53 protein-coding genes and 1 pseudogene (1 of these 54 cut by a window edge) are annotated in these 55,926 nt (G+C 69.4%); 25 read left to right on the top strand and 29 right to left on the bottom strand.

From position 1 onward, the window contains the following. From NR810_RS34570 to NR810_RS34540, 7 genes are all read left to right on the top strand, one after another. Nucleotides 1-483: the final stretch of a purple acid phosphatase family protein gene (locus tag NR810_RS34570; RefSeq protein WP_257458752.1), read on the top strand. 969 nt of this gene lie to the left of the window's left edge; 483 of the gene's 1,452 nt are visible here — the last part of the coding sequence; the start codon falls outside the window, past its left edge; it ends in the stop codon at nt 481-483. A 137-nt stretch (nt 484-620) separates the two neighbouring features. After that, entirely contained in the window at nt 621-2,027 is a 1,407-nt protein-coding gene (locus tag NR810_RS34565; RefSeq protein WP_257458751.1) for an RsmB/NOP family class I SAM-dependent RNA methyltransferase, read from the top strand. A 29-nt stretch (nt 2,028-2,056) separates the two neighbouring features. Further along, nucleotides 2,057-3,820, top strand: coding sequence for a M61 family metallopeptidase (locus NR810_RS34560; RefSeq protein WP_257458750.1), 1,764 nt, complete (start codon nt 2,057-2,059; stop codon nt 3,818-3,820). Nucleotides 3,821-3,952: 132 nt separating this feature from the next. Continuing rightward, a complete protein-coding gene (locus tag NR810_RS34555) occupies nt 3,953-5,302 on the top strand; it encodes a tetratricopeptide repeat protein (RefSeq protein WP_257458749.1) in 1,350 nt (449 codons plus the stop codon). A 44-nt stretch (nt 5,303-5,346) separates the two neighbouring features. Next, on the top strand, nt 5,347-5,730 hold the full coding sequence (locus tag NR810_RS34550; protein ID WP_257458748.1) for a carboxypeptidase-like regulatory domain-containing protein: 384 nt from the start codon (nt 5,347-5,349) through the stop codon (nt 5,728-5,730). A 71-nt stretch (nt 5,731-5,801) separates the two neighbouring features. After that, the gene (locus NR810_RS34545) at nt 5,802-6,662 is read left to right on the top strand and encodes a ribonuclease HII (protein WP_257458747.1); all 861 of its coding nucleotides are present in this window, start codon (nt 5,802-5,804) and stop codon (nt 6,660-6,662) included. After that, nucleotides 6,659-7,288, top strand: a complete 630-nt coding sequence (locus NR810_RS34540) for a hypothetical protein (protein ID WP_257458745.1) — start codon at nt 6,659-6,661, stop codon at nt 7,286-7,288. Before NR810_RS34545 ends, NR810_RS34540 begins: the two co-directional genes overlap by 4 nt. A gap of 22 nt (nt 7,289-7,310) precedes the next feature. On the opposite strand, the gene NR810_RS34535 is transcribed toward NR810_RS34540, so the two are convergent. Beyond that, nucleotides 7,311-7,817 carry a hypothetical protein gene (locus NR810_RS34535; RefSeq protein ID WP_257458743.1) on the bottom strand — a complete coding sequence of 169 codons (507 nt, stop codon included), beginning with the start codon at nt 7,815-7,817 and terminating at the stop codon, nt 7,311-7,313. A 206-nt stretch (nt 7,818-8,023) separates the two neighbouring features. Between NR810_RS34535 and NR810_RS34530 the strand changes: the two genes are divergently transcribed. Next, on the top strand, nt 8,024-9,163 hold the full coding sequence (locus tag NR810_RS34530; protein ID WP_257458742.1) for a M50 family metallopeptidase: 1,140 nt from the start codon (nt 8,024-8,026) through the stop codon (nt 9,161-9,163). Nucleotides 9,164-9,262: 99 nt separating this feature from the next. Continuing rightward, complete coding sequence (locus tag NR810_RS34525) at nt 9,263-9,925, top strand: hypothetical protein (protein WP_257458741.1); 663 nt, start codon at nt 9,263-9,265, stop codon at nt 9,923-9,925. 23 nt (nt 9,926-9,948) lie between these two features. Here the strand turns inward: NR810_RS34525 and NR810_RS34520 are convergent, their stop codons facing one another. The 5 genes from NR810_RS34520 to NR810_RS34495 all read right to left on the bottom strand — a co-directional run bounded on the left by NR810_RS34520 (nt 9,949) and on the right by NR810_RS34495 (nt 15,188). Beyond that, on the bottom strand, nt 9,949-10,617 hold the full coding sequence (locus NR810_RS34520) for a molybdenum cofactor biosynthesis protein (protein ID WP_326522531.1): 669 nt from the start codon (nt 10,615-10,617) through the stop codon (nt 9,949-9,951). A gap of 9 nt (nt 10,618-10,626) precedes the next feature. Next, nucleotides 10,627-12,426 carry a PKD domain-containing protein gene (locus NR810_RS34510; protein ID WP_257458740.1) on the bottom strand — a complete coding sequence of 600 codons (1,800 nt, stop codon included), beginning with the start codon at nt 12,424-12,426 and terminating at the stop codon, nt 10,627-10,629. A gap of 19 nt (nt 12,427-12,445) precedes the next feature. Next, nucleotides 12,446-13,159 (bottom strand): MXAN_2562 family outer membrane beta-barrel protein, encoded by a 714-nt coding sequence (locus tag NR810_RS34505; protein WP_257458739.1) that lies wholly within the window; start codon nt 13,157-13,159, stop codon nt 12,446-12,448. Continuing rightward, entirely contained in the window at nt 13,156-14,034 is an 879-nt protein-coding gene (locus NR810_RS34500) for an MXAN_2561 family MXYO-CTERM-anchored protein (RefSeq protein WP_257458737.1), read from the bottom strand. The genes NR810_RS34505 and NR810_RS34500 overlap by 4 nt, the downstream gene beginning before the upstream one ends. A 125-nt stretch (nt 14,035-14,159) precedes the next feature. After that, nucleotides 14,160-15,188 carry an aspartate-semialdehyde dehydrogenase gene (locus NR810_RS34495; RefSeq protein ID WP_257458736.1) on the bottom strand — a complete coding sequence of 343 codons (1,029 nt, stop codon included), beginning with the start codon at nt 15,186-15,188 and terminating at the stop codon, nt 14,160-14,162. Between the two features lie 320 nt (nt 15,189-15,508). On the opposite strand from NR810_RS34495, the gene NR810_RS34490 reads away from it, so the two are divergent. Together NR810_RS34490 and NR810_RS34485 are read left to right on the top strand one after the other, a co-directional pair. Then, nucleotides 15,509-16,048 (top strand): cache domain-containing protein, encoded by a 540-nt coding sequence (locus NR810_RS34490; protein ID WP_257458735.1) that lies wholly within the window; start codon nt 15,509-15,511, stop codon nt 16,046-16,048. A 4-nt stretch (nt 16,049-16,052) separates the two neighbouring features. Next, complete coding sequence (locus NR810_RS34485) at nt 16,053-17,951, top strand: methyl-accepting chemotaxis protein (RefSeq protein ID WP_257458733.1); 1,899 nt, start codon at nt 16,053-16,055, stop codon at nt 17,949-17,951. A gap of 25 nt (nt 17,952-17,976) precedes the next feature. Here the strand turns inward: NR810_RS34485 and tsaB are convergent, their stop codons facing one another. The 7 genes and pseudogenes from tsaB to NR810_RS53055 form a co-directional block, all read right to left on the bottom strand. After that, nucleotides 17,977-18,711, bottom strand: coding sequence for a tRNA (adenosine(37)-N6)-threonylcarbamoyltransferase complex dimerization subunit type 1 TsaB (gene tsaB / locus NR810_RS34480; protein ID WP_257458732.1), 735 nt, complete (start codon nt 18,709-18,711; stop codon nt 17,977-17,979). Nucleotides 18,712-18,720: 9 nt separating this feature from the next. Continuing rightward, on the bottom strand, nt 18,721-19,188 hold the full coding sequence (locus NR810_RS34475) for a septal ring lytic transglycosylase RlpA family protein (protein WP_257458731.1): 468 nt from the start codon (nt 19,186-19,188) through the stop codon (nt 18,721-18,723). Between the two features lie 7 nt (nt 19,189-19,195). Continuing rightward, a complete protein-coding gene (rseP, locus tag NR810_RS34470; protein ID WP_257458730.1) occupies nt 19,196-20,836 on the bottom strand; it encodes an RIP metalloprotease RseP in 1,641 nt (546 codons plus the stop codon). An 82-nt stretch (nt 20,837-20,918) separates the two neighbouring features. Beyond that, on the bottom strand, nt 20,919-21,746 hold the full coding sequence (locus NR810_RS34465; RefSeq protein WP_257458729.1) for a phosphatidate cytidylyltransferase: 828 nt from the start codon (nt 21,744-21,746) through the stop codon (nt 20,919-20,921). Continuing rightward, a complete protein-coding gene (locus NR810_RS34460) occupies nt 21,743-22,540 on the bottom strand; it encodes an isoprenyl transferase (RefSeq protein ID WP_257458728.1) in 798 nt (265 codons plus the stop codon). Before NR810_RS34460 ends, NR810_RS34465 begins: the two co-directional genes overlap by 4 nt. A 225-nt stretch (nt 22,541-22,765) precedes the next feature. Beyond that, nucleotides 22,766-23,377, bottom strand: a complete 612-nt coding sequence (locus NR810_RS53060; RefSeq protein ID WP_456062037.1) for a PEGA domain-containing protein — start codon at nt 23,375-23,377, stop codon at nt 22,766-22,768. A gap of 238 nt (nt 23,378-23,615) precedes the next feature. Next, nucleotides 23,616-24,565, bottom strand: a pseudogene (locus tag NR810_RS53055) (serine/threonine protein kinase); the annotation flags it as partial. A 178-nt stretch (nt 24,566-24,743) separates the two neighbouring features. Here NR810_RS53055 and NR810_RS34450 point away from each other — a divergent pair. Further along, nucleotides 24,744-25,922: a serine/threonine-protein kinase gene (locus tag NR810_RS34450; RefSeq protein WP_257458725.1), complete on the top strand. Its 1,179-nt coding sequence runs from the start codon at nt 24,744-24,746 to the stop codon at nt 25,920-25,922. Beyond that, entirely contained in the window at nt 25,919-26,893 is a 975-nt protein-coding gene (locus tag NR810_RS34445) for an RluA family pseudouridine synthase (protein ID WP_257458724.1), read from the top strand. The genes NR810_RS34450 and NR810_RS34445 overlap by 4 nt, the downstream gene beginning before the upstream one ends. A gap of 12 nt (nt 26,894-26,905) precedes the next feature. Here the strand turns inward: NR810_RS34445 and NR810_RS34440 are convergent, their stop codons facing one another. Beyond that, nucleotides 26,906-27,319, bottom strand: coding sequence for a secondary thiamine-phosphate synthase enzyme YjbQ (locus NR810_RS34440; RefSeq protein ID WP_257458722.1), 414 nt, complete (start codon nt 27,317-27,319; stop codon nt 26,906-26,908). A gap of 42 nt (nt 27,320-27,361) precedes the next feature. Here NR810_RS34440 and NR810_RS34435 point away from each other — a divergent pair, with 42 nt between their 5' ends. After that, the gene (locus tag NR810_RS34435; protein WP_257458720.1) at nt 27,362-28,573 is read left to right on the top strand and encodes a DNA polymerase IV; all 1,212 of its coding nucleotides are present in this window, start codon (nt 27,362-27,364) and stop codon (nt 28,571-28,573) included. A 101-nt stretch (nt 28,574-28,674) separates the two neighbouring features. On the opposite strand, the gene pcnB is transcribed toward NR810_RS34435, so the two are convergent. Continuing rightward, nucleotides 28,675-30,414, bottom strand: a complete 1,740-nt coding sequence (gene pcnB, locus NR810_RS34430; protein ID WP_257458719.1) for a polynucleotide adenylyltransferase PcnB — start codon at nt 30,412-30,414, stop codon at nt 28,675-28,677. Between the two features lie 76 nt (nt 30,415-30,490). Between pcnB and NR810_RS34425 the strand changes: the two genes are divergently transcribed. Next, nucleotides 30,491-31,510: an NAD-dependent epimerase/dehydratase family protein gene (locus tag NR810_RS34425; RefSeq protein WP_257458718.1), complete on the top strand. Its 1,020-nt coding sequence runs from the start codon at nt 30,491-30,493 to the stop codon at nt 31,508-31,510. An 83-nt stretch (nt 31,511-31,593) separates the two neighbouring features. Next, entirely contained in the window at nt 31,594-32,145 is a 552-nt protein-coding gene (gene yjjX / locus NR810_RS34420) for an inosine/xanthosine triphosphatase (protein WP_257458717.1), read from the top strand. 7 nt (nt 32,146-32,152) lie between these two features. Here yjjX and NR810_RS34415 read toward each other — a convergent pair whose 3' ends face one another. From NR810_RS34415 to NR810_RS34395, 5 genes are all read right to left on the bottom strand, one after another. Continuing rightward, the gene (locus NR810_RS34415) at nt 32,153-32,488 is read right to left on the bottom strand and encodes a hypothetical protein (protein WP_257458716.1); all 336 of its coding nucleotides are present in this window, start codon (nt 32,486-32,488) and stop codon (nt 32,153-32,155) included. Beyond that, a complete protein-coding gene (locus NR810_RS52650) occupies nt 32,485-32,940 on the bottom strand; it encodes a 4Fe-4S binding protein (RefSeq protein ID WP_257458714.1) in 456 nt (151 codons plus the stop codon). Before NR810_RS52650 ends, NR810_RS34415 begins: the two co-directional genes overlap by 4 nt. Nucleotides 32,941-33,002: 62 nt before the next feature. After that, nucleotides 33,003-33,815 carry a nitrate reductase cytochrome c-type subunit gene (locus tag NR810_RS34405; RefSeq protein ID WP_257458712.1) on the bottom strand — a complete coding sequence of 271 codons (813 nt, stop codon included), beginning with the start codon at nt 33,813-33,815 and terminating at the stop codon, nt 33,003-33,005. Then, nucleotides 33,812-36,232: a molybdopterin-dependent oxidoreductase gene (locus NR810_RS34400; protein WP_257458709.1), complete on the bottom strand. Its 2,421-nt coding sequence runs from the start codon at nt 36,230-36,232 to the stop codon at nt 33,812-33,814. Before NR810_RS34400 ends, NR810_RS34405 begins: the two co-directional genes overlap by 4 nt. A gap of 3 nt (nt 36,233-36,235) precedes the next feature. Continuing rightward, nucleotides 36,236-36,481, bottom strand: a complete 246-nt coding sequence (locus tag NR810_RS34395) for a hypothetical protein (protein WP_257458708.1) — start codon at nt 36,479-36,481, stop codon at nt 36,236-36,238. Between the two features lie 233 nt (nt 36,482-36,714). On the opposite strand from NR810_RS34395, the gene NR810_RS34390 reads away from it, so the two are divergent. From NR810_RS34390 to NR810_RS34375, 4 genes are all read left to right on the top strand, one after another. Beyond that, nucleotides 36,715-37,314 carry a hypothetical protein gene (locus tag NR810_RS34390; protein WP_257458707.1) on the top strand — a complete coding sequence of 200 codons (600 nt, stop codon included), beginning with the start codon at nt 36,715-36,717 and terminating at the stop codon, nt 37,312-37,314. Then, nucleotides 37,307-38,212, top strand: a complete 906-nt coding sequence (locus NR810_RS34385) for a 4Fe-4S dicluster domain-containing protein (RefSeq protein ID WP_257458705.1) — start codon at nt 37,307-37,309, stop codon at nt 38,210-38,212. The genes NR810_RS34390 and NR810_RS34385 overlap by 8 nt, the downstream gene beginning before the upstream one ends. A 3-nt stretch (nt 38,213-38,215) precedes the next feature. Next, nucleotides 38,216-39,499 carry a sulfate reduction electron transfer complex DsrMKJOP subunit DsrP gene (dsrP, locus tag NR810_RS34380; protein WP_257458704.1) on the top strand — a complete coding sequence of 428 codons (1,284 nt, stop codon included), beginning with the start codon at nt 38,216-38,218 and terminating at the stop codon, nt 39,497-39,499. A gap of 106 nt (nt 39,500-39,605) precedes the next feature. Beyond that, nucleotides 39,606-40,217 carry a DUF2378 family protein gene (locus NR810_RS34375; protein WP_257458703.1) on the top strand — a complete coding sequence of 204 codons (612 nt, stop codon included), beginning with the start codon at nt 39,606-39,608 and terminating at the stop codon, nt 40,215-40,217. Between the two features lie 33 nt (nt 40,218-40,250). On the opposite strand, the gene NR810_RS34370 is transcribed toward NR810_RS34375, so the two are convergent. The 6 genes from NR810_RS34370 to NR810_RS34345 all read right to left on the bottom strand — a co-directional run bounded on the left by NR810_RS34370 (nt 40,251) and on the right by NR810_RS34345 (nt 46,891). Then, nucleotides 40,251-41,033, bottom strand: a complete 783-nt coding sequence (locus NR810_RS34370) for a sugar nucleotide-binding protein (protein WP_257458702.1) — start codon at nt 41,031-41,033, stop codon at nt 40,251-40,253. After that, a complete protein-coding gene (locus NR810_RS34365; protein ID WP_257458701.1) occupies nt 41,034-42,071 on the bottom strand; it encodes a phosphatase domain-containing protein in 1,038 nt (345 codons plus the stop codon). Beyond that, a complete protein-coding gene (plsX, locus tag NR810_RS34360) occupies nt 42,068-43,096 on the bottom strand; it encodes a phosphate acyltransferase PlsX (RefSeq protein WP_257458700.1) in 1,029 nt (342 codons plus the stop codon). Before plsX ends, NR810_RS34365 begins: the two co-directional genes overlap by 4 nt. Nucleotides 43,097-43,218: 122 nt before the next feature. Beyond that, nucleotides 43,219-45,240 (bottom strand): adventurous gliding motility protein GltC, encoded by a 2,022-nt coding sequence (gene gltC, locus NR810_RS34355; protein WP_257458699.1) that lies wholly within the window; start codon nt 45,238-45,240, stop codon nt 43,219-43,221. Continuing rightward, nucleotides 45,237-46,067 carry an outer membrane beta-barrel domain-containing protein gene (locus NR810_RS34350; protein WP_257458698.1) on the bottom strand — a complete coding sequence of 277 codons (831 nt, stop codon included), beginning with the start codon at nt 46,065-46,067 and terminating at the stop codon, nt 45,237-45,239. Before NR810_RS34350 ends, gltC begins: the two co-directional genes overlap by 4 nt. Beyond that, nucleotides 46,064-46,891 (bottom strand): outer membrane beta-barrel domain-containing protein, encoded by an 828-nt coding sequence (locus NR810_RS34345; RefSeq protein WP_257458697.1) that lies wholly within the window; start codon nt 46,889-46,891, stop codon nt 46,064-46,066. The genes NR810_RS34350 and NR810_RS34345 overlap by 4 nt, the downstream gene beginning before the upstream one ends. A 296-nt stretch (nt 46,892-47,187) precedes the next feature. Between NR810_RS34345 and cglC the strand changes: the two genes are divergently transcribed. The 5 genes from cglC (at nt 47,188) to ybaK (ending at nt 51,402) form a co-directional block, all read left to right on the top strand. Further along, nucleotides 47,188-47,694 (top strand): adventurous gliding motility lipoprotein CglC, encoded by a 507-nt coding sequence (cglC, locus tag NR810_RS34340; protein WP_257458696.1) that lies wholly within the window; start codon nt 47,188-47,190, stop codon nt 47,692-47,694. An 81-nt stretch (nt 47,695-47,775) separates the two neighbouring features. Then, nucleotides 47,776-49,176 (top strand): vWA domain-containing protein, encoded by a 1,401-nt coding sequence (locus tag NR810_RS34335; protein ID WP_257458695.1) that lies wholly within the window; start codon nt 47,776-47,778, stop codon nt 49,174-49,176. Between the two features lie 144 nt (nt 49,177-49,320). Beyond that, entirely contained in the window at nt 49,321-49,782 is a 462-nt protein-coding gene (purE, locus tag NR810_RS34330; RefSeq protein WP_204228964.1) for a 5-(carboxyamino)imidazole ribonucleotide mutase, read from the top strand. Then, nucleotides 49,779-50,921: a 5-(carboxyamino)imidazole ribonucleotide synthase gene (purK, locus tag NR810_RS34325; protein ID WP_257458694.1), complete on the top strand. Its 1,143-nt coding sequence runs from the start codon at nt 49,779-49,781 to the stop codon at nt 50,919-50,921. Before purE ends, purK begins: the two co-directional genes overlap by 4 nt. A gap of 4 nt (nt 50,922-50,925) precedes the next feature. Next, the gene (gene ybaK / locus NR810_RS34320) at nt 50,926-51,402 is read left to right on the top strand and encodes a Cys-tRNA(Pro) deacylase (RefSeq protein WP_257458693.1); all 477 of its coding nucleotides are present in this window, start codon (nt 50,926-50,928) and stop codon (nt 51,400-51,402) included. A gap of 58 nt (nt 51,403-51,460) precedes the next feature. Here ybaK and NR810_RS34315 read toward each other — a convergent pair whose 3' ends face one another. The 3 genes from NR810_RS34315 to NR810_RS34305 form a co-directional block, all read right to left on the bottom strand. Next, complete coding sequence (locus tag NR810_RS34315) at nt 51,461-51,958, bottom strand: DNA-binding transcriptional response regulator (RefSeq protein WP_257458692.1); 498 nt, start codon at nt 51,956-51,958, stop codon at nt 51,461-51,463. Nucleotides 51,959-52,292: 334 nt separating this feature from the next. Continuing rightward, nucleotides 52,293-54,017: a bifunctional metallophosphatase/5'-nucleotidase gene (locus NR810_RS34310; protein WP_257458690.1), complete on the bottom strand. Its 1,725-nt coding sequence runs from the start codon at nt 54,015-54,017 to the stop codon at nt 52,293-52,295. A 57-nt stretch (nt 54,018-54,074) separates the two neighbouring features. Continuing rightward, a complete protein-coding gene (locus NR810_RS34305; protein ID WP_257458689.1) occupies nt 54,075-55,841 on the bottom strand; it encodes a hypothetical protein in 1,767 nt (588 codons plus the stop codon). Nucleotides 55,842-55,926 lie beyond the last annotated feature (85 nt).

The raw sequence follows: 55,926 nt of genomic DNA, 5'->3' as shown, positions 1-55,926 counted from the left end.
CCCACCTACCTCGTGGTCGGCAGCGGCGGCGCGTCCCTTCGCCGCTTCGACAATGGCAAGCCCTCCTGGACCGTGCTGCGCAACGACAGTGACCACGGCTACCTCGACGTGAAGGTGGAGGAAGGCACCCTCACCGCCCAGATGCTGACGCCCTCGGGCAAGGTGCTCGACAGCTTCTCCCTCTCCAAAGACCTCCCTCCCCTCGAGCAGCGGCCCGACGGCACTCCCGATACCTCGACGCCGTCCGCTCCTTCCGAGCCCCAGCAGCCCACCGACCCGACGCCGGCCCCCCAGCCGGGCTCCACCACCGATGGCACCGGCACCGGACTGCCGGGCACTCCGGGCACGCCCTCCGACGAGGACAACCTGGGAGAGGCCCAGCCCGAGTTGCCGCCGGGGTGCTCGGCGGGCCCGGCGATGGTGCTCCTCCCCGCGGGCGCGGTGCTGCTCGCCGGGGCCCTGCGGCGCCGTCGCCGTCGCTAGCCGGGAGTCCGGGGGAGAAGGCGCGGGCGCCCTGGAAACCCTCCGGGGCGCCTCCACCCTTGTCATTGAGCGCCCGGGATGCGATTCGCCTGACTGCCGAACGAGCAGGCCCGTCTCCCGGGCCCCCGGAGTCTCGAATGAAGAAGAACCCCCGCCCGCCCGCCCGGGCGTCCCAGCCCCGCCGCCATGAGCCGCCCACCTCCGAGGCGGCGCCACGCCCCAACCGCCCCGTGCGCGAGGACCTCGTCCTCCAGGCGTGCCTCGAGGCCTACGGCTTCGTCCGCCACGAGGGCCGCCTGGCCGACCGGGCCCTGGACTTCACCCTCCGTCACAAGCGCAACCTCTACTCCAACGAGCGCCGCGCCGTGGCCGAGCGGGTGTACGCCCTGCTCCGCCGCCAGCGCACGGTGGACTTCCTCCTCGAGCACGCCCACCGCGACTTCTCCCGCCTGGACAAGACGCGCCAGGACGTGTTGCGCCTGGCCGCCTCGCGCATCCTCCACGGCGAGGCCGTGGACGCGGTGGCGCGCACCTCCGCGCTGACGGGCTCGGACGCCGGCGCTCTGAGCGCGCTGCCCGAGGCCGCCCGGAAGCTGGAGTCCCTCCCGAGGGAGAAGCGCTTCCCCATCGCCGCCTCGCTGCCGGACTTCCTCGCCGAGCGCTTCCGTGAGGTGTTCGGCGCCGACGCCGAGCGCGCCGCCGAGGCGATGAACGAGCGCGCCCCCCTCACCGCCCGCGCCAATGGCTTCAAGGGAGACCGCGAGAAGCTCCGCGCGCAGCTGGAGCAGGAGGGCGTGCTCGCCACCCCCACCCCGCTGTCGCCGCTCGGCCTCATCCTCGACACGCGCGCCAACGCCTTCACGCTCGAGGCCTTCCGCGAGGGCTGGTTCGAGCTACAGGACGAGGGCAGCCAGCTGCTCGGCATGCTGGTGGACGCGCCGCCTACTCGGGTGGTGGACGCGTGCGCGGGCGCGGGCGGCAAGACGCTGCAGCTCGCCGTACAGATGAAGAACCGGGGAGACCTGCACGCGCTGGACGTGGACGAGGGCCGCATCGACGAGCTGCGCAAGCGCGCGCGCCGGGCCGGTGTGCACAACGTGCGCACCCAGGTCATCCCCGCCGAGGGCGCCGAGGTGGACGAGGCCCTCGCCGCCCTCAAGGGCAAGGCGGACCGGGTGCTGGTGGATGCCCCGTGCAGTGGCACCGGAACCTTCCGCCGCAAGCCGGACGCGCGCTACCGCCTCACGCCCGAGATGATTCAGGACCACGTGGCGCGGCAGAAGCGGCTGCTGGAGCGCTTCTCCCAGCTGGTGAAGCCGGGTGGCCGGCTCATCTACGGCACGTGCAGCGTGCTGCGCGAGGAGAACGAGGCCGTGGTGGAGGACTTCCTCTCCAGGCACCCGGACTACTCGGTGAGGCCGGTGGCCGAGGAGCTCGGGCCGGAGCTGGGCGCGAAGGTGGGCCCGGGCCCCTTCCTGCGGCTCGCCCCCCACCTGCACGGCACGGATGGATTCTTCGGGGCCATCCTCGTGCGCTCGAAGTAGCGTCTACCCCGTCCATTGGAGGGCATGGAATGCCGGAAGCGGTCCACTATCGCGTCTCGATGCGCCGCCCGCACTCGCACCTCTTCGAGGTGGAGGCCACCTTCCCCGCGGGCCCGGACACGCTCGAGGCCCTGCTGCCGGTATGGACGCCCGGCAGCTACCTGGTGCGCGAGTTCGCTCGCCATGTGCAGGACGTGAGCGCCACGGGTCCGGGCGGCGAGCCCCTCCCGGTGCGGCGCGTGGACAAGCGCACCTGGCGCGTCCAGGCCGGGGGCGTCGCGGTGACGCTGCGCTACCGCGTCTACGCCAACGAGCTCACCGTGCGCACCAGCCACCTGGACGGCAGCCACGGCTACTTCAACGGTGCCACCCTCTTCCTCTACACCGAGGCCACGCGCGGCCTGGAGCACCTGGTCACCGTGGAGGCCCCCGAGGGGTGGAAGGCCTTCGCCGCGCTGGAGCGCCGGGGCGAGCTCTTCGTCGCCCCCGACTACGACGAGCTGGTGGACAGTCCCTTCGAGGTGGGGCCGCACACGCCGCTCACCTTCACCGCCGCGGGCGTGCCGCACGAGGTGGTGGTGTGGGGCGACACGGTGCCCGACGCGGGCCGGCTGTGCTTCGACCTGCAGCGCATCTGCGAGGCGCAGGCGAAGATGTTCGGTGGCCTGCCCATGCGGCGCTACCTCTTCCTCGTCTACCTGACGGACAAGGGCCGCGGAGGGCTGGAGCACAAGGCGTCCACGGCGCTCCTCTTCCCGCGCGCGGGGCTGCAGAACGCGCGGGGCTGGGAGGACTTCCTCACCCTCGCCGCGCACGAGTACTTCCACCTGTGGAACATCAAGCGGGTGAAGCCGAAGGCGCTCGTCCCCTTCGACTACTCGCAGGAGAACTACACGTCCCTGCTCTGGGCCTTCGAGGGGGCCACGTCCTACTACGACAACCTCTTCGTGCTGCGCGCGGGGCTGATGGGGGCGAACCGCTACCTCACGCGCCTGGGCGAGACGCTCTCCGCGCTGCACGCCACACCGGGCCGCAAGGTGCAGACGCTCGCCGAGGCGTCGCTGGTGAGCTGGGTGAAGCACTACCGCCCGGACGAGCACTCGCCCAACAGCGCCATCTCCTACTACCTCAAGGGCGAGGTGGTGGCCGCGCTGCTGGATTTGGAGCTGCGCCGCGCCACGAACGACGCGCGGGGCCTGGACGACCTGATACGGCTGCTCTGGCAGCGCCACGGTGACGAGTCCGGCGTGCCCGAGGACGGCGTGGAGGCGGCGGCCTCGGAGTTGGCGGGAAAGGACCTGAGCGCCTTCTTCGATCGGGCGGTGCGCTCCACGGAGGAGCTGGACTACTCCGTCTTCTCGCACGTGGGGCTGGAGGTGAACTTCCGCCCGCGCGAGTCCTCCAGCGACAAGGGCGGCGTCCCGGTGCGGCCCAGGGGAGAAGTCAAACCGAAGGGCTGGCTGGGCGTCACCACAAAGGGCAGCTCCACCCTCGCCACGGTGCTGGACGGCTCGCCCGCGCAGGAGGCGGGGCTGTACGTGGATGACGAGCTGGTGGCGCTCGACGGCTGGCGGGTGGACGCCGCGGGGCTGCTGTCCCGCTGCGACGAAAAGCCCCCCGGAGACAAGGTGCTCATCACCGTGTTCCGCCGGGACAGGCTGCTGGAGGTGCCGGTGGTGCTCGGCCAGAAGCCCGCGGACGCGGCCTGGCTCTCGCGCGTGGACAAGCCCACCGACACCCAGAAGGCCGCCTATCAGGCCTGGCTGGGCGCGCCCTGGGAGGACTCGGGGTAAGCTCACACTCCAGCCATGCCCCTGCCTCCGAACCGCCTCGCGCGCTGCGAACGACACCCCGCCGCCACCGCTGGCTGGCGGTGTGTGGACTGCGGAACCGCCCTCTGTCCCGAGTGCGTGGAGGCGCGGCGGATGCAGACGGTGGACCTGCTCGTCTGCCGCGCGTGTGGCGGCCGGGCCCAGACCCTGCTCGTCCACCGCTCCGAGCAGGCCTCGTTCGCCCACCGGCTGGGCCAGGTGTGGCGCTACCCCTTCACCCCCCACGGCCTGGCGCTGGTGGCCGGGCTCGGAGCGCTGCTCACCTTCCTTGGCTTCATGACGAACGTCTCGTTCGTCCTGATGCGGATGTTCCCCGCCCTGCTGGCCGCGGGGACCTTCTGGAGCACCGTCTTCGCCATCATCCGCTCCAGCGCCCGCGGCGAGACCGACGTCCCCCTCCCCGACTTCAGCGACATCTTCAACGACTGGTTCGTCCCGGTCCTGCGGGGCCTGCTGGCCACCAGCCCGGTGTGGCTCACCCTCTTCCTCTACTCCGTCGCCACCGGAGGGTGGGACGTGCTCCAGTACGTGAAGGGCCTGCTGAACGATCCCATGTTCTACGCGACCGGCCGCACCCACCCCGTGCCCGTGGAGAAACTCCTGGAGGATCCCCTCGCGTGGCTGCTGGGCCTCGCCGGCCTCGCCTACCTCCCGATGGCCCTCATGCTGGCGGCTGCGGGCATCGACCTGCTGGACCTGTTCAACCCGGTGAAGGCCGCGCGTGCCCTGCGGCGCCTCGGGCGGGACTACGCGGTGGCCCTCGGCGCCCTGCTCACCCTGGGGCTCGTGTTCCTCGTCGTCCGCCTCTTCACCTCCGGCCTGCGCGCGGTGAACATCCTCGTCCTGTCGAGCTGGCTCTCCGCGAGCCTCGAGTGCCTCGTGGCCTTCGTCATGGCGCGCGTGCTCGGGCTGCTCCTCTACACGCGCGGGGATGCCCTCGGGTATGGCGCCCCGAACGACTACCTCCTCCCCTTGCTGGACGCGGCGCCGAGCACCTCGCTGCTCCCCCAGGACACACAGCTCCCGGTGCCGAGCACCGCGGTGGCGGCGCCCCCCCCGGGAGGAGCCCCGGCCCCGCCCGAGACCCAGCTCCAGGAGCTCGCCAGGGCGGTCCAGGCCCGCGATGTCCTCGAGGCGCTCTCGCTCTACGCCGCACTGGGCCTTCCCAGGACGGCCATCGCCCCGGAGCTGCACCTCTTCGTCGGACAGGCGGCGGCGACCTACGAGGACTACACCCTGGCCGTGCGCGCGCTGGAGTCCGCGGCGGACGTGGCCCCGGATGACCCCATCGCCCCGCGCGCCCTCGTCCTGCTGGCCCGCGTCCTCGGCGAGCGCATGCAGGAGCCGTCACGCGCCCGGGACGTCTACCGTTACATCGTCGACCGGTACCCGGATACGGACGCCTCCCGCTTCGCCCAGGCCCGCCTTCCGCCCACCACCTGACACCCGGCATTGCCTCCACGCAGGAGCGTGCGCAATCCCTCCGCATGCTCCAGGCACGAAATCTGCTGCTCCTCCTGGGCCTCGCGCCCCTCGTCTCCTGTGATGGAGGCGTGCGGGTCAACCGCCAGGGAGACCCCTGCACCGAGAACCTCGTCACGTTGCGCGTGGAGGTGGTGGACGCACAGGGAACCACCGTACGGGACGCCACCGTCACGGCCACCAACCTGGACACGGGACGCACCATCACCAGCACCACCGGTGACAGGGGAATCACCACGGCGGTGAACGAGGAGATCGGCTCGGGCGCCGTGAGGCTGACGGCCACCGCCGGCTCCAAGGTGAGCGCCCCGGCCGAGGTGGCCTGGACGTGCGACGACTGCCACTGCCACCCCGAGCCCTCCATGGTGCGGCTCCAGCTCCACCCGTAAGCGCCTCCGGTCGGCTGCTTCCTCACTCGGAGTTTGTCCCTCGCGCCCCAACTCGCTAGGTTGAGGGCGTCATGCCGAGTGTGGAAGACCTCCTCCAGCACTCCCTCGCGGAGTTGACCGAGCGCTTCATTACCCAGGAGCACTCCGTCCCATCGGGCCTCCTGGAGGCACTGGAGGCGGATCCACGCCAGGGAGCGAAGACCCTCGTCCGCCGCATCCGCTCGCGCCAGGGGAAGAACCGCGCCGAGGGCCAGCGCCTGCGCCACCTGCTGCGCTTCGAGAGCGAGCTGTGGGAGCAGGGCCACACGCACATCGCCGGGGTGGACGAGGCAGGCAGGGGCCCGCTCGCCGGTCCGGTGGTGGCCGCGGCGGCCATCCTCCCCAAGGGCTGGCGGCTGGAGGGGCTGGACGACTCGAAGAAGATCGCCGACGAGGCGCGCCGCGACGAGCTGGCCGAGGCCATCAAGCAGGGCGCGGTGGCCTGGGCGGTGGGCCAGGCGGATGCGGAGGAGATCGACCGGCTCAACATCCGCCGGGCGAGCCTGCTGGCCATGCACCGCGCGGTGGAGGCGCTGGGCATCCGGCCGGACTACGTGCTGCTGGACGCCTTCACGATTCCCGAGTGCACCCTGCCCCAGCGCGGCATCATCAAGGGAGACGCGCTCTCGCTGAGCATCGCCGCGGCATCGGTGCTGGCGAAGACGACGAGGGACAGGCTGATGCGGGAGTTGGACGCGCGATACCCGGGCTACGGCCTCGCCGAGCACAAGGGCTACCCCACGGCCTCGCACGTGCAGGCCATCCGGGACAAGGGGGTGCTGCCCATCCATCGCCGCAGCTTCGCGCCGGTACGGGAAGCGCTCGGAGGCAACCCGCCAGTCCAGGCCGGGCCCACCCAGGGCGAGCTCTTCACGGAGAACGGCCCCAGGTGAGCGCGGACAAGGACATCGACGGGTGGCTGGGCGAGCGGGGCATCTCCTCACCGGACTCGCGAGCCCGCGCCCGGGCCGTGTTGGAGGAGGCGAACCTCACCAGCCCTCGCAAGGTACGCATCAGCGAGACCAAGCTGCCCAAGGCCGAGCAGCTCCTGGCCGAGCGCTTCTACCGGGTGTGCACGGCCCCCGCCTGCCAGCAGGTGGCCTGGTCCAGCGGGCGGGAGCCGCTGCCGGTGGAGCCCCGCAGCCATTGTGAGCACTGCGGGGGCTCGAACAACCGGCGCGCCGAGGTGGCCTTCCTGGAAGCGTGTGAGCGCCATGGGGTGCGCCGGGTGGTGGTGGTGGGCGGCTCGCCGTCGGTGCGCGAGGAGTTGGAGAGCAAGCTCGGAACCCGGATCGAGCTGCGCATGGTGGACGGCACCGAGCGGCGCACGGCCGGCAAGGCCCAGAGTGACCTGGAGTGGGGAGACCTGGTGCTCGTCTGGGGTGCCACGGAGCTGCACCACAAGGTGAGCACCCACTACACGGCGCCGGGCACGCCCTACCGCCACAAGGTGGTGCACGTGGCCCGGCGGGGCGTGGCCGCGCTGCTCGAGGCGGGCATCACCCACCTGGAGCGCTGAGCGCCAGGCGCTCCCGTCCTCCTCAACGCGCGGGTGCGCAAGAAGAGCCGTCCTGGACGGCTTGATACCGGACCCAGAGCTCGCAGGCGCACTCGGGCTGATAGAGCCGAGGGTGGTAGCGCACGCGCATCACGCCATCGAACCGCGTGGCGCACAGGGTCGTTCCATCCAGGTGCATGGTCACCTGGTCCACGATGCACTGCTGGCCGTTGGCGGTGAGCGAGGCGTTGGTCACGCTGCCGTCCATCGAGAAGGCGTCTTCGTCGTCCGGGCCTCCATCGAGAAAGGAGCCCACGAGGTGGAGGTGCAGCAGCTCGTAGTCCATGCGGACCACCTCGCCGGAGATCTGGAGCGTGCCCCCCCAGAGCGCCTCGGGAGAGGAGAGCATGGCGCAGTCGTCGCGCAGCACTTCCATGGCCATGAACTCGTAGCGGCCCTCGTTCTGGAGGTAGGCGCGGGTACAGCCCACGCTCAGGGTGAGGGCCAGGGAGGACAGGAGGAGCGGGCGGAACAGTCGGGTAGCAGCCACGCCCCCCAGGGTAGCCCAACCCGGGCATACGTGCGGAGAGTGCAACCGCGAGGCCAGCGGCTAGACTGTCCCCCTCATGTCCCAGTTCAAGAATCCGGTGGATGCCCTGCCCAAGCGGCTGTGTTTCGACCACGGCACCCTCCTCGCCGACGACCTGACCTGCAAGCGGACGGGGCAGCGTCGGAAACCCTGAGGCAACCCTCCGGATGCACTACCTCCCGCTCATCCTCGCCCTCGGACTGCTCGTGGCACTGCACGAGCTGGGGCACCTCGTGGCCGCCCGGCTGGTGGGCGTGCGGGTCCACCGCTACATGATCGGCTTCGGGCCCGCGGTCCTCACCTGGCGGCTCAAGGGCACGGAGTACGTGCTCGGCGCCGTCCCGCTGGGCGGCTCGGTCCGCATCCACGGGATGAACCCCCATGAGCCGGGGTTGGATGCCTCGGACCCCACGAGCTTCTCGTCGAAGAGCCCCTGGAAGCGCATGTGGGTGCTGCTGGCGGGGCCGCTGACCAACGCGCTGGTGGCCCTGGGCATCCTCGTCGCGCTCTACACCTCGGGCACGCACGTGGTGGTGCCGCTCACGGTGGGCACCATCGTTCCCGGCTCGGAGGCGGCGCGCGCCCAGCTGGTGCCCGGGGACCGCATCGTCAGCGTGGACGGCGTGCCCCTGGGAAGCTGGGCCGAGTTCGTGGAGCTCATCGCCCAGAACCCCGGACGCGAGCTGAAGCTGGGGGTCGAGCGCCAGGACGAACCGCGCGAGGTGACGGTGCGCCCGCGTCCGGACGAGCGGGGAGAGGGCCGCATCGGCGTGAGCCAGCAGTACGTGTACCGCACCCATGACCCGGGTCAGGCGCTGATGCAGGCCGTGGCGCACACGGCGAACCTGGTATCCGAGGGCACCCGGATGCTGCACCGCATGCTGCAGGGCAAGCAGGGCCTCGACATGGCCAACCCGGTGGGGCTGGTGAAGCAGTCCTCGGGCGCGGCGGCCAGCGGCCTGGGAGCCTTCCTGCGCGTGCTGGTGAGCGTCTCGGTGGCGCTCGCCTTCTTCCACCTGCTGCCCCTGCCCTCGCTGGACGGAGGGCGGATGCTCTTCCTCCTCTTCGAGGTGGTGAGCCACCGCAAGGTGCCACCGCGCGTGGAGACGCTGGTGCACACGGTGGGCTTCCTCGCGCTGCTCGGGGTGCTGCTGATGGTGGCGCTCGCGGACCTGCGCCAGGTCATGGTCCGCTCCCAGGCCACCCCCGACGCGGGCACCGCGCGTCCGGGTCCGGGTGCCAACACCGGCTCCCTGGCGCCCTCGGATGGCGGCGTATCCCCGGTGGCGGACGACCTCGGCGGGTGAGCGCGGGGCCGGGTCCGACGCCGGCCCCCCGGGCAGCCAGGAGTGCTTCGGACAACGCACTCCCACCGGAAGGAAGCGCCAGGGAGACGGGAAGGCCCTATGCTCCACCGCGCCATGAAGACCGAGGCGAAGAACGAGGGGCTGTTCTGCGAGTTCTACTGGGGCACCACCCTCAACGAGGTGTGGAGCTTCGGTCCCGAGCACCCGCAGGTGATCGCCGCGTCGGACGAGACGGTGTCCCTTCCCCTCTATGGCTTCACCCTGCCGGAGGAGCGCTTCGTGTTCGCCGAGCGCACCGAGCAGGGCTACCGCGTCTTCATTCCCCCGGCGGCGCGCGTCGAGCGAAGCCGGCATGGCGATGCCTTCCGCGCGGTGCCCGACTCGGAGCTACAGCGGACCGGGGGCCGCGCCTGGGTGGAGCTCACCCAGGATGACCGGCTGCGCATCTCCGAGGGCGAGCTCGCCCTGGTGGTGGCACCCTCCGTCGCGGGCAAGCGCGCGGCGGGCCTCCGGCCGCGCGACCTGGGCTTGCTGGCGATGGTGTCGGTGCTCTTCCTCAGCCTGCCGGTGGGCTTCCTCCTCGCGTGGCCCACGCCCGAGAAGATGGCCGAGTCCAACGCCCGCGCCATCAAGGCGGCCCGCGAGCTCGAGCAGGCCGAGCGCAAGCGGCTCGGCGTGGACTCGCCCGCGCGCCCCATCCCCCAGGACTCGAAGCCCGACGCGGGCGTGAAGACGCTGCCCGCCAACCTCGGCGTCCACTGAGGCACCGGGGCTCGGGTGGGGCTTCAGGGCCCCAGGCCCACCCAGACCTCGCCGTCCTCGTAGAACTCCTTCTTCCAGATGGGGACGTCCTGCTTGAGCCGCTCGATGGCGTGCTCGCACCCGAGGAACGCCTCCTTGCGGTGCGGCGCGGCGGCGGCGATGACCACGGCCAGCTCGCCCGGCACGAGCGTCCCCACCCGGTGAACGATGGCCAGCCGCGTCCCGTTGAAGCGCCCGGCCACCTCGGCGCCAATCTCCGCCAGCTTCTTCTCGGCCATGGGCGGATAGGCCTCGTACTCCAGCTTCGTCACCCGCCTGCCGCGCGTCTGGTTGCGCACCGAGCCCGAGAAGGTGACGAGCCCTCCATGGGCCTCGCCGGCCACCGCCTCCACCACCTCCTCCAGCAGCAGCGGCCGATCCACCACCCGGAAGAGCCCACCACTGCCTCCAGCCACGGGAGGGATGAGGGCCAGCTCCGCGCCGGCGGGCACCTCGGCGTCCGCGCCGGAGAACTCCTGGTTCACCGCCACCCTCAGGTGCGGCAGCAGCGGAGCGAGCCCCGGGTGACGCCCGGCCAGCAGGCGCAGCACGTCCGACACGCGCGCGCCCGGAGGCAGCTCCAGTGATTCACGAGGCAGTCCCGCGCGCTCGCGCGCCGCGGCGAAGTACAGGACGGTGATGGTGTCGGGCACGGCCCCCTCTTAACGCGAACGGAGCACGGTGCGTGCCCGGAAACGTCCCCCGCCCTCCTCGGGCATGAAGTCGACGAAGACGAGCTCCACGGGCGGCAGCTGGTCGAGCAGCGTCCCCACCAGCGAGCGCACCGCGGGGAGCTGCTGCGCCGGCACGCCGGGCACCTCCTGGGGCGCATCCAGCTCGGCGCGCAGCCGGCCCACGTCCACCATGGCGGAGAGGTGGCCGGGCTCGAAGGCATTGTTGCCGAAGCGCTCCTTCAACGCGCTCCCCATGTCCCCCACCGCCCGGCCCTGGATGGCCTCACCCGCCGTCATCGACAGCCGGTTGGCCGTGATGGTGAACTCCACCGGCTGCTCCATCGCCCGCGTGCGCAGACGCGTGGCGCCCGCCTCCTTCACCACCTCGTAGGGCTGCCCGCGCGCCTTCAGCCGTCCGGTGAGCCACTCCACCATCTGCTCGGAGCGCACGAGCCCCGCCTCGAAGAGCAGGGTGCCGCGCGGCTCCGGCCGCTGGGAGCCCCTGAGCAGGTTGCGGTAGAAGGCCGGCGCGTCGAAGTAGGCCAGCAGCGTCAGGTCTCCCCTCAGGGCGCTCAGCAGGCTGTCCGCGTTGGCCGCGTCGAAGCCCTCCTCGCGCAGGCGCAGCAGCGTCCGCTCGCGGCGCTCCGAGCCCGGCGCGCCGAAGACGAGCTTCGCCAGCTCCTCCGGCGGAATGGAGATCATCAGCGCGGCGAAGGGGCCCGCGGGCGCCTTCCCCAGCAGCTCCGAGCCGGGCGCGCTCTTGCCCTCGAAGAGCGCCTTCTCCAAGGCCACCCAGCCCTCCAGCTCCGCGCGTGCCTCCTCCACCTTCAACGCCGCGAAGACGCCCCGGAGGCCAGAGGAGGCATCCTCCTCCACCGGGCGCACGAAGAAGTGCACGTTGCCCGAGCCCACCTTGCGCTGCAGCTCCCCGAGGAGCGGCAGCTCGGACAGCCCCGGGCCGCGCATACCGGTGATGCTCGCGCGAGCGGCCTCCAGGCCCATACCGTCCGCCCGCGATGCGGACAACGCCCCTTCCTCCTCGTCCTCCGTATCCGGCACCGCCAGGTAGACGTAGCCGCGGTCCGCGAAGAGCAACAGGGGATCCCCATTCGGGCGCTGGAAGCGGACGGCGCCCCCGGGCTCTCGATGGGAGACGGCGATACCACCGGACTCCAGGTCGCCCACCACCGCGTCCATGGCGGCCTCGACATCCGTCACGCCCAGCAGCGCCACGGTGCCCTGGAAGTCGGGCAGGGAGAAGAAGCCGACGCCCTCCTCCGGATCCACCACCCGGGGCTCTCCCCGCAGATCACGCAGCACCAGCGACAGCAGCGGGGTGTCCTCCAGCGACTCGAGCGCCTGCGTCTCCCCCATCAGCCGCGAGTAGAAATCCATCAGCGGGTCCACGTTGCCCCGGAGCTGGGGGAAGTAGACGGCCACCTCGGCCTCGGCGGGGATGGCGCGCAGCACCGGCCGCGACACCACCGTCACCTGCGCGCTGGCCAGCACCTCGTCCTTCTTGTCCTTCTCCAGCGCGCGCACCGTGTACGTGCCCGCACGAGGAAAGGCGTGGGACACCCGCGCGCCCTGCTGAGGCGGCGAGCCGTCGCCGAAGTCCCACGTCACCACCGGCGCGTCCGGAGCTTCGGAGCCGAAGCTCTCCGGTACGCCCGCCTCCACCGTGCGCGCCCCTCCCGCCTCCGGCCTCGCCGCCCGGTGGCAGCCGGACCCCACCAGGGCCGCGGCCACCAGGCAGAAGACGGTCAGGGCTCGGAGGTCGGAACGCACATGGGGTTTCATGTACGGTCTAGTAATCCAGCGCCAGACCGAACATCCAGTACGAGTCGGAGAGATTGAATCCCTCTCCGCCGAAGTTGTTCACTTTCGCGTAGGTGTACTCGGCGAAGAGATAGCTGTGGTTCACCCCGAGGTCCGAGTCGAAGTCGCGCGCCAGCCGCGGCTCCAGCACGTCCAGCAGGAAGGACACGCCACCAGCCACCTCCCAGCCCAGCTTGCCACCACGCCCCTTGCGGCCCTCGACCGTCTCGATGTCTCCGCCCTTGGTCACCCACCAGGGCATGTAGATGAGGCCGGGCTTGATGTAGGGCACCAGCGGAATGCCCCAGTGGAACGCGGGGTAGTCGAACCGGTAGACGCCGCGCAGGTGGATGGGCAGCACGTGGAAGCCCGTGCGCTCCGCGCTCGCGCCCCCGCTCGGCAGCAGGGCGGCGGCGTACTTCTCCGCGTAGCCGAGCGACACGCTCACGCCCGCCGAGCCGATGCCCTGGTAGAAGAAGCGCTGCAGCTCGGCCTCGAAGAGCAGCAGGTTGCTGCCTCCGAACACCTTCGAGAACGGATCCTCGGAGAGGCCCTCCTCGCTGCCCATCTGCGGCCGCCATCCACCGAGCCGGAACTCGATGGAGCCGCTTCGGGGTGACTGGGCCACCCCGGACATGTCCTGCGCCTCGCCGGGGAGCGCGATGAGGAACACCGCGAGGCCGAGGGCCACTGCTCGAGTCATGAACGATTTCTCCTTGAGGACAACCAGAAACCCAGGGCGGCCAGCACCGCGCTGCCCACAACTCCTCCGCCCGCCGCGCCACACCCGCCCATCTCCTTGCCCCCGGCGTTGGCGTACTCCTCCATGAAGCCATTGGTCTTGGTGGGGGAGGCCTCCCGGGCCTCGGACGGATTGCTCCGGTTCTCCGCCTGATCGAAGGCGTAGGCCACCAACTGATACGTCACCTCGTTCTCCAGCCCCTCCACCCGGATGGCGCCCCTGCCCACGTCCTGCCTCACCATCGCCACCTCGGTGCCATCACGTGACACATGGAGCTCGATGACGGTGGCCCCCGTGGGCTCGCTGACGTCCGCGAGCACGGCCTGGTCCAGGCCCCGCGCGTCCTCGATGACGGGCGCGGTCGGGGGCGTCCCGTCGTAGACGAACTTCATCCCCGACGCTCTCGACACGGTGTTGCAGTCGGTCCCGAAAGACCCCCCATAGACCTTGGTGGCACCACACAGCCGGAACGTCGCGTCCTGCGTCAGGGCACCGCATCCTCCGCCACCGCCCGTGGTGGGGAAGGGCAATTGGCCGAGATCGACCTGGAAGGTGCCCGTGTTCGACTGTCCCAGCTCCGTGAGGGTGATGGCATCCAGGCCGACATCCCCGGCCTCGGGGCTGTCACCGCAGTTCTTGCCGGGCTGGGTGAGCCACAGGGAGAGCTGTTCACAGATGGTGGTGCTGGTCCTCGTCCAGGTGATGCTGACGCGCCCGGAGCACGTCGTGGGTCCGAAGCTCTGCGTCTCCTGTCCGTTGGACAGGCGCAACTGCACCGGTTGGGCGAAGGCCGCGGACGACAGGAACACGGCGGTGAGAAGGAGGAGGTTACGCATGGGCGGGCAGGAGGGTAGCAAGCCAGAGGCCAGGAAGAACCCGGCCCGCCCCCCTTCATTTCCGGGAGGAGGGAGCCCCGCCCCGGTCAAATGGGCAGGGGCGCCCCGGAGGCCTTGCCAAATTGTCAGGCGGGGCGCTCGGCGAGCCGCAGTCCGGCCTCCACCAGGTTGAGGGCGGCCCCCCGGCCGGCGTTGTCCACGGCGGCGAAGAGGGTGAGCCACTCGGGGGCCTGGGGGAAGGAGCGCAGGCGTCCCACGTGGACGGTGGGGTCCGCGGTGACCAGGCTGGTCATGGGGTAGACCTTCTCTCCGGGTGAATCCAGCACCTTGATGGCGGGCGAGCCCTTGAGGGCGGCGCGCGCCTGGTCCACCGAGGCGGGCTTCCTCAGCCGCACATGGAGGCTCAGCCCGTGACCATAGAAGGAGGGCACCTGCACGGCGGTCCCGGCCACCACGGGCACCTCGCCCTTGGGGGCGAAGAGGCGGGCGGCCTCCAGCGTCCAGCCGGCCTCCTCCTCCGTCCAGGGCGAGTTGGCCAGGAAGGGGCCCACCTGGGGCACCAGGTTGAAGCCCACGCGCTGGGGGAAGGCGTGGGACTCGGGCTCGCGGCCGGAGAGGAGGGCCGCCGTCTGCTGCTCCAGCTCGCGCAGGCCCCGCTGGCCCGCGGAGGAGGCCCCCATGAGGGCCGTCACCTGGACCTGGGCCACGCCGAAGGACTGGCGCAGCGGCTCGAGGAGGGTCGCCAGGGCGCTCGTCACCGCCGAGGGCACGGCGACGATGCGGCCCTTGAAGGAAGCGCCCAGGAGCTCGGAGTTGAAGCCGGGGAGCACCAGCGGGACGTTGCCGTCGGCGCGGAAGGCGGAGCTCACGTCCACCACCCAGGCGCCCGCGGCCTGGGCGGCCTGCGCGAGCGTCCGCGACACGTCCGCCGGTGTGGCGAGGAGCGCCAGGCCAATGCCCCGGAAGGCCTCCGGGGTGGCCTTCTCCACCCCGAGGGACTCCTCCCCGTACTCCAGCTCCTCGCCCTCGGAGCGCTCCGAGGCCAGCACGGTGAGCCGCTCGGCGGGGAAGTCCCGGTCGAAGAGGGCGGAGAGCACCTCGCTGCCCACCACGCCCGTGGCGCCCACCACGGCGATTCGCAGGTTCTCGTTCATGGCGCGTCCCTTTACCCCAGCCCCGGCCCCAGTGGGCTCCCTTCTGGCGGCCCGGAAGTCCGGGTCATTCCACGTCTTGTAGGCCAGTATGCGACATCGGGCGGTGTTTTTCAGGTCGGGTCGAGCGGGCCTGTCCTGGCGCCTCCCCCGCTCTCCCGGCTTCGGGTCTGGGGCCATGCGCCCGCCAGGAGGCCTGCTCGCATGCCCGCGAGGACCCCGCCAGCCGTCGGGTAGACTGCGAGCCAGAAGCGCCGGCCACGGGTGGCCAGAGTGGGCCACCCGCACGCATCTCCGCATGGCCCGATGGTGAATCCCTATCGATGTGGACGATCGTCTCGTTACTGCTGCTCACCCAACTGCCTCCAGATGGTGCGGCGCAGTTGAAGAAGGTAGATGCGCTGATGCCCGAGCTCCGGCGGCTCGCCAGGGATCCGGGCGTGGTGCGAGAAGTGAAGCGGCAGAACGCCCAGCGCGTCCCGCTGGAGACCATCCGGAAGCTGGATGCGGAGTGGACGGCGACCCCCGCCCTCACGCCCTTCAAGCGGAAGGTCCTGGGCAGCACGAGCACGCGCTCACTCAACCGCTACCGCGAGCAGCTGGGCCGGGCAGTGGCCGAGGCCTTCATCATGGACAACCAGGGCGCACTGGTGGGCGCGACGCGCCGCACCTCCGACTACTGGCAGGGCGATGAGGCCAAGTGGCGCGCGGCCTTCAACGGTGGCCGGGGCGGGGAGCTGCGCGAGAAGCCCTTCTTCGACGAGTCCTCCCAGTCCTACGTCGTCCAGGTCTCCCTGCCGGTGAAGGACGGCGCCCGTGTCATCGGCGCCCTCACCGTGTCCGTCTCCCTGCTCGAGCTCTGACATCATGAACAACGCCTTCCTGGGCAACCTCAAGCTGAGGAGCCGCCTGACCCTGTCCGTGGCGCTGCTGTCGGCCCTGTCCCTCCTGTCACTCACGGGTCTGGGCCTGTCCTTCACCCGGCGCACGATGTCGAAGCAGATCCACTCCACGCTCAAGGTGGAGGCCGAGGGTCTCAAGGATCTGGTGGAGCGGACGCTCGCCGAGCGCGAGGCGAGCGTGCGCAGCTGGTCCGAGGACGCCATCCTGAGAGGGGCACTGCTCTTCGACACGTACGAGAAGAGCGACGCGGTGCTCGCGGGGCTGGCGAAGCGCCACCCGTCCATCAGAGGCTTCGTTCTCTTCGACGAGAAGGGGCGCGCCGTCTCCGCCAGCACGGAGGCGCTGCTCAAGTCCTATCAGGGCCGGGAGCGCGAGGTGCGCGAGACGGCATGGTACCGGGCGGCGCTGGAGGGGCGCTTCACCGCCGACTCCCTCTCGGCCGAGAAGGACCCCACCTTTGGCCGGCGGGTGCTGCCGCTGGCCGCGCCGGTGCTCAGCCCGCTCGGTGGTGGCCGCATCGGAATGCTGCTGGCCGCGTACGACTGGAGCCAAGTCGGCGACGTGGTGAAGGCCGCGGTGCGGCGGGCCCACGAGCGCTCGCAGAGCAGCTTCACCCTGGAGGTGCAACGCGCGGATGGCACGCTCCTCTTCGATTCCCGCCTCCCCGGTGCCGCTCCCCTCGTCCGGCCCGTGTCCGAGAGAGCCATCAACGACTCGGCCGAGCAGGACGTGGGAGATGGCTGGCACTTCGTGGCGAAGGTGGACGCGGCGGAGGCCTATGCCCCCGTGAACCAGGCGGCCACGGTGGCCTTCGGGATGCTCGCGTTCTTCGTGGGACTGGCCATCGTGGGCGCCTGGTGGCTGGCACGTGGCATCACCCAGCCCATCGTGGCGCTGAGCGAGACGGTGACGCGCGTCGTCCAGAAGGGAGACCTCACCCAGCGCGTGGAGGTGCACGGCCAGGATGAGGTGGGCGATCTGGCCCGGGCCTTCGCGAGGATGATGGACCACGTGCGCGAGTCCACGCTCAGCCTGCAACAGGGCACGCACGTGCTCACCGAGGCCGTGGCCGAGCTGAGCCGGGCGTCCGAGGTACAGGAGGGCAACCTCGCGCGTCAGGCATCGGCCATCCAGGAGACGCAGGTCACCGCGCAGGAGATTCAACAGACCTCGCAGATGGCGGCGGAGCGCTCGCAGGCCGTGTTGGAGGTGGCCGCCCGGGCCGACGAGGTGGGCACCTCGGGCGAGGCGAAGGTGAACGCGAGCCTCGAGGGACTCAAGGAGCTGCACGCGAAGGTGGGGCGCCTGGCCGGCAGCATCGTCTCGCTCGGCGAGCGCACCCTGCAGATTGGCGACATCGCCCAGACGGTGAAGGACCTGGCGGACCAGTCGAACATGCTGGCGCTCAACGCGGCCATCGAGGCGGTGCGCTCGGGCGAGCACGGCAAGGGCTTCGGCGTGGTGGCGCGGGAGATCCGCAGCCTGGCGGATCAGTCCATCGACTCCACCGGCCGGGTGCGGGAGATCCTCGACGACATCCGTCAGTCCATCCAGACCACGGTGGCGATGACCGAGAAGGGCCAGACGCAGATGCAGGCCGGGCTCGAGCAGATGCGGGAGAGCGGCGAGAGCCTCCGGGAGCTGACGTCCATCGTGCGGGACAACGCGGGGGCGGCGCGGCAGATCGCCGTCGCGGTGAACCAGCAGAACGCAGGCATCTCGCAGATCTTCACCGCGGTGACGGACCTGTCCACGCTGATGGACGAGACGATGCGGAGTCTCCAGGCCACCACGCGGGCCACGGGCACGCTGCGCGAGGCCGCCACGCGCATGGAGACGGTGGCGCGCACCTGGCGGGTGTAGAGCCCCACCCCACCGGAAGCGGGCCTCAGTCTTCCTTGAGGCGAGCGGTGGGAGGAGGCCCGGGCAGCGGGGGGAACTTGGGGTTGCGCTCGGGCTCGGAAGCCCGGACGTAGTGCGGCTCCAGGGCGAAGAGCGCCTCCAGCGAGCGCTGCTCGGGGAAGCGCACCAGGTGCGCCAGCGCCACCGCCGAGGGGAAGTCGGGCGCGTGCAGCAGCCGTGAGGGCGCCACGCCGTGGGCCTCCAGGGCCGCGCGGTAGTCGGTCAGGGCGGGACCCAGCGCGAGCGCCTCGGGCTCGGCGGCCATGCGCGCGGCCACCTCCTCCGGACTCATGGCCTCCTCGGGCCCCAGCGCCTCCACGCGCTGGCCCACGCGCCGGTAGCGCCCCAGGTACAGGTCATCCTTGCGCGCCACCGCGAGGGCGAAGAGGGGCGGACCCTCGGGGCCTTCCAGGGCCACGGCCGCGAGCGACGACGCCCCGGCCACGTTGAGGCCCGCCGCGTACGCGAGCCCCTTCACGCAGGACAGGCCGATGCGCAGGCCGGTGAAGGAGCCCGGACCCAGGCCGATGGCCAGCCCCTCCAGGGACTTCAGCGCCACCCCGTGCCGCGCGAGCACCTCGCCGACGATGCCGGGCAGCACCTCGCTCTGCTTCTTCGGCGGCCCCACCACCACGTGCTCGAGGACGCGCACGCCCTCCCCTTCCCGCTCCACGAGGGCCAGGGACAGTGTGAGGGTGGAGGTATCGAGCGCGAGGAACATGCGAGGCTTCTACCCCGCCAGCGGCCCGAAGGGGATGAAGAGGTAGGAAGTGCGCTCCGCGCAGCGGTAGAGGCGCACCCGGGCCAGCCCCTTCTGCAGCATGTCGAGCTGCTTCGCGGCGGCGAGCGACACGTCCACCACGCGCCCCTGGACGAAGGGCCCCCGGTCATTGACGCGCACCTGCACCGAGCGCCCGTTCTCCATGTTCACCACGCGCAGGCACGTGCCGAAGGGCAGCTTGCGGTGCGCGGCGGTGAAGGCCTTGAGGTCCAGCTTCTCGCCGCTGGCGGTGGGCCGGCCGACCAGGCCCGGGCCGTAATACGAGGCGACGCCCTCTTCCAGGTACGCCCGCGGCGGAGGTTGCTTCTCCGGCCGCACCACTTCCCGATCCTCGGAGGGGGTTGGCCGGGTGGCGCGCGGCGCGCAACCCACCAGGACCCCCACCCCCACCGTCACGCCCAAGAGCAGCCGCCGCATCGCACCCCTACCCGAAGATGAGCCGGTTGATGTCGTTGTAGAAGGCCATCACCATCAGCGCCGCCAGGAGGATGAGGCCGACGACGTTGGCCACCTCGCGCACGCGCACCGGAATGGGGCGGCGGCGGATGCCTTCCCAGAAGGCGGACAGCAGGTGGAAGCCGTCGAGGATGGGGATGGGCAGCAGGTTCATCACCCCCAGGTTGATGGAGATGACGGCCATCAGGTGGAAGAAGCTCTCCCACCCCTGCTCCGCGCTCTTGGACGCCAGCTGGTACATCATCACCGGCCCGCCCAGCGTCTTCGTGGACATCTGGTTGGTCGCGATGCGGCCGAGCACCGTCACCATCTGCCCGACGATGCGGGGCACGACGGTGGCGGCCTGGAGCAACGCGTCTCCGGGGCTGACCTCCACCGTCACCATGTCCACGGGCAGGATCTCCGCCGAGGAGGGGTACCAGGGGTCCACGCCCAGCTCGAGCCGGGCCTCCTGGGAGAACTCACTCCGGGTGTTGTAGGGCGCCTGCGCGAGCTTCTGCGTCTGCTCCTGCCCATCCGCCGAGCGCCAGGTGAGCTGGAAGGGCTGGTCCTTCAGGTTGCTGAGCTCCGCCAGCAGCACGGTGAAGGAGCGCAGCGGCTGACCGTTGAAGGAGACGAGCCGGTCCCCCGCGCGGATGCCGGCCTTGTCCGCCACGCTGCCGGGGTTGACGGAGACCACGTAGAGATCCGAGGACTCCGCGCCCAGGGCCGTGAACCCGTCATTGCCCGGCTGCTTCGGCACCGTCACCTGGACGACGGACGGCGCGCTCCCCGTCACCGCACCGGCCACCACCGGCTGCATGCGCTGGACGGAGACCGCCAGCGGCCCCTCCTGCTTCGCCAGCTGCTCGTGGAGGGCGGCCTCGTCCGGGATGCTCACCCCGTTGATGGACAGGACGCGGTCGAAGGTCTTCAACCCGGCCTGGGCGGCGGGAGAACCCGGCGGCACGCCCAGCACCGCGGGCTTGCGGGCGTACTGGATGCCAATCTGCCCCCGCTCCACCGGGTCGATGCCGTTGGAGTCGGTGACCTTGCGCGGCGTCACCTCGACGATGGACTGCTTGCCATCGCGCTCGACGGTGATGGGGATGGGGCGCTCGAAGCGGCCGACGAAGGTCTCGCGCAGCTCGTCGAAGGTGCGCACCTTCTCACCATCCACGGCGATGATCCGATCTCCCGGACGGATGCCGGCGGTCGCCGCGGGCATGGCCGGGTCCACGAATCCCACCTTGGTGGAGATGGCCTCGTGCGCCCCGACGAAGACGAAGAAGTAGATGAGGACGGGGAAGACCAGGTTGAAGAACGGCCCGGCCGCCACGATGAGGGCGCGCTTCCAGGGCGCGGCGTTCAGAAAGCCACGATTGGCGTCCTCGGGGGCCAGCTCCTCGTGGGGCGAGTCCCCTGCCATCTTCACGTAGCCGCCCAGGGGCAGGATGGCCACCTGGTACTCCGTCTCCCCCTTCGTGAAACCGAACAGCCTCGGCCCGAACCCGATGGAGAAGCGGAGCACCTTCACGCCGCAGGCCTTGGCCACGAGGAAGTGGCCCAGCTCATGGACGGTGATGAGCACACCGAGAAGCAGGATGAATAGACCGGGACCTTGAAGCATGGTGCCAACAGTAACCGTGGGACCCATGCCGGACAATGCGCTTCGAGGCCGGCAGTCCAACCAACCGGACAATCGTCGGCCGTTACGAGAGCAGGCCGCGCACGAAGGTGATGTAGACGAACACCAGGGGCGCGTTGAAGAGCAGCGCGTCGACGCGGTCCAGGATGCCCCCGTGCCCGGGGATGACACGGCCGGAATCCTTCACCCCGTAGGCCCGCTTGAGCATGGACTCGCACAGGTCCCCGATAGGCCCGAGGATGCCGCCAAAGAGGCCGAGCAGCAGGCAGTCAGCCATGGTGAAGACTGGAAAGAAGAAGGCCCGGGCGATGAACATGCCGCCCACCGAGCCCACCAGGCCGCCCGCGAAGCCCTCCCAGGTCTTGTTGGGGCTCACCGCGGGGTACAGCTTGTGCCGGCCCAGGAAGCGGCCAGCGAAGTAGGCGGCGGTGTCGTTGGCCCAGGTGATGACGAGCGCGGCGATGACCCAGGCCAGCCCGTCCGGCATCAGCCGCACCGCGGACAGGGCCGTCATTCCCACCGAGCCATACAGGAAGCCCGTCACCAGGTGGGACACCCGCGTGGGCGCCTCCTGCAGCGGACCCCGGATGAGGTGGTAGGTGAAGGCGAAGAAGAGGAAGAAGGCCGTCACCCAGAAGGCCCCCTCGCCCGTGCGCTCCGGGTGCCGCAGGGGCAGGAAGGGCAACACGCCCGCGAGCACGACGCCCACCCAGGCCGCCGGAGACAGCGTCTTCTGGGTGATGGTGTAGTACTCACTGGCGCAGATGGCCGCGGCCACGGCCAGCAGACCCGCGCTGTACGCGCCTCCCTTGAACAGCAGGAAGACGACGACCGGCAGCAGAATCACCGCCGAGACGATTCGGATGACGAGGTTCTTGTTCTTCTCGTTCACGCCTTGGCCCGCTGGGAGTCCTCCCGCTTGATTTGCGCGGAGGTGAGGCCGAAGCGCCGCTCACGTTGCTGGTACTGCGCCAGGCAGCGCAGGAAGGCTTCGGTCCGGAAGTCCGGCCAGAGGACGTCGCTGAAGCACAGCTCCGCGTACGCCAGCTGCCAGAGGAGGAAGTTGGAGATGCGCTGCTCGCCGCTGGTGCGGACCACCAGGTCCACCTGCGGCAGGTCATGCGTCCAGAGGAAGGACTCGAAGGCCTTGGTATCCAGCTGCCCGGGCGACAGCTCGCCCTTGCTGGCGGCCTCGGCCACGCGGCGCGCGGCCTGCACCAGCTCCTCGCGTCCGCCATAGGACAGCGCCAGCGTCAGCACCATGCCCTTGTTGTGCGCCGAGTCCGCCCGCAGCCTGTCCAACGGCTCCTTCACGAAGCGCGGCAGCTTGTCCACCTCGCCGATGGCGTTGAGCCGGATGCCGTTCTCGAGGATCTCCGCGCGCTCGCTCTCGAGGTACTCGCGCAGCAGGTCCATGAGCGCGGCCACCTCCTCGGCGGGACGGGCCCAGTTCTGCGAGGAGAAGGCATAGAGGGTGAGGGCCTCCACGCCGACACGGCGGGCGCAGCGCGTCACCTCGCGCACGCTGGTGGAGCCCTCGCGGTGCCCCTCCACCCGAGGCAGGCCGCGCATCTCTGCCCAACGACCATTACCGTCCATGATGATACCCACGTGGCGCGGCAGGGGCCGTTCCTGGACGAGTCGCTCGAGGGCAGTGAGGGAAGGAGGTGACGCAGGGCGTTCCATGAGGCTGCGCAAGATAGAGGCCCCACCGTGATACGTCCACGGGCGCGTGCAGGAGCGGTCGTCCCACCCACCCGAGCGGTCGCCGCATGGGGTGGAACGGCCCCGGCGATGCCCGCTCACCCCACCAGCCCTTGTCATCCGCCTGCTCGCCGGCAAGGCAGTGAGTTTCAAACCTACCTCGTCCCGGCTACGCGACTCCATGAGGAGTTGGAATAGGAGCGGGCGTCAGTCCTCGAGCAGGTTGTGTTTGAAGATGTTGGGCTGGCCGGCCTTCACCTCGTAGGTACGGGTGATCTCCTTGCCGAGGTCCTTGTTGATGAGCTTCACGGTGTGCATGCCCACCTCGACCTCGGCGGGAGCCAGGGGGGTCTGGCCGAGCTGCCTCCCATCGAGCACCACGATGGCGTAGGGCCGGATGCGGAACTCCAGCAAGGCCTTCTCCACGGTTGCGCGCCGGGGCGACACGGGCTCCGCGCGGGCCACGGCAGTCCCCTTGGGCCGGGAAGGCTTCACTGGACTCTTCACCGGAGCCGGTTTTGGCGCCGTCTCCCCGGCGGCGGGCTCCTCCTTGGAGGGCTGGTTCTCCGCCACGGCCTGGGCTCCCGGCTGGGTCGCGGGGTCCGTGGGGGCCACCGCCGGCGGCGTTTCCGTGGAAGGGGTCGCCGCTCCCGCGCCCTGAGGGGTCTCCTCCGTCGAGGGGGGCGTCACGGGCTTCGGAGCGGGCTTCGAGGTGACGATGATGGGAGCGGGGGGCGGCGGCTGCGGCTCGGAGCCACCGCGGAGGAACACGATCGCCCCTCCCGCGACGAGCAGCGCGAGGCCCCCGAGCCCGAGCATCAGACCCGTGCGGCGCTTGGGGAGGGCGAGCGTGACGTCCTCCGCTTCGGGGCCGGCCGCGGTCGCGGCGGGCCTGCTGGAGGAGATGAGCGTGGCGGGAGGCACCGGCTCCGAGCGGATCGTGTCCGGCTCGTCCCCGCTCTGGGCGACGCGCGTCCCGTTGTCGACGACACGGCTTGGATTCGCGGGAGCGGCCCGGGTACCGCCGTTCGATCGGTGCGAAGAAGCCTGGGAGCTGGGCTCGACGGAGAGCGCGCGCGAGCCGTTGCCGGGACGGCTCTTGGGACCGCTGCCGGGAGAGGGCGCGGCTCCGGGTCCCGCGTTGTCACCGGACAGCTGGGCCACGAGCTGCGACAGCTGATAGGCGCCCACCGGCTCCCCGGTGGAGAGGATGAAGTGCTCCAGGTCGGCCTGGAAGGCGCGGCAGTCCGGGTAGCGGTGCTCGCGCACCTTGGAGAGAGCGCGCTCCAGGATCTGGGTCATGGCACGCGGCAGGTCCGGCCGGCGCGACACCGCGGGCACGAGCGGCTCGAAGAGGATGGCCTGCATCATGCTCACGTCGGTGGTGGCATCGAACGGCTTCTGCCCGGTGAGCAGCTCGTAGAGGACGACGCCGAGCGCGTACACGTCCACGCGCTGGTCCAGCGGCCGGGCCTGGATCTGCTCCGGCGGCATGTAGGCGATCTTCCCCTTGATGAGGCCCGTCTGCGTCTTGTGGCTCTGGTTGGCGACCTTGGCGATGCCGAAGTCCACCACCTTCACCGCGCCCTGGCGCGACAGCAGGATGTTGTCGGGGCTGATGTCGCGGTGGATGAGGCCCATCGACTCGCCGGTCTCCGGGTCCAGGAAGTCATGGGCGAAGGCCAAGCCCTCGCACGCCGAGGCGATGATCTTCGCGCAGTAGGCGGGCGGCAGCGGCACCCCGGCGGCGCGCGCGCGCTTGGACAGGATGCGCAGGTTCGGCCCGTCGATGTACTCCATCGCCAGGTAATAGGCGCCCTCGGACTCACCGAAGTCGAAGATCTGGACGATGTTGGGGTGGTTGAGCTGTGCGGCCAGCTTCGCCTCGCCCAGGAACATCTCCACGAACTGGGGATCCTCTGCCAGGTGAGGGAGGATCTGCTTGAGTACGAGCTTCTTCTCGAACCCCATGGGACCGGCGGCCTTGGCGAGGAACACCTCGGCCATGCCTCCGGTGGCGAGCTTGCTGATGAGCTGGTACTTGCCGACGTGACTCAAGGGCAACTTCCTCTGACAGGGCAGGGATTCGGGCGCGCATCATAGCCGGAGCCGACTGTCCGACACCCCCCTCCGTCTGGAGGGAGTTTGACCCCGACGCGACAGGGTATCTAGGATCTCTGACTTGATGCGTCCCAAAGTCATCGGTCCCTATCGCGTCCTCGAGACGCTTGGAAGTGGTGGCATCGGGACCGTCTATCGGGCCCTTGACAGCCGTACGAACGATCCGGTGGCCCTGAAGCTGCTCACGGGCGGCCCGGCCATGGATTCCCGGGCGGCCCGGCGGCTGGTGCGGGAGTTCGAGACGCTGGCGGATCTGTCCCACCCCAATGTGGTGAAGGTTTACGACACCGGTGTCTTCCAGAGCTCGCCGTTCCTGGTCATGGAGCTCATCGAGGGGCTGACACTGCGGGACTACCTGTCGCTGAGGGGCGAGGAGCTGCTGTCGTCCGTGAGCGGGTCCTCGGGCTCGGGGCTGTTCCGGCGGTCCGGAGGGCCGACCTCCTCTGGAGGGACGGCCTCCAGGGAGGCGATCTCGGGCCGGGAGCTGGAGTCGGGCGAGGTGAGGCCCCTGCCCTTCGACCTGTCGGCCTTCGCCGAGGAGGCCCCGAGCGAGGAGATGGGCGGCATGCGCTTCGGGACCTCCGGCTCGGCGGCGGTGTTGCCGGTGCCGATGGATCCATGGCTGGGCTCGGACTCGGACGAGGTGGATCCGTTGGACTTCGAGCTGCCGTACGACGTGCCGGAGCCGGGGACGGAGCCGGTGAAGCGCGAGCCGGCGGCGCGGCTGGAGGAGCTGAACCGGCCGGAGCGGGTGGGCCGGCTCAAGGACGCGATGCTGCAGGTGTGCGAGGCGCTGGCCTACATCCACGCGCACGGGCTGGTGCACCGGGACCTGAAGCCGTCCAACGTGATGGTGGACGAGGACCGGCAGGTGCGGCTGATGGACTTCGGGCTGGCGAAGTTCCTGGCGGACGACGCGGGGATGACGCTGGACGGGCGCATGGTGGGGACGTTCCGCTACATGCCGCCGGAGCAGATATTGGGGGAGCCGCTGGACGGGAGGGCGGATCTCTACAGCCTGGGTGTCATCATCTACGAGCTGATGACCGGCCGGCCGCCTTTTGACGCGAAGTCACCGGTGGACTTGTGGCACAAGGTGCTGGAAACCGAGCCCCCGCCACTGTTGGCCATCAACCAGAGGGGAGATGCGCAGCTGGCCCGGGTGGCCCATCGCCTCATCCGGAAGGAACCGGACGACCGGTTCCAGACGGCGGAGGAAGTGTACGAGGCACTCTCCGAGTGAGCACGACAGGGACGACGCACACGCTGGTGGTGGAGGCAGGCAAGGCGGGGCAGCGAGTGGACCTCTTCATCGGAGAGGCGCTGGGGCTGTCGAGGGCGAAGCTGAAGAAGCTCTTCGAGTCGGGCGCGGTGAAGGTGGACGGCCGTGCGGCGAAGAAGGGCCTGCTGGTGGCGGTGGGGCAGCGGATCACCGTGGTGGTACCGGAGGAGCGGCGCGAGGTGGTGCCGGAGCCGGAGGCGCCGCTGGGGTTGCTGCACACGGACGAGTCGCTGGTGTTCGTGGACAAGCCCGCGGGCAAGCCCTCGCACCCGCTACAGCCGGGGGAGACGGGCACGGTGGCCAACGCGCTGATCGCGCGCTACCCGGAGTGCGCGGAGGCGTCGGAGGACGAGCGCGAGGGAGGGCTGTGTCACCGGCTGGACATCGAGACGTCCGGGGTGATGGTGGCGGCGCGCACGCGCGAGGCGTGGACCGCGGTGCGCGAGGCGTTCGGCGGGCGCGAGGTGGACAAGCGCTACTGGGCGTTGGTGACGGGGCCGCTGGCGGACGAGGGTGAAATCGACCTGCCGTTGCGCCACCACCCGAGACATCCGGATCGGGTGGAACCCGCGCTGGACGGAGGAGAGGGAGCGAGGGATGCGCACTCGGAGTTCCGGGTGCTGGAGCGCGCGGGGGAGTACAGCCTGGTGGAGGTACGAATCTCCACGGGGGTGCTGCACCAGGTACGAGCCCACCTGGCGGCGGTGGGAGCGCCCATCGTGGGAGACACGCTGTACGGAGGGCGGGAGGAAGCCGGCCTGAGCCGCTTCTTCCTGCACGCGAAGGCACTGGGGCTGACGCATCCGGTGACGAAGCAGCGGTTGCGAGTGGAAAGCCCGCTGCCCCAGGAGCTCCGGGATGTCCTCGAGCACCACGCCCTCCCTCTCCCTTCGGGAGAGGGCCGGGGTGAGGGTACGCGGGCCCCGGGATGAACCCCGAGGGCCCTACTCGCCCATGACCTTGATGACCACGCGCTTGCGCCGTTGACCATCGAACTCGGCGTAGAACAGCTGCTGCCAGGGACCGAGGTCGAGCTTCCCGGCGGTGACGGGGAGGATGACCTGGTGGTGGACGAGGAGGGACTTGAGGTGGGCGTCCCCATTGTCCTCGCCGGTGCGGTGGTGGCGGTAGTCGGGCCCGTGGGGAGCGAGGTGCTGCAACCACTCCCAGATGTCCTCGTGGAGACCGGACTCGTCATCATTGACGAAGACACCGGCGGTGATGTGCATGGCGGAGACGAGCACCATGCCTTCCTGGATGCCACTCTTGCGGACGAGCTCGGCGACGGTGTCGGTGATGCGGACGAGCTCACGGCGTTCGCGGGTGTGGAAGGAGAGGTATTCGGTGAGGGTCTTCATGAGGAGTGAGCGTCAGAGGGGTCCACTACAGTGAGTCCAGCGATGCGAGCCATCATCCACGTGGACATGGACGCCTTCTATGCGTCGGTGGAGCAGCGGGACAACCCGGAGCTGCGGGGCAAGCCGTTGATTGTCGGCGGGGACGCACGGCGCGGGGTGGTGGTGGCGGCATCGTACGAGGTGCGCAAGTACGGGGTGCGCAGCGCGATGCCGATGGCGCGGGCGATGAAGATGGCACCGGGCGCGCTGGTGGTGAAGCCGCGATTCAGCGCGTACAGCGAGGCGAGCGAGCAGGTGTTCTCCATCTTCGAGCGGTACACGCCGCTGGTGGAGCCGCTGTCGCTGGACGAGGCGTTCCTGGACGTGACGGCGTCGGTGGGGCTGTTCGGAGCGCCGGCGGACATGGCGAGACGGATCCGCAAGGAGATCACGGCGGAGACGGGGCTGCCCTCATCGGCGGGGATCGCCTCGGTGAAGTTCGTGGCGAAGATCGCCTCGGACGTGGCGAAGCCGAACGGCCAGCGGGAGGTACGGGCGGAGGAGACGGTGGCGTTCCTGGCGGGGCTACCCGTGGGGAGGCTGTGGGGAGTGGGGCCGAAGACGGAGGAGGCGCTGAAGCGCGAGGGGTTGGAGACGATCGGCGACGTGGCGAAGAGGGACGTGGCGTGGATGGAGGCGCGGTGGGGCCCGAGCGGACGTCACCTCTGGGAACTGGCACACGGGATCGATCCGCGGGAGGTGGTACCGGACCGCGAGGCGAAGAGCGTGGGAGCGGAGGACACGTTCGACGAGGATCTGACGGGGATGGAGGAGCTGAGCCCGCACATCCACTCGCAGGCGCTGCGAGTGGGCCGCCGGCTGAGGCGGGCGGGCGTGAAGGGACGGGTGGTGCAGCTCAAGCTGAAGTTCGCGGACTTCACGCTCATCACACGGCGAATCACCCTGCCGTCACCAACGGATGACGGACAAACGCTCTACCGGGTGGCGAGGGAGCTGCTGGAGAAGGCGCACGAGGACAAACCGGTGCGACTGACCGGGGTGTCCATGCAGGAGCTGGGAACGGGAGAAGAGCCGCGACAACTGGGACTCTTCACGGAGCCGGAGAAGCCGAAACGAAGCGACAAGCTGAACGCGGCGCTGGACAAGATCGCGGAGCGCTTCGGGACAAAAGCGGTGACGACGGCGGACATCGCGGGGAACGACGAAGCGGAACCGGATCCAGAACGACCCCGCAGACCCAAGCGACCCAACTAAACCCTCTCCCACCGGGAGAGGGGACGGGGGTGAGGGTAAGCGGGTCCCAGGTTGAACCCGTGAATGCCCCCTCTCCCCCTGGGAGAGGGCTGGGGTGAGGGTCAGCCCTCGTCGGACTCGGAATCCGAGTCGGACCCGGCGTCGAAATCGCCGCCAGAATCCTCACCGGACTCATCCCCCAGCTCGGACTCATCGCCGGCCTCACCAGCGTCATCGGAGTCACCCGAGTCCCCAGCGGCCCCACCTGAGGAGGCCTCGGCCGAGCCCGAGGCAGAAGCGGAGGCAGCCGCCCCCTCCCCTGCCGTCACCTTGCGGCCACCGCGGCGCCGCCTCCGCCGCCGCTTGCGCGGAGCCTCACCGCCCTCGGAGGAACCCTCGGAGGACTTGAGGGGAGGCAACTCACCGCGCTTCCACGCCTCGAGCGCGTCGCGGTGCTGGCCGGTGGCCTGGACGGAGATTTCGAAGACGATGAGCGCGTCATTGAACAGCGGATGACGGCGGAAGGCGCCGGTGCGGCGGCGGCGCTCGCCGGAGAGGGTCCGCTGGGCGATGAGGAGGAGCCGGCAGCGCTCGGCGATGCGGCGAGGCAGACGGGCGGTCTGGACGAACTCGGCGAGGAGGTCCTCGATGGACTGGGCGACGGAGGGGCGGCCGGCGGGGTCCTGGCTCTCGACGATGGGCGAGGTCTGGGCGATGGGAACCAGGAGGGCGGCGAGCAGGATGGCGTCATCCAGCGGCTCGCCGGAGGAGACACGCCGGTCGAGCGCCTCGACGTAGGCGTAGAAGGTGTCCCGGCCGCGGCGGCCATACTGCTTGAAGTAGGCGGCCACGGGCGGGAGCAGGACCTTCAGCGCGTCCAGGGCGGCGAGCAGCCTCAGGCAGGGGGCGGCCACGCCACCGCGGATGAGACGGAAGGTCTCCTCGAGGAGGCGGGCGGGGGCGCAGCGGGGCAGGTCCTCGACGGCGCCTTCCATGGCGGCGTAGGTGCGCGACTCGATGTCCAGGCCCAGCTTGGCGGAGAAGCGCACGGCGCGGAGGATGCGGACGGGATCCTCGCGCATGCGGATCTCCGGGTCGCCGATGGTGCGGATGTAGCGCTCGTCGAGGTCGCGCCGGCCCCGCACGTAATCAATCACCCGGCCCTCGGCGACGTCGTAGAAGAGGCCGTTCATGGTGAAGTCCCGGCGCCGGGCGTCCTGCTCCGCGGTGCCGAAGACGTTGTCGTGGGTGATGAGGAGATCCTGGGACTCCTCGGTCTCGGAGCCCTCCTCCTCGCCGTTCTCGGAGCCGTTCTCGGGAGAGGAGGCGTCGAGCTCGGTGGGGTTGGCGCGGAAGGTGGAGACCTCGATGATCTTCCCGCCCTTGAAGTAGATGTGAGCGAGGCGGAAGCGCCGGCCGATGAGGCGGCAGTTGCGGAAGATGGCGCGCACCTCGCCGGGGTGGGCGCTGGTGGCGATGTCGAAGTCCTTGGGCGTACGGTCCAGGAGCAGGTCTCTGACACATCCCCCCACGAGGTAGGCCTGATGGCCGTGGGAGTGGAGGCGATGGATGACCTTGAGGGCATCGGGATCGAGCTTGTCGGGGTCGATCTCGGGGGGTTCGCCGGAGGGGGTGGAGTGGGAGAAGAGCTCGGAGTTGGACTCGGAGAGGGTGTCCTGGGGAAGCGTCTCCATCAGGGCGGACATGGGGGATTGGGTCTCCTCCGCGGGCTCGGGGACCGGCAACATCTCGAGGGAGTCCAGGGACTCGGCCTCGGAGACAGCAGCCTCGCGCGCGTCATCGGGCGCAGGCTGGAGCGTGGGTCCGCCGACAGGCGGTGTGTCAGTGGAGTCTCGCGTCATCTCGCGGTTGACGCCCCGTGGGGGGCGAATCTAAGGGGCACGACCTATAGCGCATCCTCCCGGGAGGGAGTAGCACATGAAGACATTGTTGACGGGGGGAACAGGGCTGGTGGGGGCGAACCTGGCCCACCAGCTGTGTGGGCAGGGGGAGCGCCCCCGTCTGCTCGTCCGGGAGCGCAGCGACCGGAGGGGTCTGCGCGGGCTGAGCTACGATGAGGTGCTCGGCGACGTGCTGGACACGGAGTCGTTGCGGGGGGCGATGAAGGGGGTGGAGCGGGTCTACCACGTGGCGGGTATCGTCCGGTTCGATCCCTTTACTCGGGAGGACGTCTCCCGCATCAACGCCCAGGGGACTCGAAACGTTCTGGATGCGGCACGGGCGGCGGGTGTACGGCGGGTCGTGGTGGTGTCGAGCGTGGCGGCGGTGGGCCATGGGACGCTGGCCGAGCCGGCGACCGAGGAGACCCTCTACAACTACGAGGGGGACAACCCGTATCACGAGTCCAAGCGGGAGGCCGAGCGCCTGGCGCTGGAGGCCTCGGGGCCGACGCTGGAGGTGCTGGCGGGCAATCCGGGTTTCGTCATCGGCCCGTATGACGTGAGGCCGTCCACGGGGGAGCTGCTGCGGGTGGTGGCGAAGGGAATCATCCGGGTGTACCCGAGCGGCGGCATCAACGTGGTGAACGCGCAGGACGTGGCGAGGGGGCTGCAACTCGTCATGGAGAAGGGCCGTCCCGGGGAGCGCTACATCCTGGGTGGGGAGAACCTGACCTTCCGAGAATTCCTGACCCTCTGCGCGGAAGAAGCGGGGGTGCCACCGCCGACGGTGCCCCTACCGGACGCGGTGGTGAAGGCAGCGGGACGGTTCGGAGACGTGGTGGGAAGGCTCTCCCCGGACCTCTTCCAGCACGTGAACACGGCATTCCTGCAAGCGTTGCCATTGCCGGCGTACCACTCCTCGGGGAAGGCGATGAGGGAGCTGGGCTACCACCCGAGACCGGTGAGGCTCGGTATCCGGGAGGCGCTGCGCTGGTTCCAGGAAGAAGGAATGCTCCCGAGAGACCAACCGCTGACGCCCCGAGGAGTCATAGGTTGAATCAATCCCCTCTCCCTCTGGGAGAGGGCCAGGGTGAGGGTATCCGCCGCCCTGTTCGCAAACCGTGAAGAAAACCGAGACCCATGTCCTTCATCATCGCGATTGGCTCGACGAACCCGGCCAAGACGACGGCCGCCCAGACCATCTGTGAGCGGGCCTTTCCAGGCTGCACGGTGGTCCCGATCGACGTCCCCAGCGGAGTGCCGGAACAACCCATCGGCCCGGACCAGACCTCGACGGGAGCGCGCAACCGGGCACGAGCCGCACTCGAGGCCGTGGAGGGGGCACGGATGGGGATGGGGCTGGAAGGGGGAGTGGATCCGGACGGGAGCCTCATCAACTGCGTGGCCGTGGTGGAGGCCGGAGGCCGGGAGAACCTCACCTGGGGCGTGCGCTTTCCCCTGCCCCCGGTCGCGGTCGCCCGGGTGCTGAAGGGAGAGGAACTGGGGCCGGTGATGGACCAGGTGTCGGGCCGCAACGAGAGCAAGAAGAAGCTGGGGGCGGTGGGAATCCTGACCAACGGGCTCTTCACGCGGGCCGAGATGTGGCAGGGCCCGCTGGCGTGCGCGCTGATGCCCTTCCTGCATCCAGAGCTCTACGGGGCACCCGCGACAGACGAAGCCTCCGGGACCTGAAACCGCCCTACCCGGCCAGCCGGTGCTGGATGCGGATGAGCCGGATCCCCTGCGGGGTGCGCATGAGGGTGTCCCACCAATGGGCCCCGTCGTACCAGTAGCGGATCTGCACGCCGAGCACCCGCGCCTCGCGGAGCGCGGCCAGGGCCTCGTCGAGCGGAACGGACTTCTCGGAGGCCATGGCGAGGGCGCCGCCCTTGAGCAGCACCTCGCTCACCACGGTGCAGCGCTGGATGTCACGGAAGAGCTGCTCCAGGGTCTCCGCGTCGAGGATCGCGTCCTGCAACTGGGGAAGAGACGGGTCCTCGGGGGGGGCGTTCGCGAGGCGGAGACCTGCTGTCATGAAGAGGAGACCTGCTGTCGGGAGGGAAGGAACTCGAAGGCGTTGAGCGGAGCCGGGCACACCTGGACGCAGAGACCACAGCCGTTGCACCGCTCTTCCACGACGCGAGGGCGGCCCAGCTCGACGGCGAGGGCGCCCTCGACGGGACAGCGCTCGGAGCAGGTGCTGCAGAACGAGCCCTGCCAGGCGAGGCAGAGCTGGGGCCGGACGCGCACGGTCATCCCCGCGACGGGAGCAACGGGAGGAGGCGCGAGCGGAGCCATCCCGATGCGGCTGACACCGTCCTGGGGAATGGCGAGCCCCTCGCGGAGGGAGAAGACCGGGAGGCTCGTCCCGGTCGCCTCACCCGACCGCGCACGAGAGGAATAGAACGCCTCGAGCGAGAAGCCCGCCCCCGGCGCGGGCTCGGACACGGCGGGCGAAGGAGCACGAACAGGCGCGGGAGAAGACACGGGCTCCTCCTTCCTCCGGAGGAACCCGAGGAGCGCACGGCGGCTGATTCCAGCCTGGGAGCTCAAGGCCTCGCCTCCATCGCCACGCCACCGGGAGGCGGTCCGGACTCCCCTGCCCCCGAGGCCTCCGGGATGCGCTGGTCGAGCACCGCGGAAGACCCATGGCACTGCTGGCAGTTCTGCCGCTCCGGGTGCGAGGTCCGCAGCCCGGGGAGGCCCTTGGGCCCGTGGCAGCTCGTGCAGTCGGTCCGCATGAGCGTGGGGTGAGGCAGGGTCGGAGGAGCCCCCTGCCAGGCCCGAGCGCCATTCCCAGTCGAAGCCAATCCGACGAAACGGTTCCCCGGGACGTCCTTGTACTGGGCCAGCGGGCGGGGCGACTCCCCCACCACGTGGCACTGCGTGCAGCTCTGGTAAGGCGGGTGGCTGATCTTCGGAGCCACGCGGTTGCCCAGCTTCATGCCCTCGCCATGGCAGGCCAGACAACCGGGGACCTCACGCTGGTCGATCTCATGAGGAATCGTGGGCGGCGCGCCGTCGTAGGCGCGGTGGGCCTTCCGCTGGGTCAGGGCCTCGGCGCGCAGCGCGGGGGTGGCCACGGGCAGGGGCTTCACCGGGAAGTCCGCCTCCGCCAGCGAGGCGATGGCGCCCTCGTACATGCGCGCGTTGTCACCGCGCCGCTGCTCGCGAAGCTCGCTGTAGCCCGGAGCGCGCTCGGCGCGTTGCGCATGCGGGTCGGAGGCGGCCGGACGCTCGGGCATCTCCGGGGCGCGGAGACCCGCGAAGTACCCGGTGGCCGCGAGCGCCACCGCCACGGCGGCCCCCACCTGGAGCCAGCGGGCCCCGAGCCCACTCGACTGTTCGCCCCCGGCGCTCATCCCTGTTTCTCCGCGACCTGCTCACGCCGTCGCACACGAGCCGCGCACTTCTTGTAGTCGGGCTGTTTGGAGAACGGATCATGCGCGTCGAGCGTGAGCTCGTTGATGAGCAGCCGCTCGTCGAAGAACGGGACGAAGAGCGAGCCCTCGACGGGCTCTCCGCGGCCGCCGACCCACACGGGCAGGTCGAGCTTCCCGCGGCGGGTCTCCACCGTCACCAGGTCCCCGTTGTCCACACCGAGCTTCCGGGCATCGGCGCGGTTCATCTCCACGTAGGCCTGGGGCATGGCGCGCCGGAGCTGCGGGATGCGCATGGTCACCGAGCCCGTGTGCCAGTGCTCGATGACGCGGCCGGTGCACAGCCAGAAGGGGTACTCGGCGTCAGGGGACTCGGGAGGAGACTCGTAGGGCTGGAACCAGATCTGCGCGCGATCGTCGTGCGAGGTCGAGTGGTAGAACTGGATGTCCCGGCCCTTCTTCACATACGGATCATCGAAGCCGGAGAAGCGGAACCGCGTCTCGCGCCAGCTGCCGTCCGGCTGCTGCACCACGGGCCAGCGCAGGCCGCGCGCCTTCACGTACTCCTGATAGGGCGCCAGGTCCTTGTGCTTGATGCGAGTCGTCTTCCGGTACTCCTCGAAGAGGTGCTCGTCGACGTTGACGTCGTAGTAGTGCGCCCACTCCCAGATGGGCACCGACTTGCCATCCTTCCCCTTCACCTCGAAGAGGAAGCGGCCGTCCTTGTCCTTCATTCCGGCGAAGCCGAGCTCGAGCAGCCGGTGGGCCACGGAGATGAGCTGCCAGGCGTCATCGCGGGCCTGCCCGGGGGGCGGAACCAGCTTGAACCACTGCTGGGTGCGGCGCTCGGAGTTGCCGACCATGCCGTTCTTCTCCACCCACATGGCGGAGGGCAGCACGAGGTCGGCGACGCGCGTGGTGGCGGTCGGGTAGACGTCCGAGACGATGAGGAACTTGTCCGCGAGCTTCCGGCTGGGGTCCACCAGCTTGTGCGTATTGGGGAGGCTCTGCGCGGGGTTGGTGACCTGGACCCAGAGGGTGTGGACATCGCCCCCCTGGTCGGTGGGCGTGGAGAAGCGATTCCACATCTCCACGGTGTGGTAGCCAATCTTGTCGGAGACGCGGCCAGCGGGGACGTTCCAGATCTCCTCCATCTGGGCGCGGTGCTCGGCCTTGGCCACCACGCGGCCGCCGGGGAGCGCGTGGGAGAGCGTGCCCACCTCGCGCACGGTGCCACACGCGGAGGGCTGGCCGGTGAGACTGGTGGGCGCGTCCCCCGGCTTGCCGAAGTGCCCGCTGAGCAGGTGGAGCCCGTGGAGCAGGCTGTTCATGGCCGTGCCCCGGGTGTGCTGGTTGGGCCCCATGCACCACATGCTGGTGATGCGGATGTCCCTCCGGCCGAACAGCTCGGCCAGCATCCGCAGGTCCTTCTGGGACACGCCCGAGAGCTGCTCCACCTTCTCGGGGGTATAGGGCTTCAGCAGCTCGCGGTACTCCTCGAAGGAGATGGCCTTGCCCTCGAGCGTGGGCGGAGTGCTGGAGGCGCGGAAGGCGCAGTTGGCCTCGACGAAGGCCTTGTCGTAGGTGCCATTCTCCACCAGCAGGTGGGCGATGCCGCAGGCGATCGCCAGGTCCGAGTTCGGCTTGAAGCGCAGCGAGTGGTCGGCGAACCCGCTGGTGCGCGTCTTCCGCGTGCCGATATCGATGAGGGTGACCTTCTCGCCGCGCGAGCGCCGGTCGATGACGCGCGAGAAGAGGACGGGGTGCATCTCCGCGGGGTTGTTGCCCCAGGTGATGAGCACGTCGCAGGCGTCGAGGTCGTCATAGCAACCGGCGGGCTCGTCCACACCGTAGGTGGCGAGGAAGCCCGTCACCGCCGAGGCCATGCACAGGCGCGCGTTGGCGTCGATGTTGTGCGTGCCCAGACCGGCCTTGACGAACTTCGAGGCGGCATAACCCTCGGGGATGGTCCACTGGCCGCTGCCGTAGACGGCGAAGCCCTTGGGGTCCTTCAGCACGCGGCGGGCGATGATGTCGATCGCCTCCTCCCAGCTGATGGGCACCTGCTTGTCGCCCTTACGAAGGAGCGGCGTCGTGAGCCTGTCCTGTCCATAGAGGGCGAGCCCCACGTGGTAGCCCTTCACGCACAGCAGGCCCTTGTTCACCGGAGCCTTCTGGTCGCCCGCGATGGCCACCACCTTGCCGTTCTGCACGCCCACCTGGACGTGGCAGCCGGTGCCGCAGAAGCGGCAGGGAGCCTTGTTCCACTGCACGTCACCCCCTTGACGGGCAGTGCTCGGCGGCTCCGCGGCCGCCCTGTCCTGGCCATATGCCAGACGGCTCGCGGCCAGCGTCGCCGCCGTCATGGCCGAACCCTTGAGGAAGTCCCGACGATCCATGGCTCAGCGCTCCTCCTCGGAGAAATCCACCATCACCACGTCCACGAAGCTCACTCCTTCCAACTCCCGCAGGGACTCGGCGAGCTCCTCACCTTCGTAGGGGCTGGCGGTCTCGGTCACCACCGGCAGCCAGCGCCCCTCCACGGGCGGGCCCAGGGTGATGCGCGGGTCGCGAGCGAGCGCTGAGAGCGCGAGCGCCCTCGAGTCGGGCGACGCATCGAGGGTGAGCACCAGGCTACTGATGGGCATACAGGCTCCGTCCATGGGGGCGCGGTCCCCAGGAGCAAGAGGCGGACCACCCTGGCGTGCCCCTCATCCCCCGGGTGCGCGCGCAAAGCCTGCGCGTAAAGTTGTTTGAGCAATGCAGGTTTTTCGCGGGCAAGCGAGGGCACCTCCCGAGTTTCCATCGGACACACAGGGGCGGGGCGTGCTGGCACGGACGCTGCTTTGCGCAGGTCCCCGTGGAGAACCACCTCTACAGAATGATGCGCCCGGCGCTCGTCGCCGCGATGCTCGCCCTTGGCGGCTGCGGGAAGGATCAACCCGTGAGCTTCCAACCGCCTCCGGGAGCACCGACGGGCAAGGAAATCCTCCACCAACCGGCGAAGCTCACCTCCGTCGAGAGCGACCAGAAGGACGCGCTGGGCCGGCCGCTTCGCGTGTCGTGCGAGAGCTGCCACTCGCTGCGTGAGACGAAGCCCATGCCCTCGCGGCCCGAGGAGCTGAAGGAGTTCCACCAGGGCCTGCGATTCCGCCATGGAGAGCTCGCCTGCACCTCGTGTCACCAGGCACGGGAGCCGCGCACGCTGCACCTGGCCACGGGCGAGCCACTGCCGATGACGGAGGTGGTGACGCTGTGCGCGCAGTGCCACGGCCCGCAGTACCGCGACTTCAAGGCGGGGGCGCACGGGGGGATGACGGGGTACTGGGATCTGTCGCGGGGAGACCGCATGAGGAACAACTGCGTGAGCTGCCACGACCCGCACACGCCGAAGTACGCGGGGGCGCATCCGGTGATGCCTCCGCGCAACCCGTCCGCCCACGGCGAGCCGGACACGAAAGAGGCGCAAGGGCATGAGTGACATCGTCTCCCGCCGTACCATGATGAAGGGTGCCGGAGCCACGCTGGGGGCCGCGGCCTTCGCGCACGCGATGGCACCGCTCACCGAGTGGTCGAAGGACCTGAGCGTCGATGAGTTCCTGCAGAAGCACTACAAGGAGCTGACGCGTGACGAGCTGGGGCGGGTGCTCCTCCACCTGAAGGAAGAGACGAAGCGGAAGTACGGCCGCGACGTGGACATCCAGGCGCTGCCGCCGCAGGAGGGCGTGTCCTTCGCGTACGCGCTCAACCTGAGCATCTGCATCGGCTGCCGGAAGTGCGCCGAGGCGTGCCACCAGGAGAACAACCACGACCGGCGCACGGGGAACTCCTACATCCGGGTGCTGGAGATGCAGCAGGGCAGCCTGGATCTGGAGCACGGCAACGCGAACTACGACCATCCGGTACCGGCCGAGGGGAAGTACTACCTGCCGGTGCAGTGCCACCAGTGCGACAACGCGCCGTGCGTGAAGGTGTGCCCGGTGCAGGCCACGTGGAAGGAGCAGGACGGCATCGTGGTGGTGGACTACAACTGGTGCATCGGCTGCCGGTACTGCGAGGCGGCGTGCCCCTACCACGCGCGGCGCTTCAACTGGGCGAAGCCGGAGATCCCGCCCGAGGAGATCAACCCGGACCAGGGGTACCTCTCCAACCGGATCCGCCCGCAGGGGGTGGTGGAGAAATGCACCTTCTGTCTGCACCGCACGCGAGCGGGGCGGCTGCCGGCGTGCCTGGAGGCATGCCCCACGGGGGCGCGGGTGTTCGGCAACCTGTTGGATCCGAAGAGCCCCATCCGCTGGGTGCTCGAGAACAAGCGCGTCTTCGTGCTCAAAGAGGAGCTCGGGACGCGGCCACGCTTCTTCTACTTCTTCGACAAGTGAGCCATGGCTGCTTCCCGTCACCTGCTCGACTACCCGCGGTTCCTCGGCCGGCTGCTCTGGATGAGCACGGATGGGAGCTGGCGCTTCTACACGTGGATGACGGTGCTCTCGGCGATCGCCCTGGTGGGCGCCAACGCCTATGCGCACCAGCTGGCCGAGGGCATGGCGCTCACGGGGATGAGCGACCACGTGTCCTGGGGCCTGTACATCGCCAACTTCACCTTCGGGGTGGGGCTGGCGGCGGGCGCGGTGATGATGGTCATCCCCGCGTACCTGTACCACGACCATGAGATGCACGACGTCACGCTGATAGGCGAGCTGCTCGCGGTGGCGGCGATCTTCGTGTGCCTGCTGTTCATCGTGGTGGACATGGGGCACCCCGAGCGGGCGTGGCACCTGATGCCAGGGATTGGACGGTTCAACTGGCCCATCTCGATGCTCACCTGGGACGTGGTGGTGCTGAACGGCTACCTGCTCATCAACCTGCACATCTGCGGCTATCTCATCTACATGCGCTTCCTGGGGCGCAAGCCGCGCAAGCAGTGGTACCTGCCGTTCGTCTTCCTCTCCATCTTCTGGGCCATCAGCATCCACAGCGTGACGGCGTTCCTCTACAGCGGGCTGGGGGGAAGGCCGTTCTGGAACTCGGCGCTGCTGGCACCGCGGTTCATCGCGTCGGCGTTCATCACGGGCCCGGCGTTCGTCATCGTGCTGCTACAGGTCATCCGCCGCTTCACGGGGTTGCCCATTGGAGAAGGGCCGCTGCGCACGCTGATGTCGGTGATGCGGGTGACGGTGCTGCTCAACCTGTTCATGCTGGGCTCGGAGCTGTTCACGGCGTTCTACACGGGAGGGACGCACGCCACGGCGGTGCGCTACCTGTTCTTCGGTTCACACGGGCACCACGCGCTGGTGCCGTGGATCTGGACGGCGGTGGCGCTCAACATCGCCTCGGCGGTGGTGGTGCACCTGCCTGCCACGCGGCGTCACGTGTGGCTGCTCAACCTGGCGTGCGCGCTGGCGTTCGCGGGTGTGTGGATCGAAAAGGGAATGGGCCTCATCATCCCCGGCTTCGTCCCGAGCACCCTGCACGAGTTGGTGGAGTACGTGCCCACCATCACCGAGTGGAAGATCACCGCGGGCATCTGGGCCTTCGGGCTGATGGTGCTGACGGTGGCGGTGAAGGTGGCACTGCCAGTGCTGAGCGGCCAGATCGCGGCCTCGCACGCCGAGCACGGCCAGGGCCCGCACGGCACAGAAGGCCCGGAAGCGAAGCAGGCCGCATAGGCTCGTACAACCTCCTTGTCGCGAACTGATGACCACTGGATCCTCTCCCGATCCGGGGTGGCGCCCTCCCCGGGAGGAGCGACAGACTCGCGACATGGGAGAGGCCATGGGGGATGACTCAGGCGGTTCACACGCACTCGGCTCGGAGGAGGAGCTACAGCAGCTGCTGTCCTACGTGACGCCCACGGACACAACGCGTGGCCTCTTCCTCAATGGCGTGCTGGAAGTCGTGCGGCAGCTGGGGGATGAGTCCACGGTGCGGCGCTGCCTGGAGGAGAGTGGCGAGAAACAGTTCCTGGATCTCTTCAGCTACCCGCTCGGCACCCTGCTGCGGATGTCCTACACCGGGGCGAGACTCCTGAGCAGCGACAGCCGGGACTTCAACGAGGTGATGCGGCAGATGGGCTATCTGTCCGCCAGGAACTTCGCCGACTCCACGATGGGCCGGGTCATGCTTCGGCTGGTCGTCGGGCAACCCCGGCGGCTGCTCGACACCCTGCCGATGGCCTACCGGATGAACACGACCGCGGGGGAGTGCACGGTGCGGTGGACGGGGCACACCAACGCCGTCATCCGCTTCACGCGCGACTTCCTGCCCCACGCGTATACGGAGGGCTCGCTGCAGGGCTCGTTCGAGATCGCCAAGGTGCCAGGACTGACGGTGCGTGCACGGCCACTCGCGCGGCTCGACACCGAATTCGAGCTCTCCTGGGCATGAGGCCGGTGGCCCGTCAGGCAACCCCGGCGGACCTCAACGCAGCTCCGGCAGCCGCGCCTTCAACGAGGGCAGCACCACCCGGTCGTCCATCATGCGCTGATCGAACACGAAGCTCTCCGTGGGCTCCACGTGCCACCGGCTGCCGTGCCGCGCGTTGAGCGCACGGACGATCTCGTAATAGGTCCACCGCTCGTTCGCGTCGAGCATGTAGAGCCCCGGCTCCGCCCACGCGAGCGCCAGCAGGGCCCTCACGGTGTCATCGAGGAAGGCACACGCCGGATACCACCGCGTGCTCGCCTCCACCCTGCCCCGCTCGCGCATCTGCGCCTCCAGCGAGGCGAGCATGTTGTTGCCCGAGGGCTGATCGTCGATCTGCCAGCCCAGCCGCACCACGCGCGCCTCGGGGTTCTGCTGGAAGACGCGCTCCTCCGCGCGCCGCTTCTCGTACCCGTAGCCCTCGGGCGCCTCCGGCTCCGAGTCCACCGTGAAGGGCCCGGGTGCATGGTCCGAGAACACCATCGCCGTGCTGGAGAACACGAACCGTACGCCCTGCTGCCGGGTGATCCACGCCAGCTCGCTCGTCCACTCGTAGTTGACGAGCCACGACTCGTTGGGCCGCCCCGTGGGGCGCGAGGCCGTCGCCAGATGGAACAGCGCATCCGGGGCCACCGAGCGCACGAAGCCCTCCATGGCCCAGTAGTCGTCCAGCGGGACGCGGTCGCGCTCCCAACACACCACCTCGACACCGAGACGCCGGAGGTACTCGCACAACCGCGAGCCGACCGTGCCATTGGCGCCCGTGACGATCGCTCTCATCTAATGGGTCTTCCGCGCCTTGTGCGTCCGGGGGAGCGCGTGGTGGATGAGGTCCAGGTAGTCCACCGCCTGCACCGGCGGCGGGGGCGGCGGCGTCCCCAGCGCGGCGAGCCGCTTGGTGAACGCCGAGATGATGTCCGGCACCGGCCGCAGCGCCTGGAGGAGCGCGTTGGGCCCCTCCAGCGCCTGCACCAGCGCCGCGGCCGCCTGCTGCAGCGGCAGACCCCGGCGCAGCAGGTCCTGGAACGAGTTGGACAGCGTGATGATGTTGTGCCCTGCCGTCTGCACCATCTCCACGGCGATCTTGATGACCTGCGGGGCCGTCAGGTGCCCGTCGGCCAGCAGCACCAGCGCGGCCTGGAAGTAGTTGAAGATGGGCACCACGCGAGGGCCGTAGTTGGAGAAGTGCGCCGGCGGCGTCAGCCGATCCAGGTGGATGAAGATGCGCCGCACCGGATCCGACACCGGAATCTTCTTCCACGCGGTGCGCACCCGCTCGGCCTCGTCCGGGTACACTGCGGCCGCCGCGAGGATCTGATTCAGCACCCGCTCGTCCACGCGCCCGGCGATCATGTCCGCGTAGAGCGAGTAGATGAAGGCATCCGCCTCGGCATCATCCCCGAAGAGCACCTCCTCGGCCTCCACGGGCGCGTTGGCGCGGCTCTCCAGGATGGCGGGCAGCTTGTAGCCCACCTGTCCCCGCAGCGCCCGGAAGCGCCCGCGCATCAGGTTGCCCACGTTGTCCTTGAGGACGAACTCGTCCCACACCACCCCGTCCAGCTTGAGCTTCTCCTCCAGCACCGAGCGCATCTGCTTGGGGCTTCCGGAGACGATGCACAGCCGCGAGTCTCCGTTGGCCGCCAGCTCGCGGATGAGCGCGGACGCACCTGGCACGGCCTGCTTCTCGTGGGCCTTCTGGAAGGCCGTGCGCAGCAGATCCCGGAGCGAGTCGAACTCCGTCTGCAGGTACGTCTTGTCCAGGTCCCAGCGGTAGATGCGCCGCGGGGGCCTGGGATCGATGCGGTCCGGCAGGCTCACCGCGCCAGACCCTGCTGGATGGCCTTGCCCAGCTCATGGGACACCGCCTTGGCGGCCACCTTGCCCGCGTTGGCGATGGCCCGGGAGCGCGAGCGTCCGTGGGCCTTGATGAAGATGCGATCGAACCCCAGCACCGGTGCTCCCCCGTATTGCTCCCAGTCGGTGATGTCCTTGATGCGCTGGATGCCACCGGACAGCATCGCCAGACCGGCCCTCCAGCGCAGGCTCTCCTTGTACGCGTACTGAGCCAGCTCCACCACCGTCTCGTGCACTCCCTCCAACATCTTCAGGCACACGTTGCCGACGAAGCCGTCCGTCACCACCACGTCCGCCGTGCCCTTGGGGATGTCCACGCCCTCCACGTTCCCGATGAACTGGAGTCCGGGCAGGCTCGCCAGCCGCGCGTGCGCCTCCACCACCTGGCGCGGCCCCTTGTTGGGCTCGGTGCCATTGGAGAGCAGCGCCACCTTGGGATTCTCGTTGCGCGAGATGATGCGCGCGTACGCCGACCCCATCACCGCGAATGTCACCAGGTCGTCCGCGGTGGCCTCCACCGTGGCTCCCACGTCGAGGATGAGCGAGAACGGATCATCCTTGTCACCGTGGCGCGCGCGCGTCGGGTACACCGACGCCAGCGCCGCGCGCCGCACTCCCGGCAGCAGCTGGAAGTGGCGGGCACACGACAGCACGCACGCCCCCGTGTTGCCGGCCGACACGAGCGCGTCCGCCTCGCCCTCGGCCACCAGCCGCGCCGCCACCGACACGGACGCATCCGGCTTGCGCGCCAGCGCCTCACCAGGCTTCTCGGTCATGGAGATCTGCTCGGAGGCGTGCTGCACGGAGATGCGCTCGCCGTTGTGCTTCGTCTCCGCGAGCGCGTTGTCGATGACGGCCCTGTCCCCCACGAGCAACGTGTGGATGTGCGGTGATTCCAATGAGAGCTGCGCGGCCCCCCTGACTACCTCCGCGGGGCCGTGGTCGCTCCCCATCACGTCGAACGCAATGGTGACGAGCTTGGTGGCCATGAAAGCACCATCTTACAGGTTTGTAGAATGACGAGGGGGCCGGACCCGCTCGGATCCAGCCCCCGGTGGAGGACGGTGCCGGGAGGCTCCCACCGGGTGGTGGGAGCCGCCTGGGCGCGGGCTCAGTTGCTCTCGCTGGCCTGGATCGTCCGGTTCGCGGTGTCGCGCTGGATGCAGCCCTTGGTCATCGTGTACTGGTAGGTGCCCAGCTCGTCGCGCCAGTACTCACCCTCGTACGGCCAGTAGAGCTGATCGTCCGCCACCGCCACGGAGAAGCGGTACTTCTTCACGACGGAGACGTTGCCGCCAGCCTTGAGCTGCTCCTCGAGGAACTCCTTCTCCTTGGAGACGGTCTCGAACTTGATGCGCAGGCCGTTGGCCAGCAGCTGCTTGAGTCCGACCAGCTCCGTCTCCAGCTTGCCCTTGGCCATGATGCCGGCCTTCTCGATGAGGGCGGTGCGCTGGGTCTTCAGGCCCTCGAGCAGCTGCTTGGACAGCTCGGAGTAGCGGAAGGTGTCGCCCTTCTCCCCGAAGATGTCCATCTCCCCTTCCAGCTCGAGGATGGAGTCGTTCGTCTTCTTCAGGTCCTGATCCGTGAGGGCCAGCCGGAGGATGCGCTCGAGGATGACGTCCGTCTGGCTCTTCTCCAGCCCTTCCTTGTTCTTCTTCTGCACGTCGGAGAGCACGCCGTAGTACTCGCTCGCGTTCATCTGCTTCTTGGTGATCAGCTCGAGCTGATCATGCACGGGCAGATAGGTGCGCTCGAAGTCCTGGAGGATGAGGCTGGACTCGCGGTAGCGGCAGTTCTCGTAATAGATGACCGCCTTGAGGATCATCGCCTCGGGGAAGTACTCCTCGCGGAAGAAGGGCGAGGAGAGCGTGATGAGGTTGCCGAGCGCCTGCTCGTACTGGCCCACGCGGTAGTTGGCCCAGCTGGCCTCGAACATGGCCTCCAGCCACTGCGAGGTGCCGCGCTCCACCTTGTTGAAATAGAAGAGCGCGTAGCGGTTCTGCTGCATGCCGTAGTGGGTACGGGCCAGCTGCATGAAGGCCAGCTCGCGCAGCTTCTGGTTGAAGGCGATCTGCTCGGCGTCCAGACCGGCCGTGGAGCGGGTGACGCGGACGATCTCCTTCATCGCGTCGATGGCGCCCACGGTGTTGATGTCCACGCGCTTCTCGGCGGCGTTCTTGGCCTGGTTGCCGAAGCGGAAGAAGGCCAGACCCTCGAGGTACTTGGTCCTCGGGTAGAACGGATCCGTCTTCGGGATGAGCAGCGCCAGCCGCTTCACCTCGCTGAAGCTCTTGTCCGCGTCCTCCTTGCGGCCCACCTGGTCCAGCGCCTTGCCACGCACGAAGTGGTAGCGGGCCAGCAGGTAGTGGAACTCGCTGCGGAAGCGCTCGGGGAACTCCTGGTTCGCGTAGCGGGCGATCTCATCCAGGATGACGGTCTCGTTCTTCGTCTTGCGGCTGATGAAGAAGAGCCACTCGAGGCTGGTGCGGAAGAACTTCGTCTCCGGACCGACGGCGAGGATCTTCGAGAACTCGCCCAGTGACGAGTGGTAGAGCCCCATACGGTAGAGGGACTTGGCCAGCACGTAGCGCGCCTCGAGGTGGAGGCCGGCGAGCTTGGCGTCCTGGAGCATCTCGAAGGAGCTCATCGCCGCCTTCTCGTACTCCTCGTTCTTGAAGAGCGAGATGGCCACGTCCAGGCGCTGGCGATCACCGCTCTTGCCGGACACGTCCACCGCGTCGAAGGACATGGTGGGCGCGGCCTTGGGGGCGCTGGGGGTCTCGGCCGTCAGATCCAACCCCATGGACGGGTTGGACGCGGCCGCGTCTCCGGCCGGGGCGGCCGGGGCAGCTGGAGAGGAAGCCGTCCCCGTGTCGGCGGGGGTGGTGCCCGGAGTGGACGTGTCGCCGGAAGCGCTGGCGTCCGAGCTCGAATCCGAGCCGGAGTCATCGTCCTGGGCCTGGGCGGCCGGGGACTTCTTGCCGCGCGCGGGCTTGCGGGTGGGCTTCTTCTTCTTCTTCTTGGAGGACTGGGAGAGATCCAGACCCTCGAAGCTCTGGGCGGGCGAGGGGGTCGCCCAGGCCAGGGTGAGCCCGAGGGTGGCGAGGCAGAGAGGCCGGAGCAGACGTTTCATGACTCGGGATTGGCAGAGGGGAAGAAGAAGGAGAGACCCAGCTCGAACAGGAGCTGGTTGCGCAACGTGGTGGACGGGTTGCGGGCCTTCTCGACGTAGATGAGGTCGCGGAACTCGGTGCGCAGCGTCATCCAGCGGTTGAGGAAGAAGCGCATGCCCACGCCGACGTTACCGCCAGCGGTGAACTCCGCCGTCTTGGTGGGCCCGATGTACTGCACCGCGGAGGCGCCGGCGATGCCGTACAGGTCGAAGTGGACGAACTGCTCGGCCAGCAGGGAGATCTTCCCGTAGATGGGAGCCCACTGCACGTCGAGCCCGCCCGTCAGGGTGAGCTGCCCGGGCGCGGAGCCATTGAGATCGGCGAAGGCGGGCTTGCGGCAACCCCGGGTGGCAGTGCCACCCTCATCGGAGAAGGTGCAGATCTGCGCGGCTCCCGCCACCGTGGGGATGGCATAGCCGGCGCGCAGGCTGAGCCCCAGCGTCTCCGTGGGGTGGTAGGTCAGCACGCCGCCCAGGATGTACTTGGTGAAGAAGGCATCCTTGACGGACAGGGTGGCCGAGGGGCTGAGCTCGAGGCGGCCCTTCTTGAGGAACAGGTGGCCGGAGACGGGCGAGACACGATCGCGCAGGGGCCCGAGGCGATCCTTGTCCACCTCGGACACGTCACCGGCCTCCTGCTCGGAGGAGCCGGAGGAGGCGGAGGGTGCCGGCTTCGCGGCGGGAGCGGGAGCGGCGGGAGCCGCGGGCGCGGGCGCCGCCTCCTGGGCCAGGGCGGACACGGGCGCCAGACAGAGCGCGAGCAACAGACGACGGGCGGCGGTCTTCATTCGGACTCCCGACCGGTCGACTTCAGCGGGAAGAAGACGGAGATACCGGCGTTGAGGGTCATGATGTTCTGGGTGGCGCCCTTGCTGCTGTTGAGGGGCTGATCCACGTAGGACGTGTTGATGACCGCCACGTTCACCGCGAGGTAGTCACGGGCCACGAAGCGCAGGCCCAGACCGAGGTCCGCGGCGAGGCTGGGGCCACCACGGGCCTTGGACACCTTGGTGTTCACCACGCCCATGCCACCGAGCAGGTAGGCATCGAAGTGGAGGATGGAGTTGAGGAAGGCCACCTTGCCGTAGAGCGGGCTCCACTCCACGTCACCCATGGCCGACCACTGGGGCACCGAGTAGAAGATGCGGCTGCCGAAGGTGCTCTTGGCGATGCGCACATCGTCCTCGGGCAGCACCTGCATCACGGAGACGCGCCCGGCCAGGGCCAGCGTGTCCGCCAGGTAGTACGCCCCACGCACCGCGGCGCCCACCTTCGTGTAGTACGGATCGTTCACCGACAGGGTGATGAAGGGTGCCAGCTCGAAGCGGTTCTTCTTGAGGTACACCTTGCGCTGGACGCTCTTCACACGGTCATCGAGCGTGACGTCGCGCTCGGCCGGAGAGAGGGGTTCGTCGGGGGGCGTCTCCGCGACCGTGGAGGGCAGCGGGGGCGGCTCCTCCGCGGGCGTCTCCGCGTTCGTCTCGGTCTCTTCCTGCGGCTTGTTGGGATCACCGCTCAGATCGAGTCCGAGCCCCGGGTCTTGCTGGTTCTGGGCAAGTGCCGACACTGGCGCGAGGCACAGCGCGAGCAGAATGGCCTGGAGGCGTTTCACTTCCGGAAGCTCCGTGGTTGGGCGTCCGCACACCGATGCGTTCGTATCGGAGGCTGAGGCGCTGTGCATCCTATCTGTCCCGCTCGCAACCCATCAACCGATCAAAGCTCGCCTGCTTCCTCCGTATGCGCGGGAGTGGGTCTCCCGGGCCCTTTTGTGTATCCACTCGGTATTCTTGCAGAGAGGGTACCCGAGGCACTCGCAGAGCGGGCATCCGTGCGACCAAGGTGCAGGTTGGAATGGAGGGGCACTGTGTTACGGTGGGCGCCCACATGCGTTTCATGAGGTGCACGTCGATGTCTGCGCGTCTGGCTCTTCTGATGGCTGCGACCCTGCTGTGTGGCGGGTGCGAGATCAGGTCCGATATCGGGAAGCGGTGTACGCTGGTGCGCAAGGCCACCGCCGAGGAGATGGCGGCAGAGCCCGAGCGCGGCAAGACCCGGCCCATCCAGTATACCGAGCTGAAGCCGGGCCAGGACTTCATCTCCTTCGGCATGACGGAGTGTGAGGATCTCGTCTGCGTGCGGGACACCAGCTACTCGGAGCCCCCCGAGGCCGACGGCCTGGCCCGGGGCTACTGCAGCAAGTCGTGCCAGGTGGACGCCACCCAGAACGACTGCGTGGTCAATGCCTCGGACGCGGAGGCGAGCGTGAAGGATCGCATGGTCTGCCGCGCCCTGCTGCTGGATGAGGAGGCGATGACCGACATGCGCGTGAACGACCCGGTCGCCTACCGCAACACGTTCGGCGACAACAACTCGCCCTACTTCTGCGCCGGCGCCGTCGAGTCCGCGACCAACTGACGCCTTCCGCGCGCGCGGCGTAGAACTTTTTCGCGCGCCGGACGTGGACAGCGGGGCCCTCGCCGCAAGGAGCCCTCTGTCATGAACAAGACGGTCGCCTTCGTCTCCCTGGCCGCCGGACTCGCCCTCACCGCCCTGGTGCTGGGCCTGCCCCATGTGGCACCGCCGCACGGTGCCTCTCCCGTGCCTCCACCCAGGCCGGCGGCCGCCAGCAACGGCTCGTTGATGATGACGAGCCGGCTGTCCCACCCCTACATCACCCCGGGAAGCTCGGACCTCTTCGTCACGGTGGACATCACCGGCGTGGAGGTGCCGGGCGCCAGGCGCACCCCGGTGAACCTGGCGGTGGTCATCGACCGCTCGGGCTCCATGAGCGGCTACAAGCTGCAGCAGGCGAAGCAGGCCGCGCGCCACCTCGTGGGGTTGCTGGGACCCGAGGACCGGCTGGCCATCGTGCACTACGGCTCGGACGTGAAGAGCCTGCCGAGCCTGCCGGCCACGCCCGCCAACCAGGAGCGGATGCTCCAGTTCGTGGAGGGCATCTGGGATGACGGCGGCACCAACATCGGCGCGGGGCTGCACACGGGCCGCTCGCACGTGGCGGCCTCCCGGGGCGACTACACCGTCAACCGCATCATCCTGCTGAGCGACGGCCAGCCCACCGAGGGCATCACCGACGACGCGGGCCTCACCGAGGTGGTGAAGGGCATCCGCGCCGAGGGCATCACCGTGAGCGCCATCGGCGTGGGCACGGACTTCAACGAGGACCTGATGCAGGGCTTCGCCGAGTACGGGGCCGGGGCGTACGGCTTCCTGGAGGACGCGGGGCAGCTGGCCACGCTCTTCCAGAGGGACCTGCGGCAGGCGGCCACCAGCGTGGCGCGCGGCGTGGAGCTGTCCTTCGAGCTGCCCGCTGGGGTGAGGCTGGGCGAGGTGCTGGGCTACCGCGCGCACCAGACGGGGCGCACGGTGCGGGTGCCGCTGCCGGACTTCTCCTCGGGACAGGTGGAGCGCGTGGTGGCGCGGCTCACGGTGGAGGGCACCCGTCCGGGGAGCGCGGTGGACGTGGCGGGGCTGAAGCTGGCGTACAAGGACCTGCTGAAGGACACCGGGGTGGAGAGCGCGGCGAGCCTGTCGGCGATGGTGACGGAGCGGCACGAGGAGGTGCTGGCGCGGCAGGACAAGGACGCCACGGTGTACGCCACGCGCGCGCTGAGCGCGAAGAACCTGAAGCTGGCGGCCGAGGCCCTCCGCGACGGACGCAGGGAGGAGGCCAAGGGCTACGTGATGCAGAACCAGGCGCTCTTCGAGAAGGCGGGCACGGTGGCCAGCCCCTCGGCCGTGGCGGCGGACCTGGCCGAGCAGCAGGCGGTCCTCCAGGACTACGAGCAGGCGTCCGACAGCGAGTCGGTGGGCTCGGCGGTGAAGCGCACGAAGGCCCGGGCCATGAAGAGCTTCGGGAAGATCGGCTCCACCTACTGAAATTCCGCCCGCCCCCGTCAGCTTCCGGTTGACCGGCGGAATCCCCCCACCCTATCTCCGCGTTCTCCGCTCCTCCTGGCCTCACCAGGAGGGCGTACTGGAGGCGAGAGCTTGAGCGCGGAAACACCCTGGGTGGGCGTCATCATGGGCGGCAAGAGTGACCTGGAGCACCTGCGCCCTGGCATCGACGTGCTGAAGGAGCTGGGCATCCCGCACGAGGTGCGGGTGGTGTCGGCCCATCGCACACCGGACTGGATGATGCAGTACGCGGAGACGGCCGAGTCGCGCGGGCTGTCCGTCATCATCGCGGCGGCGGGGGGCGCGGCCCACCTGCCCGGCATGGTGGCCAGCAAGACGCTGCTGCCGGTGCTCGGCGTGCCCATCCCCGCCACGGTGCTCAACGGCTTCGACGCGCTGATGTCCATCGTCCAAATGCCCAAGGGCGTCCCGGTGGGCACCATGGCCATCGGCAAGCCGGGGGCCATCAACGCCGCGCTGTACGCCGCCTCCATCCTGTCCCTCAAATACCCGGAGCTGCGCCCCAGGCTGGGCGCCTGGCGTCAGGCCCGCACCGACGAGGTGCTCCGGGATCGGGAGCTCGCATGAACACGAAGATCGTCCTGCCCGGTGGAACGATCGGCATCCTCGGCGGTGGGCAGCTGGGCCGGATGATGGCCCTGGCCGCGCGCACGCTCGGCTACCAGGTGCAGGCGTTGGATCCCGACCCCGCGTGCTCCGCCCGCTTCGTGGTGGACCAGTGCTACACGGCCGACTTCGGCAGCGCGGAGGAGGCCACCCGGCTCGCGCGCGCGTGCGACGTGGTGACGCTGGAGATCGAGAAGATCCCCCTCACCACCCTGCGCGCCGCCGCACAGCACGCACCGCTGCGGCCCGGCCCCCACGTCCTCGAGGTGGTGCAGAACCGTGGCCGGCAGCGGGCCTGGCTCGCGAAGCACGGCTTCCCCCAGGGACCGTGGAAGCAGGCGGACCAGCAGGAGTCCCTCGCCACGGCGGCGACGGAGCTGGGCGGGCGCTGCTTCGTGAAGTCCTGCGAGGGCGGCTATGACGGCCGGGGCCAGTACCTGGTGAAGGCCGCTTCCGAGGCCCCCGAGGCCTGGCGAGAGTTGGGCCAGAGCCCCGTGGTGGTGGAGGCCGCGCTGGACCTGCAGGCCGAGCTGTCCGTGCTGGTGGCGCGCTCCCCCCGGGGAGAAGTCGCGGTGTACCCGCCGGCCTACAACCACCACGAGGAGCGGATCCTCGACTGGTCCCTGCTGCCGGGACAGGTGCCGCCCCAGGTGGCCACCCAGGCGACGGAGATCGCCCGCGCCATGGCCACGGCGCTCGAGGTCGAGGGCCTGCTGGTGGTGGAGATGTTCCTCCTGAAGGACGGACGGCTGCTGGTGAACGAGCTGGCGCCGCGCCCGCACAACAGCTTCCACGCCACCGAGGTGGCGTGCCTCACCAGCCAGTTCGAACAGGCGGTGCGCGCGGTGTGCAACCTGCCGCTGGGCTCGGTGGAGGTGGTGCGGCACGCGGCCATCGTCAACCTGCTGGGCGACCTGTGGCTGCGCGAGGGCGGGCCGAAGTTCGAGTCCGTGCTGGCCATGCCGGGCGTCCGGCTGCACCTGTATGGCAAGCGCGAGGCGCGCAAGGGCCGGAAGATGGGCCACCTGTCCGCCGTGGGCACCACGCCCGAAGAGGCGCTGGCCCGCATCAAGGCCGCCCGCCAGGCCCTGGGAGCGTGAAGCCATGAAGACGAACGCGGCACGGCTGCTGGACTCGCTCGGCGTCCGCTACGAGCTGCGCGAGTACGACGTGGACCCGGAGGACCTCTCCGCCGAGACGGTGGCCGCCAAGGTCGGAATGCCTCCGGAGCAGGTGTTCAAGACGCTCGTGGCCCGGGGGGACCGGACCGGCGTGCTCCTCGCCGTGGTGCCGGGCAACGGCGAGCTGGATCTCAAGGCGCTGGCGCGGCTGAGCGGGGACCGGAAGGTGGACACGGTGCCGCTCAAGGAGCTCCAGCCGCTCACGGGCTACATCCGCGGCGGCGTCACGGCCATTGGCGGCAAGAAGGAATACCCCGTGTTCGTGGACGAGACGCTCGAGCTGTTCGACGTCATCTCCGTGTCCGCGGGCGTGCGGGGCACGCAGATCCTCCTGACTCCCGCGGACTACCTGCGCGTCACGAAGGGCAAGCTCGGGCCCATCTCCCGCGACAAGGCGTAGCCCACGGCGTCACACCCCTCGGGAGGGGGCTCGTCATGGGCCCCTCCCCTGCCAGTCTCTAGCGGGACTGGCGTCGATGGACGCCCTGCTCACTCAACTTCCAGGCCAGATCCCGGGCGACCTCGAGCTCGAAGGGCTTCTTGAGCCACTGCAGATCGGCCCGGCCCACGCGCTTGACCACTTCCTCCCGGGAGATGTCCGAGAAGGCGCTGCAGATGGCCACCTCCAACTGGGGATCCTTCTCCAGCATGCGCAGGATGGTCTCCAGCCCATCCCAGCCGGGCGGCATCCGCATGTCGACGAGGGCGAAGTTGTAGGGACGCCCCTCCGCCAGGGCGCTGACGACCTTCTGGAACCCCTCCATCCCCTGAGAGGCGGTGTCGATGGTGAAGGCCACTTCCGGAGGCGCGGCGGGTGGGGTGGCGCCGAAGAGCTTCTTCTCCAGGTTGTCCAGCGCGGGACGGCGCCATTTCGGCCCCAACACCCTGCGCCAGACATTCAGGATGGTCGGGTCATCATCCACCACCAGAATGCGCCGCTGAACCTGCCCATCCATCCCGAGCCCTCCTTGCGGGGGCTGGCGTATACCCGACCCCTGAGCCCCATCTTGTGACCCAGCCATCCAGAAATGTGAGGGGAACGCCATGGGAACGGAGCCTCTGGGGTGCAGCTCGTCTCCATTCGGTTGTCCCCCCCGACAATCCTACCCGGGTTCGCCAAGGGGTGGAAGACACGGTTTCCAGCCCCATCTACGGGTGCTTGCATACCTGGGGCAGCCCTCTCTGGCTGCTGCCCCAGCGAGGCGGCGTGCGCCCGCCCTCACGTGTACGCAAGGGAGCCAGGGCTGAGTCCGGCGAGGCGCCAGGGCGTGGTCCCGAGCGGAATCCACCTCACGGAATCATCGTGATGCGGCCCAGCGCCGGCGGAGTCACCGGGATGTTGGCGCGCAGGTAGGCATCGAGCGCGTCGACGTCGATCGCGCCCGTGAGGGGATCCTTCCCCTCGGTCAGCACCGTGTAGCCGTCACCGCCAGAGGCCATGAAGTTGTTCACCGTGACGCGGTAGCTCGCCGCCGGATCGATGGTCACGCCATTGAAGATGATGGACTCCGGGTTCACCTTGCTCCCCCGCGGCGCCGAAGCGCTCCAGGTGAAGGAGAAGCCCCTCGACACCTGAAGGATGGAGGTGCCGGACGGCTGGAACTGCTGCTCCAGCAGCGTGTCGATCTGCGCGCCGGTGATCGTCAGCGTCACCAGGTTGTTGGCGAAGGGCTGGACCGAGAAGACCTCACCGAAGGTGATATCCCCGGCGTTGATGTCCGCGCGGACGCCGCCCGGGTTCTGGAAGGCGATGACGGCCCCACCCATCTCCGCGGAGCTCGAGGCCGCGAGCATCGCGTCCGCGACGAGGTTGCCGAGCGTGGACTCGCCCGAAGCTCCCTTCGGGATGGGCCGCACGGGGGCCTTCAGCTCACCCGTGGTGTTGCCGATGATCCTGTCCCGCTGGGGCGCGGCCTTGCTGACGATGTCCTTCACGTACGTGTCCACGGAGGGCTCCGCGGTGTCACGCGTGACGATGACGTTGCGCGCGGTCGTCTCCACCACGTCTTTCGAGACGGGATCCAGCACCAGGTCGATGTCGGTGATGAGGCGCCCATGGCTGTACGCGCTGGTGACGCGCTTGCCGTCGATGACGCAGTTGTACGCCTGATGCGTGTGACCGGAGGCGACCACGTCCACCTCGTCATCGAGCCGCTCGACGATGTCCTTGATGGGCCCGGAGATGCCGTTGCATTCGTCATAACGCCCTGGCTGCGCGCCTCCCTCGTGGATGACCACCACGATGGCCTCCACGCCCTGCTGCTTCAGCTCCGGGACGAGCGCATTGACCGTGTCCGCCTCGTCCTGGAAGGTGAGCCCCGTCACACCGGACGGGCTGACGATGAGCGGAGTCCCCTCCAGCGTCATGCCGATGAAGGCGACCTTCACGCCCTGGAACTCGCGGATGTCGTAGGCCGGGAGGAGCGTCTTCCGGGCGGCCACGTCGGTGAACACGTTGGCCGAGAGGAACTTGAACTTCGCGCCCGCGAAGGACGTGCTCGCCACGCACCCGTCCACCGTGTGGCAGCCGCCATTCTGCATGCGCAGCAGCTCGGTGGCGCCCTCGTCGAACTCGTGGTTGCCCACGGAGTTGATGTTCAGCCCCATCATGTTCATCACTTCGATGGTGGGCTCGTCGTGGAAGATGCCGGAGACCAGCGGCGAGGCGCCGATCAGGTCACCCGCGGAGACGACCACCGTGTTCTCCGGGTTCTCCTCCCGCAGCTTCTGGAGGTGGTGGGCGAGGAAGGCCGCGCCACCCGCGTTCACATCGACGGTGCCACCATCACTGGCGGGCGTCGGAACACGGCCGTTGCTGCCCGTGGGGGCCTCCAGGTTGCCGTGGAAGTCGTTGAAGGCCAGGACCTGGACACGGATCGGCTGGGGCTCGGGAGTCGGCTTGGGATCACAACCAGGATACGCGATGAGCAGCGAGCCGAAGGCGAACGCTCCGAGGAGCTTGACGGCACGGGAGGATCTCCGTGCGTTCGAAGAGGCAGGGTGGGAATGAGTCATGGGCGCGCAGAGGCATACTTGAAAACGGCTCCGCGAGAAACCACCCGGCCCGCCTCATCAGCGTGACGCAGTGCGCTTTGGGTCCACCCAACCGGGGAGCACGGGCTCGAGGATTCCCGTCGCCCCATCCTGCTCCAGCCGGGCCTTCACCTTCGGAGGTGACCCGACCACCACGTCCCGCCCGCGCTCGAACCGCTGGGCCTTCACCAGCGCCAGCGTGGCCCGGTCCAGATGGAGCGCCCGGCGCGGTGACGGGACGAGCAGCACCGAGATGTCCTTCGTCAGCGCCTTCACCGCGTCGGGTCTGAGCGTCCCGTCCGGAAGGAAGAAGCGTGCCTGGACCTCGTCGTTGCTCCGGTAGTCGTCCCCTCCTCCCACCTGTTCGAGCCAATGGGCGTACTCGCCCTGGCCATCGGCGCGCTTCGGCTCCGGGATGCCCTTCAGCCCCCGCTGCTCCCAGTGGTACCAGCCCTCCTGGAAGGCCGAGCGCGGATCGAGCTTGCGCGCGAAGCTGAAGGTGCTGTCCGTGGTCGCGCCCACGCCCCCATGGCAACCGATGCAGGCCGTGGTCTCCTCGACGTTCTGGGGACGCAGCGCGCCATCCGCGTCCTCGATGAAGCCCTGCATCAGCCAGCCGGAGCCCGTGCCCACCCCGCGCTCCGCGTCCGCGAGCACCGTCTTCAGCTTGTCGGGGTGCTTCGTCCTCTCCCGGACCTCCGCCTCGGCCGCCAGCTGGAGGTCGCTGTACGTCAGCCAGCGGGCCTTCCGCATGTAGCGCAGCTCCTTCATCCGCGCGGCCATGCGCACCTGCTCTCCCTCCACGTCGAGGTAGCGCAGGCTGTGCAGGAACTCGGTGCCTCGCGGGTAGAGGCCGGCGGCGGGCCAGCCATCCTTCGCACGGTCCAGCCCGGCCGCCTGGCCCACGTAGCCGAAGGGGCGCTCGGGCTTCGGTGGCCACACGAAGGCCACGCGCCTCGCCGTCCCGAGCACCCCATCTCCGTCGAGATCCGAGCCGAGCTCGCGCTCGTCCGTGGGAGGCAGCGGCACATCCACCCGGCGGATGAACGCCTCCAGGATGGCGAGGTTGAGACGGTAGATGGCCTTGCTCTCGCGCCCGGCCCGGTCGCGCCGGAACGCCTCGGGCAGACGGATGAACACGTCTCCCGCGCTCCCGTTGGTCGGCCAGAACATGCCCGGGAACGGCGCATAGGCGAACGAACGCCAGCCCGTCATGGTCCCGTCCGGTGAATGATCGAACCCCTCGGCGTCTGGCTGGAACCAGCAGTCCGGGGTGTAGCCCTCCCACCTGCCATTCCCGTTCGCGTCCCAGGCAGCGGGCGGATGGGCCAGCGCCGCGGCGAGCCGGAGCCCGCCGCGCTCGTCCACGTAGTTGCTCGACCGCACCCAGGCCAGCAGCTCGGCGTCCGGCATCTCCACGGGTGGCGGCGGCTGGAGCACGTTCGTCCAGCGATTCTCCTCGGCGGAGCGCGCCACCGAGAGGACCGTCTGCACGGTGTCGTCCTCGATGAAGTTGGGCGGGCGCGGCGTCTGGTGGCACGCGAAGCAGCCGTTATGCGTCCGTCCGCCTGGCGTGTCCTGCGTCGCCGCGTAGCACTGCGCGGGCAGGTAGGCCGCCGGATTCGAGAGCTGGGGCCGCACCCGCGCGTTCGCCGGCATGGCCGTCGCGAGCGCCGCCCGCACCTGCTCGATCGGTGCCGACGCGGGTGTCGGACGACGCGACTCCCCCGAACGCAACACCGCGGCCGCCCCGGCCACGAGCAACCCAGCTACCAACACCACGCCTGTCGCCTTCCGGCGGCCCATGTCCTGCTCCCACGAAGCTCAAAGCCGAGGGGCCTTCCCGAGAGTCCTCCCGGGAAGGCCCCTCACGGCTGTCTGGATGATGACT

The sequence above is a fragment of the Archangium lipolyticum genome (assembly GCF_024623785.1).
GTDB classification, from domain to species: Bacteria; Myxococcota; Myxococcia; order Myxococcales; family Myxococcaceae; genus Archangium; species Archangium lipolyticum.
This window is presented reverse-complemented; position numbering and strand designations above follow the sequence as displayed.

Bases quoted from the DNA above. Each gene is read 5' to 3' on its own strand.
- NR810_RS34565 (WP_257458751.1), top strand. From the start codon at position 621: ATGAAGAAGAACCCCCGCCCGCCCGCCCGGGCGTCCCAGCCCCGCCGC.
- NR810_RS34560 (WP_257458750.1), top strand. From the start codon at position 2,057: ATGCCGGAAGCGGTCCACTATCGCGTCTCGATGCGCCGCCCGCACTCG.
- NR810_RS34555 (WP_257458749.1), top strand. From the start codon at position 3,953: ATGCAGACGGTGGACCTGCTCGTCTGCCGCGCGTGTGGCGGCCGGGCC.
- NR810_RS34550 (WP_257458748.1), top strand. From the start codon at position 5,347: ATGCTCCAGGCACGAAATCTGCTGCTCCTCCTGGGCCTCGCGCCCCTC.
- NR810_RS34545 (WP_257458747.1), top strand. From the start codon at position 5,802: ATGCCGAGTGTGGAAGACCTCCTCCAGCACTCCCTCGCGGAGTTGACC.
- NR810_RS34530 (WP_257458742.1), top strand. From the start codon at position 8,024: ATGCACTACCTCCCGCTCATCCTCGCCCTCGGACTGCTCGTGGCACTG.
- NR810_RS34525 (WP_257458741.1), top strand. From the start codon at position 9,263: ATGCTCCACCGCGCCATGAAGACCGAGGCGAAGAACGAGGGGCTGTTC.
- NR810_RS34505 (WP_257458739.1), bottom strand. From the start codon at position 13,159: ATGACTCGAGCAGTGGCCCTCGGCCTCGCGGTGTTCCTCATCGCGCTC.
- NR810_RS34500 (WP_257458737.1), bottom strand. From the start codon at position 14,034: ATGCGTAACCTCCTCCTTCTCACCGCCGTGTTCCTGTCGTCCGCGGCC.
- NR810_RS34495 (WP_257458736.1), bottom strand. From the start codon at position 15,188: ATGAACGAGAACCTGCGAATCGCCGTGGTGGGCGCCACGGGCGTGGTG.
- NR810_RS34490 (WP_257458735.1), top strand. From the start codon at position 15,509: ATGTGGACGATCGTCTCGTTACTGCTGCTCACCCAACTGCCTCCAGAT.
- NR810_RS34485 (WP_257458733.1), top strand. From the start codon at position 16,053: ATGAACAACGCCTTCCTGGGCAACCTCAAGCTGAGGAGCCGCCTGACC.
- tsaB (WP_257458732.1), bottom strand. From the start codon at position 18,711: ATGTTCCTCGCGCTCGATACCTCCACCCTCACACTGTCCCTGGCCCTC.
- NR810_RS34475 (WP_257458731.1), bottom strand. From the start codon at position 19,188: ATGCGGCGGCTGCTCTTGGGCGTGACGGTGGGGGTGGGGGTCCTGGTG.
- rseP (WP_257458730.1), bottom strand. From the start codon at position 20,836: ATGCTTCAAGGTCCCGGTCTATTCATCCTGCTTCTCGGTGTGCTCATC.
- NR810_RS34460 (WP_257458728.1), bottom strand. From the start codon at position 22,540: ATGGAACGCCCTGCGTCACCTCCTTCCCTCACTGCCCTCGAGCGACTC.
- NR810_RS53060 (WP_456062037.1), bottom strand. From the start codon at position 23,377: ATGCTCGGGCTCGGGGGCCTCGCGCTGCTCGTCGCGGGAGGGGCGATC.
- NR810_RS34450 (WP_257458725.1), top strand. From the start codon at position 24,744: ATGCGTCCCAAAGTCATCGGTCCCTATCGCGTCCTCGAGACGCTTGGA.
- NR810_RS34440 (WP_257458722.1), bottom strand. From the start codon at position 27,319: ATGAAGACCCTCACCGAATACCTCTCCTTCCACACCCGCGAACGCCGT.
- NR810_RS34435 (WP_257458720.1), top strand. From the start codon at position 27,362: ATGCGAGCCATCATCCACGTGGACATGGACGCCTTCTATGCGTCGGTG.
- pcnB (WP_257458719.1), bottom strand. From the start codon at position 30,414: ATGACGCGAGACTCCACTGACACACCGCCTGTCGGCGGACCCACGCTC.
- NR810_RS34425 (WP_257458718.1), top strand. From the start codon at position 30,491: ATGAAGACATTGTTGACGGGGGGAACAGGGCTGGTGGGGGCGAACCTG.
- yjjX (WP_257458717.1), top strand. From the start codon at position 31,594: ATGTCCTTCATCATCGCGATTGGCTCGACGAACCCGGCCAAGACGACG.
- NR810_RS34415 (WP_257458716.1), bottom strand. From the start codon at position 32,488: ATGACAGCAGGTCTCCGCCTCGCGAACGCCCCCCCCGAGGACCCGTCT.
- NR810_RS34405 (WP_257458712.1), bottom strand. From the start codon at position 33,815: ATGAGCGCCGGGGGCGAACAGTCGAGTGGGCTCGGGGCCCGCTGGCTC.
- NR810_RS34400 (WP_257458709.1), bottom strand. From the start codon at position 36,232: ATGGATCGTCGGGACTTCCTCAAGGGTTCGGCCATGACGGCGGCGACG.
- NR810_RS34395 (WP_257458708.1), bottom strand. From the start codon at position 36,481: ATGCCCATCAGTAGCCTGGTGCTCACCCTCGATGCGTCGCCCGACTCG.
- NR810_RS34390 (WP_257458707.1), top strand. From the start codon at position 36,715: ATGATGCGCCCGGCGCTCGTCGCCGCGATGCTCGCCCTTGGCGGCTGC.
- NR810_RS34385 (WP_257458705.1), top strand. From the start codon at position 37,307: ATGAGTGACATCGTCTCCCGCCGTACCATGATGAAGGGTGCCGGAGCC.
- dsrP (WP_257458704.1), top strand. From the start codon at position 38,216: ATGGCTGCTTCCCGTCACCTGCTCGACTACCCGCGGTTCCTCGGCCGG.
- NR810_RS34375 (WP_257458703.1), top strand. From the start codon at position 39,606: ATGGGGGATGACTCAGGCGGTTCACACGCACTCGGCTCGGAGGAGGAG.
- NR810_RS34370 (WP_257458702.1), bottom strand. From the start codon at position 41,033: ATGAGAGCGATCGTCACGGGCGCCAATGGCACGGTCGGCTCGCGGTTG.
- plsX (WP_257458700.1), bottom strand. From the start codon at position 43,096: ATGGCCACCAAGCTCGTCACCATTGCGTTCGACGTGATGGGGAGCGAC.
- gltC (WP_257458699.1), bottom strand. From the start codon at position 45,240: ATGAAACGTCTGCTCCGGCCTCTCTGCCTCGCCACCCTCGGGCTCACC.
- NR810_RS34350 (WP_257458698.1), bottom strand. From the start codon at position 46,067: ATGAAGACCGCCGCCCGTCGTCTGTTGCTCGCGCTCTGTCTGGCGCCC.
- cglC (WP_257458696.1), top strand. From the start codon at position 47,188: ATGTCTGCGCGTCTGGCTCTTCTGATGGCTGCGACCCTGCTGTGTGGC.
- NR810_RS34335 (WP_257458695.1), top strand. From the start codon at position 47,776: ATGAACAAGACGGTCGCCTTCGTCTCCCTGGCCGCCGGACTCGCCCTC.
- purE (WP_204228964.1), top strand. From the start codon at position 49,321: ATGGGCGGCAAGAGTGACCTGGAGCACCTGCGCCCTGGCATCGACGTG.
- purK (WP_257458694.1), top strand. From the start codon at position 49,779: ATGAACACGAAGATCGTCCTGCCCGGTGGAACGATCGGCATCCTCGGC.
- ybaK (WP_257458693.1), top strand. From the start codon at position 50,926: ATGAAGACGAACGCGGCACGGCTGCTGGACTCGCTCGGCGTCCGCTAC.
- NR810_RS34315 (WP_257458692.1), bottom strand. From the start codon at position 51,958: ATGGATGGGCAGGTTCAGCGGCGCATTCTGGTGGTGGATGATGACCCG.
- NR810_RS34310 (WP_257458690.1), bottom strand. From the start codon at position 54,017: ATGACTCATTCCCACCCTGCCTCTTCGAACGCACGGAGATCCTCCCGT.
- NR810_RS34305 (WP_257458689.1), bottom strand. From the start codon at position 55,841: ATGGGCCGCCGGAAGGCGACAGGCGTGGTGTTGGTAGCTGGGTTGCTC.